This window comes from Paracnuella aquatica (genome assembly GCF_003332885.2).
GTDB lineage: Bacteria > Bacteroidota > Bacteroidia > Chitinophagales > Chitinophagaceae > Flavisolibacter > Flavisolibacter aquaticus.
In genome coordinates, this window is record NZ_QOWJ01000005.1 from 172,880 (window position 1) to 230,072 (window position 57,193).

Consider the following 57,193-nt stretch of genomic DNA (forward strand, 5'->3'; position numbering starts at 1 on the left):
CCGATGACTAGGAAAACACCGCCCAGCACGGCGCCGGTGCTGCTGGCCTGCGCCTGTTGTATGTTGGCAATGATCTGTTGAATTTGCATGGCCACATCGGAACCCACCAGCCCGCTTATTTGTGAATACAGCGTTCCCTGCACCGCATCGCGGCCAAAAAATACACCGGCCAATGAAATAATAATGATGAGCAGCGGGCCCATGGCAAAAATGGTGTAATAGCTCAGCGATGCGCTGAACTTAAGTGCATGATCGTTCATAAAGCCCTTGGCTGCACCGCTCAATATCCTACCGTATAGCTTTAGTTTAGTCATATCACGTATTGGCAACAATTATGTTTTACAAATAACAATGCACCGCTATGCCTGCAACCACGTACTGATCAATGAAAAGGTTGCGCCAACTAATTAGAACGCATGGCAGGGCAGATGGTTGTATGGGCGATTGTTACAAAAGGGTTATTGATGGCAGCATTTTTTCTGTATGGTTTGTGTAATAAAACTACACCCTGTGTACAAACGTACCATACTTTATGGATTGGCCGTGTTGTTGGCCGTTGGCTGGGCTTTAGGCACTTTTTACTGGAGCGCCGGCACCTGGGTGCACGTAGTACTACTGCTAGCCATTATTGCGCTCCTGTTTGGCGTGATACAAAAGGCATAACGCTGCAAGCATCACCTGTCGGTGTTGCAAATCAACGCTGCAATATTTACCAAATAAATTACTGGAGTAAAACAGACTGGAGCGAGACATCGGCCATGCGATTGGCGCATTTGCGGCAGGCACTAGCACACTGGCTAAAGAAAGGGTCGTTGTAGCGGTTGCAGGCATCGGCGCACTCTTCGCACAGGCCAATGCACAGGAGCATCATGTTGCGGGTATTGGGATCGTTGCTTTTAATGGCCTGCCATGTTTCCATGCACATCAGTGCACAGTCATCCAGGGTTTTTTCAAGGCTGTGTGCATAGCCCGGCTGGCGCAACGAAATTTCTGCCAACAGGTTTTCGCAGTTGATCCACGCTTCGAGGCAAGCTTGTGCTGAAGGAGCAAGAGCCGTCATGATGTTCCGATTTGTTTCAATGGCCGGGCAATCCGATACACACTACTGTAACGCTTAAGCGCTATTTTCATTCAACCCATACCCAAATCTTTTACTAAATAACAGGCCAAAACGCAGCGGTGCAATGATCGCGTTTATTTTGAGTGCAAAAAACCGGTTACAGCGAGTCGTGTTACCAACTGTTGTACACCGGTTTTTTGACTATTTAAAGTTGAAATCGAAGCAAATTGCTGTGCTTCACTTGCACCTTGCTCAACTGCCCACCTGGTGCAGTTCGCGCAGTCTTTTTACTTCATCGTGGCCCATGCGCAGCCTAAGTTTTTGCTGCACAATCATTTCGCGTTGCTCGGGTTCCAGGTCGGCATCGCTGTTCAGCGCCAAGTCGTAGGCTTTTTGCGCCGCATCTTCACCAAATTCACAATTTTCCAAAACTGCTGTTCTTGTTTTTCCCGAAATGGCTGTTTTTAAATCCATCCAAACGCGGTAAATCTTACCCGAATGGGTAGTGCCTTCAACAGGTGTTGCACCCAACCGCGACAGTTCGGTGTTGAGTTCCGTCACCATTTGCCTGCTTTCCGTTGCATAACGCCTGAACAACATCTTCAGATCTTCATCCTCAGGTTTCAATTCATCTATTGCTTTTTCATAACCCACTATGCGGTCGTTATTGATGCGCACCAGGTCAGTAAGCACACTGGCGAGTTTATTGCTTTTTTCCATTGTCTGCGGTTTAGGAAATAGGGTTAAAAAATTGTACCTTTTTTACACGCAGGCAACACCTGTTATTTACTCACCCAAAATTTCAAACAAATGGCTACGTATTCAAAAGGCGCCAGCTCGAAGGTGGGCGATGCGCTGCACGAAATGAAAACCGGTAAACTGAAGTCGGGGAGTGGCAGAAAAGTAACCTCCCGCAACCAGGCCATTGCCATTGGCTTATCGGAAGCCCGGGAAGCAGGCGAAAAAGTACCGCGGAAAAAAGCAGCAACAAAAAGCAGCAGTGCCACTACTAAAAGAGCGGCCACAAAAAAAACCGCAGGTAAAAAAGCCGCAGCGAAAAAAGCAACGGCTAAGAAAGCAACCGCTAAAAGAGCAACAACAAAAAGGGCTGCCCCAAAAAAAGCATCGGCTAAAAAAACGACCGCGAAAACGGCAAGAAAGACTACAGGTAAAACAGCCAGCAAAAAGACTAGCTAAAACCGGATGTAAACCACTGTATACAAACGTAAAAGATTGCCCGTGGGCAGTCTTTTTTTATGCAGGTAAATGGGATATCTGCTTTTACACCAGTTCTTTTAAAATCTTCATCAGCACCCGCTCTTCCGATGTAAGACCGGTCAGTTCATCGGGCTTTTCGATGGCGTCGAGTTCTTTTAAGTATTTGCTCAGTCCCTGTTCTTCGTACAGCCTGATGATGCCCGGGTGCACATAATATTTTTTACAGACCGTGCGGGTATTGCCCAGCGCTTTGCTTACTTCATCCAGCGCCTGCACCACGTTCTTTTTAATGTCGCTTTCAGTGGCGGCAGTAAGGCCTTTTAGGGCACGTAGTGCACTCAATGTTCCGGCCCAGGTTCTAAAGTCTTTTGCCGAAAAATCCCCGCCGGTGGCGTCTTTGATGTAGGCGTTTACTTTTCCCGAATCAATGGATTTGCGGTTGCCGTCATCATCAATATATTGAAACAGTTCTTTGCCCGGCACTTCGCGGCAGGCCTGCACGGCCCGGGCCAGCCGCCGGTTTTTAAGGCTGATGTTGTGGTCCACACCTTTTTTACCGCGGAAAGAAAAATGAATTTTATCGCCTTCAATTTTTACATGCTTGTCTTTAAGTGTGGTGAGCCCATACGAGCCGTACAGCTTTTCGTAATCGTTGTTGCCGATGCGGATATAAGTGCGCTCCATCAGGCTGATCACGGTGGCAATTACTTTTGCTTCGCTCAGGCCTTTGTGGGACAGGTCTTCTTCCAGTTGCAGGCGCAGCGAGGGCAGCAGTTTGCCAAACTCGTACATGCGGTGAAACTTGGTTTCGTTGCGCAGCTCGTGCCACTGTGCATGATAGCGGTATTGCTTGCGGCCGCGGGCATCAACGCCGGTGGCCTGTATGTGCCCGTTTTCGCGGGTGCAGATCCAAACCTGCGTCCACGCTGGTGGTATGGCCAGTTTGCGGATGCGCTCCAACACATCTTTGTCTTTCACCGACTTGCCATCGAGCAAAAAAGCAAAGCCCGAACCTTTTCGCTGTCGCGTAATACCGCTGCTGGTGTCGCTTACATATTGCAGGTCGGCAGCAAGCGCCGCCTTGCTGTAGTCTTTATCCAGCTTCAAAAAATCGCGATGCGATAATTGCCCGGTTTCCATGTGTGGGGTTTATGTATTAGTTCAATATTGTAAAAACATACCAGAGTGGTGAAGGTTGAACGTTAAACGTCAAACGTCAAACGTGAAAGGTGAATCGTTAAGAGTGAATGGACTATAGCGGTTGTTTATTAAAAAAGCCGGGCACATTGCTGTGCCCGGCTGCTACTGTTCCTGTTGTTTTATTTATTGCGGTTCTGCTTCTGCACGAACGTTGATGCTGCTTTCTGCAAGGCGGCTCAATTTCTCATCGGTCGATTTTTCTTCGGCCAGTGTTTGTCCCAGCAGTTGGGCTACGTCATTGTGTCCCATTGTTTTTGCCAATTGTACCAGGCTGCCATACGATGCGATCTCGTAGTGCTCTGCTTTTTGCGAAGAGATGATGAGCGCTGCATCGCGGGTAGCGGTGCCTTTGTCGGTATCTTCAATAGCCTGTGTGCCTTCTTTGGTAAGGCCTTCCATGGCTTCGCACTTTTTCGAACGCACGGGCAGGCCCAGTATGCCAAACACCTGCTCCAGGCGGGCAATCTGTCCTTCGGTTTCGGTCATGTGCTGCTGGTAAGCGGCTTTCAGTTCTTGCGATGTAGCTGCTTTTGCCAGTTTCGGCATTGTTTTCAACAGCAGTTTTTCTGCGTAATAAATATCTTTTAATTCATCAACAAACAGCTCTTTCAGTTTGGTTTCTTCGCTGCCGGATGATTTGGATGCTGCTGATTTTTTTGCGGGTGCAGCTTTAGCGGTCATACCTCTTTGTGCAGGCATTTTTTTAGCAGCAGCGGTTTTTTTTGCAGGAGCTGCTGCTCTGGAAGCTTTTGCCATAAATAGATGATTTTTGTTTTTTTAATCTTCCTGTGTATTTATAAAAATAGTGCCAGCCAAAAGCCGTGGCTGCCAACTCATGTAGACAATTTTACCCACCGCTTTTTGCAAAAAGGATGAGTTATCAGCAGCAATAAATGTGGTATCTAATTTGGAGTTATTGCAGTGTTCCCACATCTAAAATAAACGCTGTACTTATGGCTACTAATCAACACTTGCACTTCCTTAAGGAAAAGATTGAAGACCTTGGGAGTGCCATTTTATTTAACCTCAGTGATTCGGTACTGAAATTTCCAACGGCGCTGGTAAGCTGCCAGGAAGTGGACGACTATGGTTATGTATGGTTTTGGGTGCCCAAGCCGCGCCAGAGCGTTCGCGAATTTGACAACGGCTTTCCTGTGCGCCTCGATTTTTACCGCAAGGGCAAAAGCTTTTTCCTGCAGGTAAGCGGCACCGCATGGGTTGTAACCGACCCCGAAGAAGTAAGCAATGTAGCGCCAGTGGAAGGCGCCAGGGAAAAGGCACCGGAAATGGTATTGGTAAAAGTAAAAATGCAACGGGCCGATTACCACGAAACGCAAACCGGCCACACCAACTCGTGGTGGCAAAATGTAGTGCACAATTTCTTTGCATGGTTTCGCAGTTCCAACGGCTATACAGCGGCTTCGGGCAATACATTTTTCCCCGCATCGTAAGCAATTAACCCATTAGTAATACCCTACACCTTTTTAATCCATCACCCGTGAAGCAGCAGGGTACACTTTCTCTTTTCAACCCTGCTGCAACATAGGCCTGTACTCGTTTTCCCGCTTTAGGTCTTTCATCATCTTTTTTTTGCTTCATGTTGTTGCTTTCGCATAATGTATTGCGCCTGTTCAATTCTTTTTCCTTTCTGTGCACGTTTCGTTTGTTTGCAACAGGAGCATAAAAAAAGCCGCAGTGTATGCGGCTTATAATTAAGTTGTGTAAACGTTGAAGCGATAATACTTACGCTTATTTGCGTACATCCTTACCTGCTCTTTTCTCAAAATAATGTGGATCGTTCAGCTCTTCATCGGCGTAATTTTCATCCGATGCATCTGAAGCTACATCTTCCCGCATCGACCGGTCCTGGTCGATGGGCGCCTCGCTGTGGCTGTCCGAAAGCAGGTTGCGGTCGGTACGTCCCGGAGTAAGGTCATTTTTCAATCCTTTCAAGCGGTTGTCGTGTTCGTGGTTATGTTCCATAAGAAATGTTTTTATTGTTGCGCAATTGAATAGTTCATCCTTGTGCCCGCGATAAGAGTGGTAATTATTGTGCCAGTTGTTGCAGCGCAATGTTTAGCCATTCACAATTTCGCCACCGTTGGGGTGCAGTACCTGGCCGGTCATATACGAAGCATCTTCGCTGGCCAGAAACAGGTAGCTGGTGGCTACTTCGGCCGGTTCGCCGGCGCGGGCCATCGGTACATCCGATCCAAACGAAGCCACTTTTTCCGCATCCAAGCTGCCTGGAATGAGCGGCGTCCAAATGGGGCCTGGGGCCACTGCGTTTACCCTTATTTTTTTATCGGCCAGCGATTGCGCAAGGCTGCGGGTAAAGGCCACGATGGCGCCTTTAGTGCTGGCATAATCAAGCAGTTCTTTGCTGCCACGGTATGCCGTAACCGAAGTAGTATTGATGATGGCTGCGCCTTCTTTCAAATGCGGCAGTGCAGCCTTGGTGAGGTAAAACATCGAAAAAATGTTGGTTTCAAATGTTTCCTTTAATTGCTCGGCCGAAATATCGAGCAATGATTTTTGCGGGAACTGCGTGGCTGCATTGTTCACCAGTATATCGAGGCGGCCCAGTGTGTCGATGGTTTCCTGTACCAGCATGCGGCAAAAACCTTCTTCGCGGATATTGCCGGGAAGCAACAGGCATTTCTGCCCTTCCGATTCCACCTTGCTGCGGGTGTCTTCGGCGTCTTCATCCTCGTTGAGGTAAGAAATAGCCACATCGGCGCCTTCCTGTGCAAACAAAATGGCGACCGCTTTCCCAATGCCGCTGTCGCCACCGGTAATAAGCGCCACTTTTCCTTCCAGTTTTTTAGCCAGCTTGGGCCGCTCCGATATGGGCTGGGGCGTCATTTCCTGCTCGCTTCCCGGAAGTTCCTGTTCCTGTGGTGGGCGTACTTCTTTCGGATCCTTTCCTTTTTGCATGTCTAAAATTTTTTGTTGTTGCCAAAAAATTTGTACCAATAATTTTATCTATTCCCTTATTTTTGCCACCCGCTACGGAAACGGTGCGGAAAGATCTTACAAAAAATGGGGGACTAGCTCAGCTGGCTAGAGCGCTTGCATGGCATGCAAGAGGTCATCGGTTCGACTCCGTTGTCCTCCACATTGAACCGGATAACTCGAGATTTTCGAAGAGTTGTCCGGTTTTCTTTTTTAGCGCCATTCCAATTTTTCCTGCGCATTTCTACAAGCTTTTTACAACTATTTTTTCCACAGCATTCGTCGTAAACAACTGCATCAATTTTTTTAATAAAAACAAATAAGGCTGTTGCTAAAAATAAGCGCAATGCAGGATGGTAAAGCTTTTGGTGCAGTAGCGTAATGCTAGCCTAAACTTGCTGGTGGCACATCGTTATATTCTTTTTACACCAAACTTGTATGCGCTCCAGCGATTTTGCAACGTTAATTAACGATGGGGCCGGGCAAGCTGTACGTTCGTGCAGTAGCTTTAGGCCGCGTTGAATATGCTCCACTTGCGCTGAACAATTTTCTCAAACATTTTAAGGACCCACAATGATTCAAACAAGTAAGACACTGCTGTGTGCAGTGGGCTTTGCTGTGCTGGCCGCATCAGCATTGCAGGGCTGTTCCGCAGCATCAAAGGGTAGCACCGGCGTCACCGCCAAAACCGACACAACACGGAGCATTGCCCCGTATTTTTCGGCAGCCACTACCAAAACAAAAACACCCGATGCCGACGGATTTATTCAACGCTGGCTGCTGCTGGAACCCATCAGCAAACCCAACCGCACCAACACCGTTTTTACCGACAGCTACCTGCGCCATGCATTCGACACGCTGTATTTTCCCGACCAAAAAACTGTTGTTCCCAAGCACGGCGACAAAGTAAAAGTGGGCACACAGGAGCTGGCCTGGCATGCACTGGAAAGCAACCTGTTTAATGTAAAACTGTTTCGTTTTGCTTATGGCTTGTACAAGCCTTATTACGGTGTGGTGTTTTGGGCCGTAACCGTGGTAAACAGCCCCGAAGAAATGCAAAATGTGCGCATGGCCATTGGTTCCAACTCTGCTTCGATGTGGTGGGTAAACGGCAAAGAGGCCGCACTGCTTTCGGGCGACCGCCGCATGGTGATGGACGACGTAGTATCGAACCGGCTTACGCTGAATAAAGGCAAGAATATCATTCGCGGCGCAGTGATCAACGGCCCCGGCATGAGTGATTTCTGTGTGCGTTTCCTGGATGAAAAAGGACAACCCATCAAAGGCCTCACCATCACTTACGAGTAAGGCGTACTCCTCACTGCAGTTTGATTTCATAAACGAACAATGAACATTAGCATGAACATAAAAATATTGGGTGCAATAGCACTTATGGCCTCTTGTTTTGCCGTTACGGCAACGGCACAAATTGGTAAACCGTTTATTCATGATCCGTCTACCATCATGATGAGTGATGGCAAGTATTATACGTTTGGCACCGGCAGCGGTGGACTGATCTCTGAAGACGGCTGGACCTGGAATGGCGGCGGTGTACGGCCCGGTGGCGGCGCTGCGCCGGATGTAATTAAAATTGGCGACCGTTACCTGATTGCCTATGGCTCAACCGGTGGCGGACTGGGCGGCGGCCATGATGGAAAGATCAATACCATGTGGAACAAAACGCTGGATCCAAAATCGCCCGATTTTAAATATTCCGATCCCATCGTGGTGGCGCAGTCCGCCAATATGGAAGACAATGATGCCATTGACCCAGGCTTGCTGCTCGACCCCACGGATGGCCGCTTGTGGCTTTCGTACGGCACTTATTTTGGCTTTATCCGCCTCATTGAACTGGACCCTAAAACCGGTGCCCGTAAAGAAGGCAACAAAGCCATTGATATTGCCATCGACTGCGAAGCCACCGACCTCGAATACCGCGACGGTTGGTATTATCTGCTGGGTACACATGGCACCTGCTGCGATGGCGCCAACTCAACCTACAACATTGTTGTGGGCCGTTCTAAAAAAATAACCGGTCCTTACCTCGATAATATGGGCCGGGATATGCTGCGTGGTGGTGGTAAAATGGTGGTAGCCGCTAGCAACCGCGTGATGGGCCCCGGTCACTTTGGCCGCGTGGTGCTGGAAGAAGGCGTTGAAAAAATGTCGCTGCACTACGAGGCGGACTTGGACCAAAGCGGCCGCAGTGTGTTGGGCATCCGGCCCCTGCTGTGGAAAAACGGCTGGCCTGTTGCCGGCGATGTTTTTAAAGAAGGCACTTATGAAATTGAATCGGAGCGCAGGGGTTATGCGCTGGAACTGATCGTTGACTTTGTACGCATGCCTGGTGGTATGCGCTTTAACCGCAACAACGACGAGCCGGTAAAACCGGTGCCCTCGCAGGAGTTGGCCGATGTGATCAAAACCTGGCCCACCGGCAACATCGGGGTGCGCACTGGCGATTATATGACCCGTCCGCACCAGAAATGGACCATTACTGCGGTGCCCGGCGAAGGCTACCTGGGTGGGCCGTATTACAAGATCGTGATTGCCGGAACCCAGCGTGCACTGGCCGCAACGGCTGATGCCGAACTGACCACCGTTCCCGAATTTACCGGTGCACCGGAGCAATTGTGGCGCATCGACCAGTTAACGGATGGTACGTTCCGGATCATGCCGAAAGTGGTGCCGGGGTCCAATAAGAAACTTGCCCTAGTTTCCATCGGCGACAGTTCGCCAACCCTGGCTGAATTTGATTTCAACAGCGATAATTCGAAGTGGAATTTCAGGGCGCATTAAAGTGGATGCGTTGTTGAATGTGTTCTTTTGAAACATGTTTTTAGCATAGGATTCCAGTCCATTTATTTATAAAGAAATGCCCTGCTAACCGGGCAACACGCATCAAGTGTTGCCCGGTTTTTTTATTGAAAAAAAGTATTCGTTGGAGGGTGTATTGTGCAAAAAACAGCAGCCCGCATTTGCGATGATTTTAAATTATTACAAAGCGGGCTGCTGATTACTTGGGCTATTTTCTTTTTAAAGGAAGTTCTTGCTTTTATGCTTCATCGGTGACTTGCCCTTTGTCATGCTGAGCGCAGCGAAGCGTCCCTGTGTTGCAATCGAAACGTCTGTTGCTGAAAAAGCAGAGTTACTTTTTATTCGACATTTGTGCAGGTGTAGGCTCAGATCCTTCGCTGCGCTCAGGATGACAAAGAGGCCGCTAAAAATTAAGGGTTAAAAAGACAACAGCGTCGACCAATTCTTAGCTGTGCCTGCTTAAGCCACTTCCGGTTTGCCTTTAGGCCAAACCGCTTTTACTGCTTTTACAATTTTATCAATGAAAAAACCAAGGATCAAACCGCCAATAGCGCAGATCACGGCTTTTGCCAGCCAGGCCACTGCGGGTATGTGCGCCAGCGCATGTTCCAGGTCGTGCAGTAAATGCGCGGTAAACGGAATGCCATGGGCAATGATTTCGGCGCCCACCCAAAGCATGGCAGCAGTGCCCACATAACCCAGTATGTTCAAAAAATGCGGCATGGCCTTTACAATGCCGCGACCGAATTTTTGCGTAGCGGGATGAAACTTTTTTTGCGCCAGGTGCACACCAATATCATCGGCTTTTACAATAAGCCCAACAAAGCCATACACGGCAACCGTAATAAAAATGGCAACTGCCAGCATCACCACAATCTGGTTTACCAGCGGCGCATCAACCACCTGGCTGTAGGCAATGGCCATGATCTCGGCCGACAAAATAATGTCGGTACGCACGGCGCTGTTAATGCGTTCTTTTTCTAGTTCCTCCGGCGTAATCACTTTTACATCCTCGGCTTCCGGTGTTTCCTCGTGGTGCTTGCTGAACATCGAATGCACTTTTTCGTAACCCTCGTAGCAGAGGTATGCACCACCCAGCATCAGGATGGGCGTGATGGCCCAGGGCGCAAAATACCCCAGCAGCAAAGCAGCCGGGCTTAAGATCAGCAGCTTGTTGATCAGTGATTTTTTGGCAATATTGAAAATGATGGACAATTCGCGAGACGGATCGAGGCCAACCACATATTTGGGTGTTACGGCCGTATCGTCGATCACGATGCCTGATACCTTGCCGGTGGTTTTGGCCACCTGTGTGGGCACATCATCCAGGGTAGCGGCACTTGCTTTTACCAGCGCCGAAATATCATCTAATAAGGCAAATAGTCCTGAAGCCATAAATTTTGAGTTAGCTATACCGGTTGTTGTTGATACCCGGCCACCAATTGGTGTTGGGTAAAAACCGGGCACCAAGTTAGGGGCAGTTGGTTGATAAACAAGTTTCCCCGGATAACGGCGCTAGTTGATGAAAATACTATACCAGCAGCAGGGCCCTTTTTTGCGCATAAAAAAACGCCGGGCGACAAGTTGTGCACTTGCTGCCCGGCGTTTTTATTACAACCAAACTGGATGATTTTTAAACGGCCGTTTTTTGAAACGGAAAGACCAACCGTCGTATCTAAAAACCCTTACAAGGCTTCATGAAACGCTGGTGGCCTGTTTCGCTTAGTGCAATATTTTCCAGCCCGCATGCCAGTTGTAGCCATTTTGCAGGCCCAGCCTGATGAGCAACAACTGCATGTGTTCCAATGTGCGGCTCGCTGAAAGATCTCCAGCCATAACCGGGTTGAAGCCTGCGGCTTGCACCATTTCGGATACGGTTTCAAGTGCATCGGCATCGTTCCCTGCAATAAAGGCATCGGCACGCTGACCGTTGAAATCGGGCTGCGCAAAGTTGGCGGCAAAGCTGGTGTTGAACGCCTTTACCACTTTGGAGTGGGGCAGTAGCTGTTGCAGTTCTTCGGCGGCGCTGGTGTCGGCAGGGGTCAGCAGCCCATCGAAGGTTTCATTGAGCGGGTTGGCTATTGAAATCACTATTTTTTGCGTAGCCACTTCCCTGATGCGTTCAGCCACTTCTTTTTCAGCGCTGTAGGGCACCGCGGCAATAATGATATCGGCTTCCCAACTGGCGTCGCGGGGGCAGGCAGCCCCTTCCACATCGGCTTGGGGATGGATATTTTTAATGTCAGCAACCAAGGCCTCCAGCTTTTCGCGGTTATTTGCTTTCAGCAACAGCCGGTAGTTGCCGCCGGCCAGGCTTTTGGCAATGGCCGAGCCCATGCTGCCGGTTGCGCCTATGATGCTGATGGTTTGTTTTGTGACCATGTTGTTGTAATAAGTAGTACAAAGCTACCGATGGAAGGGTGCCTGCACCATTGCGTTTGGGCAAGAAATGGCATTGACTTTTATCAATATGAATGTGGTGACAGGGCCGTGTGAGGCTTAGTGGAAGGTTTTGTGGTAAAATGCGATTAACCTGTGTCGTTTCAATTGTAGGGTTGTCATGCCGTACGCCATTCGGCACCTTATTCTGCGTTTGTAAACCCAGCCGGAAAAAGGAGATGCCGAAACGAGTTCGGCATGACGAGTCCTATTGAGCAGCACCTCGCCTTGATTGTCATTAGGGTTAAACAAGCGATCATTTTGGTAAAAAAAAACGGCCGCACCTTACGGGGTGCAGCCGCTTTCATAAGCATGTAGTTGGTACAATGGTCCAGATAAAAACGTAGGAGGCGGGACAACACCGTTTGGTGCGGTGTTATCCTTCCACCACCAGGAACTGGGTCAGCCAGAAGCCGTCCATTTCCTGTTTGGGTCCTGTTTCTTTTACTTCTTTTTTGGCTACGTTTAGCTCAAGGTTGATGCAGGGTTTGTAACAGTTAGTTTTGTTGGTCCAGGTGATGGACAGAAAAAGCAGGACCGAAAATTTAAGTATGGTTTCCATTGCAGTTGGTTGTAGAGCAAAAGTAGTATGCTGCATAGCCGAAACCAATCGCATAAAAGTGTGATTATTTACACCCATTTTTACCCGTTTATCACATAAACGGCCCACATCACCCGTGTAAATACCCAATGCTCTGGCGGAATGTACCCCACACAAAAAAGCCACGCGGCAGGCGTGGCTTGAGTTCGTATTTGTTGATTGTTGTAAGTGTTGCGGGTAAATGGTTGGGCTTAAACCTGGTGCAGTTCTTTGCTACACGATCTTGTCTTTAAATGCTTTGGCAACCGCTTCGCTTTTGCTGTTTACGTGCAGCTTTTCGTAGATCTTTTTAATGTGGCTGCGTACCGTGTCGATGGCAATAAACATTTCGCTGGCGATCATCTTGTAGCTGTAGCCATCCACCAGGAACTGCAGCACCTGCTTTTCGCGGTCCGACAGGTTGTAGTCGTCGCCGCGAGATGTGTTCATGTTCGAAAACATTTTCAGCACCTGTGTGGCTACCGATGCAGTCATGGGGGCGCCGCCGGTTTGTGCTTCGGTAATGTACTCGAGCAGGCGGGCGGGCGGGGTTTTTTTCAAAATATAGCCGTTGGCGCCGCTTGAAATTGCTTGGAAAATGTTCTTGTTGTCGTCGAACACAGTCAGCATCAGGATCTTTACCTCATCGTTTACTTCCCTGATGTGCTTAAGACCTTCGAGGCCGTTCACACCCGGCATGTCAATGTCCATCAGCACCACATCAGGGTTAAAGGCCTGCACTTCGGCCACCACATTGCTGCAATTTTTGAAAGCAGCCATCACCTCAAAACCCTCAGTACCGTTGATCAGCATGGCCAGGCCCTCTCTCAACTGCGGGTTATCTTCATACAGCACGACTTTAATCATATTTACGCTCATTTTTTACAAAAGTACAGGCTGAGCAAAAGGCGGCCAACCGCATATTCATGTGGAAAGCGAGTAGATGATGGATGATTGATGATAGATGGTGGATCTCAATGGTGTGAATATTGTTTATTTGTAAAAGACTTACGGTACGTAAACATATTCAACAATCATCCATCATCTTTCTTTAAAATCCTCTTCCTCCTGTCGTTAGTCCATACGCTTTCGGCGCAATTTTGCGGAACAGCGCACCAACGGCAATGCAAACAAAAAGTACCAGTGTAGGCGCAAAAATGTATGTGATAAGCCGGTAGTTGGGAACCCCGGTACCATAGCGATAAAACAGCTGCGTTACATAAGGCAGTAGGGGAATGTGCAGTGCGTAAATAATAAACGCAAAGGCTGCGGCCCAGGTAAACCATCTTTGGTTCATGGCCCATTTAACCACTTTATCACCGCTAAACCAAATAGCTAAAATGCCCGCCGATACTGATATTACATGCAGCACGGAAAACACGATGCGGGTGGCGGTCGTTTGTTCTTCCAACTCAAACGCCATGAACGTTTTAATGACCACCAGCCCCACAAAGAACAACCAGGTGAGGTAATAGCTAAACCATTTTGGCACTTTGTCCAGCGGGTAGTTTTGCCGGTAAATCCAGATGCCCAATGAAAAGAAAAACAATCCCTGTCCTTCGATGAGGGGAAAGCTGGTGAACGACACCCACATTAAAAACAACAGCCCAAACCAAATTGGCGCCATGCGGCCAATAGCCCATTTAAAAACAGGATACAGCAGGTTGTAAATAAACAGGCTGCGCACAAACCACAATTGAAAAGACACCGGCGCAAACACCCAGCGATACAAGATGCCGCCCCAACCAATTTCACTGTAAGGCCGGTTGTCGCCTAGTTGGTCAATGCCCGCATCCTGCACTGCCTTTGCCGTTATTGGAAACTGTTGCCACAACCAGGTAATGCCCAGACCAACAGCGCCCCAAACAAAGTAGGGAAGAATGAGTGTGTTGAACCTTCTGCGGATGCGTTCGCCAAAAGGTTTCCGATCCTGCATGGCGAAAATGTAACCCGAGAATATAAACAGCATGGGTAACCGAAAACGCAGCAACCCGTTAGCTAAAAAATATTCGGTGAACGTGGTGATGGTCATGGGTTCCTTAACCAGGCTGAATGGTTCGAGGTAAGCTACCTGCAGGTTGTAGCCATGCACAAATAGCAGCAGGGCAATGGCAATAAAAGAATAAAATCGAAACTTCTGGCTCAGGAAACGGTTCATGCAGTTGGTTGGTAAATGTGTTTTTATCAGGTAGGTTCAAATAAGTCAAAAGGCAAAAGTGAAAAGCAAAAAGTTCAGGTTCCGGCAGTTATGGGTTTTGCCTTTTGACTTAGTGCTTCACCGGCACCAGCACGGTTACTTTAGTGCCTTCGCCCGGCTGCGATACAATGCGTACCCTTCCGTTCATGGCATCGGCACGTTTTTGCATGTTTCCCAGGCCGTTGCCGCCATCGGCGCTGGCCACATCAAAGCCACGGCCATTGTCCTGCACGGTAAGCACTAGTGCCCTTTTGTGCAGCTCAACGCAAACCGAAACCTGATCGGCCTTTGAATACTTTGCGGCATTGTTTACAGCTTCTTTAAATACCAAAAAAAGATCGCGGCGGGCTTCCATATTCAGCTTTACATCGTGCACTTCTTCCGACACGGAAAACTGCAGCTCAATGTCTTTTGCTTCCAGCACATTGGTGGCAAACTCCCGCATACGTGCCGTGATGCGCTGCATGCTGTCGTTGCTTGGTTTAATGCTCCATACAATATCGTCCATAGCTTCCATCATGCGCTGGCTGTTGTCCGATATCTTGCTCAGGTACTCGGTTGTTTTTACGGCATCAGTGCTCATTTTTGTTTTGGCCATCGAGCTCAGGATGTTGATGGTGCTGAGTGTACTGCCCATATCATCGTGCAGGTCGCGGGCCACACGGTTGCGCAGTTTTTCCACGGCCAGCAGCCGGTTTACCCGCATATTATGAATGCCATAAATAGCCAACGCAATTAAAAACAGCATGCTGCTGATGAACCATTTGGTGCGCCAGAACGGAGGCAGAATGGTGAACTTTATTTGCGTTACGCCCTTGGTGCGGATGCCTTCAATTGTTTCGCAATAAACTTTAAACGTATACCGGCCTGGCGGTAGCAATGAGTAGCTCACCAGCTTCGATACATCCGACTGGATCCACTCTTTATCGATGCCTTCCATTTTATAGTAGTAGGTCATCTTATCGCGCTGCACAAACGAAATGGAAGAGAAATAAATAGAAAACGAGTTTTGGTCCGACTGCAGTTTTACCTGCGGCAAATTGAGCAACGAGTCGGCGGGCAGGTATTGATTAAACAGCCTGAAGTCGGTGATGGAAACATCGGGCGGCGGCTGGAAATTGAGGTAGGTGTTCGGGTCGAACATCACCAGCGAATTTTCGCCGGCAAACAACAGGCTGCCGTCTGCTGCGCGGTAGTCGGTGGCGTTGGTTTGTTCGGCAAGCACAATGCCGTCCCTGCGGCCATAAGGCGTAATGCGGTTGTTGATGGGATTGTAGCGGCAAAGGCCATTGGCTGTTACCACCCACAAGTGGCCGTTGTTGTCCATGCGCAGCCGCATCACCGTGTTCGACGGCAAACCTTCTTCTGTCGTTAAACGGCGTACTGTTTTTCGCCGTTTGTTGATCAGGTTAATGCCGCCTGCACCAAATACCATGGTGCTATCGTCCAACTGCTCAATGTCGGTGCCGGAGTTGAACATCAGGCTGTTTGCTTTTCCATTGGCGGTGTAGTGTTGCAAAATCCTGCCGGTTTCGCCGTCCAATGCATACAGGCCTTTTTCATGGGTGGCCACCCAAATCCAGCCGTCTTTGTCCGGGAAAATTTTATACACCACGGTGCCCAGGTCGTGCACCAGTGTAAAGGCGCCGTTCTCCCATTTTACCACGCGGCCGCCGTAGGTGCCCAGCCACATCCGGCCTTTGGTATCTTCGCCAATAAAGCGGATGGTGTGGTTATTCAAAATCGGTGGGCGGGTGTATTCGGTTTGTTTTGTGGCGGGGTCATAAATGGAAAGGTAGCCACCATTGCTGCCCATCCAAACTTTGCCGGTGCTGCTTTGGCGGCACAGCGTCCACAGGTGGCGTGCCACGTTCCATGCATCGGGCGGCAGCGCTGGTGGCGGCTTTTGGACAAACACTTCGCTTTTGGTTACCGAAAAATCCGGCCTGATAATTTTAACGCCGGCGCCCCAGCAGGCAAACCAGTAATCGCCGTTGGGCATTTGCAAAATATCGGTGATGGATACCTGCTCTTTGGAGGAACTAAAAATCAGGTTGTTGGTCGATTGTTCCGTGCTGCCATAAGCCGCAAAGTACAGGCCTTTGTCGGTGGCAATCCACAGGCTGCCGTCGCGGTCCTGGATGATCTGGTTGATCAATTTATAATCCACTGAAAGACTGGTAAAACCTTCTTCGGCTTTATTGTGGTAAAAGCTGCCGCTGGCATCGTCGTAACTGATAAAAGTATTGAGGCCGTATACCCAAAGGGTGCCGTCTTTTGTTTCGTAAAAATGGCGGTACTCCGAATAGCCCGGCCCGGGATAGTTCAATCCAACGGTATCGCGGTCTAGGAACCGGCCGGTGCTGTCGAGGCAAAACTTGTATTGCCCGCCCGTACCCCACGATGGCCACGAAAAGATCCAAAGCCGTCGCTTGGCATCGATGTACAGCTCGGTAATATTGTTCTGGATTTTGGTGTTGGCAAAAATGGGCAGTTTGCGTGGGTTGTTGTGCTTGGTCCAGGTTTGCTTCGAGGCACGGTCGTAAACCACCAGGCCGCTGTCGCAACCGAGCCACAGTTGGTTCTTCAATTTGTCTTCAAACACGGCGCCCAGCCCAATGCGCCAGCCCGCGGGCACGGCCACCTCGGTATAAGGCACAAATGCGTTGGATGCGGAATCGTATTGCAGCAACTCGTGCCCCATGATGCTCAAGAGCACTTTTCCACCCGCAATGCGGTACAACCGGAACTCGTCCCGGGCACCAATAGGCCGCTTGTTTTTTAAAGCAATTCTTTTGTAGGTAAGCTGGCGTGTATGAAAAAGGCCAAACTCCCGGAGGTGGGGGGTAAAAAGGATCAGCGAGGATGGGCCCGCCGGCACAATCTGCTCGGTTGGGGCATCGGGCAGTGGGTCGCTGCCTTCCTTTGCTGTATTGAACTGAATGAATTTGCCGCCATCAAACCGCTGCAGCCCGTTGGCAGTGCCGGTCCAGATAAAACCTTTTTCATCCTGATATAGGGCGGTTACTACGTTACTAGCCAAACCAATTCGGTCGTCGGTGGAAAGTCGGATAAAAGCAAGCCCTCTCTGGCTTTGCGCAGTAGCAGCCAGCAACACGAGCAGCAGTAAGGTCAAACCTCTCATATATGCCAGCCAAAGCTAATCATTGCCCCGAACTTACAGGAGCTCAGCAGCAAAACCACACATTTATGTGGGAACAGTGCAAACGGCCTGCAGCGGCTTTGGTAAAAAAGGAGCAGAAAACCGCAGCATTCTGCCCGGTTATCCGGCAGCTACACCTTTCTTATAATAACCCGCTTATGCTATTGCGGTGCACCGCAAAGGCCTTTAGTTTTGCGCATATTATTTTTTGTATCCATACAAAAAAACGTTTAACCCACAACCAAACTAACCGGAATGAAACCAATGCTGCTGGCGCTGATGCTCGTTTTTTCCCTGAGCATGCAGGCGCAAATCAACAACCTGATGAACCGCGCCAAATCGAAGGTGCAAAACCGGGTAAACCAACGGGTGGACCAGGCCATGGATAAAGCCCTCGACGACCTCGAAAACCCGCAGGCTGCCAAACCCGCCAACAAGCCCGCACAAAAACCAGCCGCGCAACCAGCCGTTGCCAAAGCCGAAACAAAAGAAGCAACGGAAGATGCCGCCAGTGCCGCTCCGGCCAAAGTGGTGGGCTATTCCAAGTTTGATTTTGTGCCCGGCGAACGGGTGATCTATGCCGAAGATTTTGCGCAGGACGCCATTGGCGAGCTGCCGCTTACCTGGAACAGCAGCGGCAAAGGCGAAGTAATGACGCTGAACAGCCAGCAGGGCAAATGGCTGCGCATTTTTGAAAACAATACTTACCTCTCCGGCAACACCAAAAGCTTTGGCGACAACTACACCATCGAGTTCGACCTGATGTTTTACTTCGAGCCGAAAGTAAAAGGTTATATCCTGCCCGGTTGGAGCTTTGGCCTGTTTAGCAGCGGTGGCACCGACCCGGCCGATAACGTTTTTCTGCGCGACCAGGCGCAACATGCCAGCACCGAAGTGAAGTTTGGATTTGGCAGCTATGCACTGGCGCAGGTAGAAAGCCGGGTAAAACGCAACAGTGTTTTTTTAAGCAATAAAATGGACCTCGGCGAAACGCAGGCTGCGTTCAACAAGGTGGTGCACTATAGCATCCAGGTGCAAAAAACAAGGTTACGGTTATGGATAAACGAAAGCAAGGTGTTTGATATTCCCCGCGCCATGAGCACCGCCGACACCGTGAACCAGATCTATTTTCAACTCGAAGGATCGAACTACCAGGAAAGCGAGATCGGGTTGTTTGTATCCAATATAAAAGTGGCCACCGGCCTGCCCGATACCCGGCACAAACTGGTGGAGGAAGGCAAGTTCAGCACCACCGGTATCCTGTTCGATTTTCAAAGCGCCGTGATTAAACCCGAGTCCTTTGGCGTGATCCGCGAAGTAGCAATGGTGCTGAAGGAAAATCCAACGCTGAACATCAAAATCATCGGGCATACCAGCAACGATGGCGATGATGCGGCCAATATGGAATTGTCGAAACAGCGGGCCGCCGCAGTAAAGGAACTGATGATGAAAGAGTTTGGCATCGAGGCCAGCCGCCTTGCTTCGGAAGGCAAAGGCGAAACAGCACCGGTAGCCGACAATAAAACCAAAGAGGGCAAAATGCAGAACCGGCGGGTAGAGTTTGTAAAAATGTAGCCGCTTGTCTTTTTCGGGTTTACCACTTGAGATTTTTTAATTATCTATACACAGTGCCGGCGCCGCTGCAGCAAGCTTTACTGAGCTGCCGATTGCCAAGCGGGCATTGTAAACATACCAAAACCAGCCACTTGTGAAACCATCCTTATATGCATTGGCCTTCCTGCTTTTTGGGTTGGGCAATGCAACTGCATCAAATAATTTGTACAACAGCTGGAGCAGCCTGCCGAAGCCGGTACTTTCAGTTGCCCATACCCGTGCAGATGTTTCGTTGGCAAACGAAACCTTGCGTACCATCAGGACGAGCACCAAACCCACGCGGACCCTGCTAGCTTACACGGCCCAGCGCCGCCCGGTGCATGCTTATTTTTTCCCGGGAAAAGTAAGTGAATACGCCTTTGTTATTGGCGGCATGCACGGCTCCGAGCTATCTTCCATTGAAGTAGCCAAAGCGGTCGTTGATTCGTTGCAAAATGGTGTGCAGCCTTATTACAGCGTGGTGGTTATTCCATCGCTTTTTCCCGACAATGCGGTGCTGGCGTCCAGCTTTCCCGATGAAATTGGCAGCACCAAAAACATAGGTCGTTATTCATCCGGCACTGCGGCCGATCCCAACCGGCAGATGCCATCATTGGGCAGCCCGTTTTTACCCGAAAAACCACTTGATTTTGCAGGCCGCGTTATTGAGCGGGAAAACCAGGCCTTGCTGTACCTGATCGAAAACCTGCACCCGCGGCGCATTGCATCGCTGCATGCCATCCGCAATCCAAACCTGGCAGGCGTTTTTGCCGATCCGCGTACCGACGGATACGGATTTGCCGAAGGCTACGATGCCGACAGCCTGGTGGCTGTGGAAATGGCCAAACAAATAGGCCTGTTGGGCGGAACGGCACCGGGAAACAAATTAGAGGTAGCACCGACGGCATTATACCACTCCGACCCGGCAGTGGCTCCCAAAGGATGCCAGCAAAAAAGAACCGTGCAGGGCGGCAATTCGGGTCACCAACGCGGCTTCGGTGTTTCGTTGGGTAGTTGGGCCAGTACCTCTGAGCGGGCTTATGAAGAAAGCGCCATTCCGCGGTCGGCGGCTATTATGCTCACCGTGGAGTTTCCGGGCAGCCGTCGCACCATCGATTATGAGCAGGACGCAGATAAACTGGCCTGCCGCAAAAATGTGCAGGCGTATGCATCGGCCATAGTTTCGGTGATGCTGCAGCAAGGCGTGATTTGAGGTATAGTTACAGGGTAACGTTAAGTAAAGTTAAAAGACGGTAATCCGCATACGCAAACCCCAAAACAGTGCGTTAAAGCACCCTACAGCAATCGGTGCAGGGCCGACAAGGTTCCTGATTCAATACAAGTTTAGCGTGGACGGTTTAATAAAAAATGTGCAGCCTTCGGGCTGCATGTTTGTTTTAAAACCTTTTCAAAGTTTTTGGCGGATCGAGCTTCGTCCATTTTTGCAGCAAATCATTCAACTGCCTTCAAGTAATATTAATAAAAATGCGCCCTCACATACTTATGTGATGCCTTTTGGTGATGATGTGATCAATGCGTGGGATAAACGGAAAAGCAGGCCCCAAAGCCTGCGTTTATACATATTTATACTACCGCTCACCGTATTTTTCACACGCTTATGCGATTGAATTCCGTTTTTTTACGATACATATTTGTAGGGTTCTTAGGAACGAACGGGGAACCCCGGCAACCAAACTAACTTTCTAACGATTAAAACCAAACTGCAATGAAACGCTTTACACAAATCTCCGACATGCTCTTCATGCTGCTTTTGTTGTTGAAAAACAACCCGGCTCAGAAAAGCAATTCCATCAGCCATATTCTTTAAGCTTACCCGGCCGCAACCTTCACCCAACCATTACCTACAGTTTTATGAAACGCCTGTTTATCTACCTCAGCGCATTTCTGATCGTTTTATCTTCTTTTGTTTCCTGCTCCCGTGAAAGCGTGGGCTTAAATACGCCTTCCGGCAAATCGCTGCTGGTAGCGCATACCTGGCACCTGGCCGAAGTAACCGAACTGGTTTCGGGGAAAGCCATTAAAGTGTACCGCAAGGGTGCGGCCCGTAATGCCGACGATTATTCGCTGGTGCGCCACACCTTTAAGCGTGATGGTTCGCTGCAGTATGTGGACCAGTTTGGCAACTCGGGCACCGATGGTGAGTACTACCTGAATGCAGCCGACAGCCAACTGCAGCTGGCGCTGGGTGCACAAAACCTGGTGGCCGAAGCGGTAAACATTTCCACCGACCGGTTTGAATATACCGTACAACTGAGCGAAGAAGACGCCATCCGCTACACATTCAGCCCCGAGTTGTAGAACTTTGGGGTGGGTGCACGGAATGATAACTACCATGTGTTCCCTTTTATAAAGCCATCAAGCTGTTCCCACTAGGGTACAGCTTTTTTGTGGATTACTGGCCATGCAGCACCGCTATTGCAACATTTTAAACTAAAGCAGGCCGCAGTTGGCGATGTGGGCAAATGGGTGTCATTTCTTTGCGTAAAAACACTAAGTTTGAATCGTATTTATACCAGCAGTTCATGAAAGACGCATCCTCCAACCCGCTTGCCTTTAACCCCAACTACGAAGAACAGCGCAAAAACTATTTGCCTGTGCAACAGCGAAATGCTACCGGCAAAAGCCGCAAGCCGCCGGTGCCCCTTGCCAATACTAAACAAAGCCCCGAAAGCCGCACTGCCAGCGATTTTGACGCTGCGCCGCCTTCAGAGCCACGTCAACGGCAGTAACCGCATTTTATAGCATATTTTGTTGGAAGTTGGGGAACGGAACTGGCTGCTTTGTGCAACACATTGCACGATACCATTTTACTTGCATGCCGTAATTGGCCAAATAAGCTTTAATTAAACGGAACGCGCCGCAAAAAATAAACAGGCACTGCTTTTGGAATTCTGGGATTGAATTAAAGCTTACAATCATGGAGGTTACAGCAGTTGTTTTGCATGATGGCGCACTGGCGCATTATGAAGTAGAGATTGGAAGGGGAGGGGTCTGTACCGCCTATTTATCCAACTACCGTGGCGACGGCCAAACACAGCCGCCCCAAAAAATTATTTTGCAAAAAGAAGGTCGCCACTGGGTGGGTAATATCAGCAATGAAAACCTGGCGCAGGATCTTGGATATGCCGTTGAATTGAAGGCAAAGCCAATTTTGGAGCAGCGCAAACGCGAAGGTGGACACCCGGCAGGCTAAGGGCATTTTCCCGACGTAAGAAAACAACAAAAAGACCCGGCACTTTCCGGGTTTTTTTATAAAAAGAAGGTTGACCAAAAAAGCCAACCAATGCCATCGGGTGTCAATGGGTTAAAGCCAGACTGCTTTGCTTGCCCAAATTATAATGACGCACTATTTTAGGTTCCTGCACGGGCCGCAAACCAGCTATCTCGTCATTCTCCCGGATAAAAAACAGCTCCACAAAAAAGTCTTCGACTTTAAACAGGAACACCGAAAACGAAGCTGTAGTCCGTTCTGCCAGATAAATGCCTTTGTGCAACAGTGCCCGGCGCTTTTGTTTTGGCGACAGGTTCTTGAAGGATTGTAGCGTCATAAATATGGATTTTTTGTGCAAGGGTATGGCACAAAGAGGGTGCCATGCATTAACAGCCGAGCATGCACTGCACAAATAAAATGATACAGCCAAGCTTAAGTGCTGATGGGCTTCAACGTATTGCACTATTTATTCCCCGACCCCATTTCATTATGCGTAAATAATTCCGAAGCAGAATTTTGTGATTGTATCGAAATAACGCCCCGCTATTTTGCAACGCACACTTCCTCAGTCCACATTTTTATTTTTCTAATCCATGGCAAAATTTGTATCTTAAACATCCGTAGCCTCTGAGGCCGAGTGCTAACTGTTTTTGACGACGATTCACTCACTCCAAAAATGAAAGGCTATGGAACGAGTATTCACCACCCACTTCGAATTTCACGGCAAAACCTACACTACGCGGGTGCACCAACAGGTTGCGCCCCGACACATGCAATTGCAAATAGAAGTGCCCGATCAATCCTTGCTGCACTTGCTGCCCGATGGTAAAATTGTGTACAGCAGCGATCGTGGCCTGGAGCCTTCGCCGGATGTAAACAGCTATATGGCGCATGAACTCATTGGCTGCATTGTTCGATCGGTGGAGCCGCACATTGATGCTGTGTAGACGGTTTTTTTACAACTATTGAAATGGACATTAACGCTGGACTTCCTTTTATGGGCTGTCAATAACTCCTTATAAATACTGGCGCTTTTGGCTTAAGTTTTTCTGCGCGGAAAGGCATGGAAACACAAGTGATCACTTCGGTTTCTTTGCCTGGCTGGAAGGCGTATAAAGAGTTTGTAGATGCCCTTTCGGGCAACTGGGCGTTCCGGGGCCAGGGCAATGCTTGCTGGCAGTTAAACAATGCCGTGGAGCGTACCGATTTTATCCGTTTGCACCGGCAAATTGAAGCGGATTTTTTAGCCGAATTTCAACGCGGTGCCCGTAACTATCTTTCCCGCGACGAGATACCGGGCCACACCATCGAGTGGCTGGCGCTGATGCAGCATCATGGCGCACCTACACGCCTGCTCGATTTTAGCTGGTCGCCATACATAGCCGCTTTTTTTGCGTTTGAATTGTGCCACCTGGCTGGCGGTAGCCATATTGCCGTGTGGGCGGTGAACATGGCTTTTTTAAAAACAAAATCAGTGGCGTTGCTGGCGCAGTTGTTTGGCGATTCGGTGACGGAAAATAAGAACGGCATCAACGAACAATTGTTCGACGAGATTTTTTTTCAAAACAAGAGCAGCATTGTGTTTCCGGTGGAGCCTTTTCGGATGAACCGGCGTTATTCGCTGCAGCAATCGGTGTTTGTAAGTACCGGTAATTCGTATGAGCCATTTATGAAGCAGCTCGAATTTTTAGGAGAAGATCTTGGCCGTGCGGTGGTGCGAAACGAAGTGCCGGTTGGCGAGCAAAAAGCTGTTTTGCGCGACCTGCAACGAATGAATTTAAACCGGGCCAGTTTGTTTCCCGACCTGGATGGTTATGCAGCATCGCTGCGCCTGCGTTACAACAGCATGCGTACGCCGGAAGAATTAATGCAGGCACAACTACAATCGTTGGAAGATAAGGACTTCAGGTTTTTACCCTGAACCGTTTTCCATTCAACTACAACTGCCCGATCAGATACAGCAGTGCAAAAACAGTAAAGATGCCGATAGCGGTTACCAATAACCGCAGTTGATAGATCAGCCGTTTTTTGCTGGGTTCGCTTTGGAGGTTGAGGCTCATAAGCTTTACTTTTTTAAAGCACCCAAACCAGCGGCGATGGTGGCGCCGTGTGCCCCGGGGTAGTCTTTTGCCTGCGACATGAGTTGCCAGCAGCGGCTGATGGTAAACGAAAAAACAACAGTCAGGAATAAAATTACCGTCAGTCGAAAAAACAAACTACGCCCCCTAAAGGCATCATACCGGTTCAGGTATCGGTTAACAATTATCTTGGTTGAACGCATGGCCATGTATGGTAAAAAATGAACAAAAGCTTGAGCAAACATGCAGCAATACTTGTTACAGCACTACTACCGGCCACAAGGGCTGATCAAATGGCTAAGCTTTTATGTTGATTTTTCCATCAGGCCTTTCAAGGGGCCGCGATTCAGGATAATGGTATCCTAATAGTAAGTGGAAATCCGGTTCAAGATATAAGGGTTTTTCGAAACAGCCAAGTCTGTTATTAAAAAACTTAAGCATAATTTTTTAATATATGTATAAAATATGGCTGTTCTATTCAGCAAAACTGCTGTTTCTTTGATTTTTATTTATAAATTGAGTGAATATTAGCGATAAAATTTTTATCAACCTAATCGTTATATAACCGTTTTAAACAGAAAAATACCGTCAGATCGTCCTATGCAAATCTCTTGTTCCCCATATTTTAGGTTTGTTTCTTTATGGAAAAAATGGTTGCCCATTATTGCGCTGGCAAACCTGTCGGAGCAAAAAGGAGCAAAAGAAAAATCGGCTAAAAAGAAGGTGCCCAATGCTTACGGGGGAATACAATCGCCGGAAAGTTTCCGGTTGCGTGGCCCACGCAGTGCCGATCCGCAGCGCAAAAACCCGGCACCCTGAACCAAAAGCGGGTTCCATCTGTAATTTTGGCAAAACAACACCATGGGAGTGCTGAAACAAATGGCCGAATACCTGTACCTGCGCAAGCCCGACCCCGACCGGCCCAAGTCGCAGTGGGTATCTTACATGCACGGCATCAACCGCATCAGCCTTTTCTTGTTCATTGCCGCACTGATCATCTTGGCCATTAAGTTATTGACCCGGTAATGCTAATGAGCCCTATGTCCTTCGGTAACAAAGCTGTATACTATAGCTGCAGCTTTTTCCGAGGCATTGCCGTGCTGCTGCAGCATGGCTTTTAGCTGCCGGTAGTCTTCCAGCATTATTTGCCTGCGCTGCTGGTGGGGCAAAATGGCCTCCAGTTCCCGCACTATATTTTGTGGCGTCAGTTCATTTTGAATGAGTTCGGTAACCACCGGCCGATCCATAATCAGGTTGACCAGCGAAATGTATTTGATGGTAATGAGCCGCTTGGCAATGGCATACGAAATGGGCGAACCTTTGTAACAAACCACTTGCGGCACGCCAAACAGCGCCGTTTCCAGCGTAGCCGTGCCCGATGTAACCAGCGCTGCGGTAGATTGCGCCAGCAGTTCGTAAGTTTTGCCCCGCACCGATGTTACCTGTGGGTACGCTTGCAGCAGCGGTGCATAAAATTCGTCGGGAAGTGAAGTGGCTTTGGCCACCACAAACTGGTACTGCGGAAATGATTGCGCGGCCTGTAACATCACCGGCAATTTTACCAGAATTTCCTGCCGGCGGCTACCGGGCAACAGTGCCACCACAGGCTTGCCGGTATTGGGTTGCGGCGGGTTATGATGTAAAAAGTCCTGCACCACCTGCGCCAGCGGGTGGCCTACAAACTCCACTTTATAATTCCATTTGTTTTCGAAAAATTCTTTTTCAAACGGCAGGATCACCAGCATTTTGTCCACCACCTGCCGGATCAGTTTTACGCGGCTTTCCTTCCAGGCCCACACCTGCGGCGATATGTAGTACATCACTTTAAAGCCCGCTGCTTTGGCCCATTTGGCAATGCGTAAATTAAAACCTGGGTAATCAATCAGCACCAGCACATCGGGGGCAAATTGGGCAATGTCTTCTTTGCAAAACTTCAGGTTGCGCAGGATGGCGGGCAGGTTTTTGATCACTTCGGCAAAGCCCATAAAGGCCAGGTCGCGGTAATGTTTTACCACGGTGCCACCGGCAGCTTCCATTTGCTCGCCGCCCCAACAGCGGATTTGCGCGGCTGCGTCTTTTTTTACCAGTTCTTTGATCAAGTTGCTGCCATGCAGGTCGCCCGATGCTTCGCCTGCGATCATGTAATATTTCATGTACCCAATTAGCGGCTAAAGATACGGTGAGCGGTTGTTGCACGCCGGGCCAGCGGCAATGCTGCCTTAGGCCAAAAACTTGAGCACTAAAAAAAGGGAGCCATAAATAACCGTTACGATAAAAACGCCCCGCGCTGTGCGGTAGCGGCGGGTGTTGATGAAAACCGTAAACAGCGCAATATTGGCCACGAGGCACCAGGCCGCAAAAAAAGTAATGAGCCGGCTTTCTTCGCGCAGCGTTTGCCAAAACTCGCCAAACGGGTAGTACGAAAAGCGGCCAAAATAAATTCCAAAAAAGATCAGCACCGGCAGCAGCAAGGCCAGCAGCAGGCCCAGCTTCAGGTTATCCCATTTTTTCATCCAGTTTCCAGCTTTGTTCCAGTTGTTGTTTCAGGGCATGGTGCGTCAGGTCGAACTGCACGGGCACTACGCTTACATAATTATTGGCCAGCGCCCAAACATCGGTGTCGGTGCCTTCGTCAAAGTTTACAAACTCGCCGGTGAGCCAGTAGTACTTGCGGCCGTGCGGGTCGAGGCGTTCAATAAAGTCCTCTTCGTATTTGGCATATGCCTGCCGGCAAATGCGTACGCCTTTTATTTCCTCGGGCAGCCCCTTCGGAATATTTACGTTCAGCACGGTATGCTTGTCGGGGATGTTTTGCAAAAGCTGCTGCACAATGATGCGGGCATATTTGCGGGCACCCGCAAAATCGGCTTCCAGTGCATAATCGAGCAGCGAAAAACCGATGGACGGAATGCTTTCAATGGCCGCTTCCACCGCCGCCGACATGGTGCCGGAGTAAATTACATTGATGCTGTGGTTGGCGCCGTGGTTGATGCCGCTGATGCAGATATCTGGTTTTTGGCGCAGCACTTTATCTACCGCCAGCTTCACGCAATCTACCGGTGTGCCGGTGCATTGGTAGGCTTCAATATCATCAAACACGTGCACCCGGTGCAACCGCAGCGGCACGCCAATGGTAATGGCATGGCCCATACCGCTTTGTGGTTTGTCGGGTGCCACCACCACTACTTTTCCTAAATCTTTTACCGCTTCCACCAGGTTGCGGATGCCCGGTGCCGAAATTCCGTCGTCGTTGGTTACCAGTATTAAAGGTCTTTTTCCTTCGGTTGCCATATCTTAAAGTTGATCGCCTTTTGATTGAATAAAATTCCGTTGCACTGGTTTTTGAACCTTCGAGACACAAAGAACACCAAGTTGCACAAAGAAGGAAGCTTAGTGTCCCTTTGTTTCTTCGTGGCTTCGTGTTTCAAAAACTCGGCTCGCCGTTCAAAATTGTGCTTTTTTAGCCGCATAAAAAATTGAGCCGGCGCTGCATGTCTAAATAAATTAGTATTTTCGGGCTAAATATCTTAGCCACATGTCATTAGCCAACAAAAACCTCAAGTATCTGCGCAAGCTGCGCGGCTGGACACAGGAAGAATTTTCCCAAAAACTGCGCATCAAACGGTCGCTGCTGGGCGCTTACGAAGAAGAGCGTGCCGAGCCCCGTATGGAAGTGCTGGAGGTAGTGGCTGATATGTTTAAACTAACGCTGGACGACCTGCTGCGCAAGGATCTGAGCGAAACAAAGGGCAGTTATATTGCCAAACGCCGCGCTGCCAAACTGGTAAGCGGCCGCACCGATATTCCTTTTGTGCCGGTAAAAGCGGCCGCCGGCTACCTGGCCGGTTATGCCGATCCGGAATTCATCGACGAACTGAATACATTTACCCTGCCGATGCTCAATGGTGGCGAATTCAGGGCTTTTGAAATTGTGGGCGATTCGATGATGCCGACCCCCAGCGGCTCGGTGATTGTGGGCGAAAAAGTGGCCACCCTTGAAGAGGTAAAAAGCAACAATACCTACGTGGTAGTGTCCCGTACCGACGGTATTGTGTACAAGCGGGTGCTTAAAAACAACCGCCTCAAAAACAAGTACACCCTTGTTAGCGATAACCCATCTTACCAGCCTTACACCCTGGGAGCCGAAGACATTTTGGAACTGTGGCAGGCCCAGATGATCATTAGCAAAGCCAACACCCAACAACGCTGGGATGTAGACAACCTGGCCAACATTGTAAGCAACCTGCAGCAGCAGGTAAGCGTGCTGAAAAAGAAGATGAATTAGGGCAATTTGGGGCGCACTATTAAAATAATTTATATTTACGCTCCTAACTACTTATTGAGCGATGCGATTTGTGGCCCTATTGTTCCTTACCCTGTGTGCTTTTTCCGTATTTGGCCAGGGCAAAACCCTGCCAGCTACACGGGCAGAGCACAGCATAAAAATAGATGGTAAGCTGGATGAAGGGGCATGGACTAACGCACCGGTAGCCGCTCAATTTTCCCAATATTTTCCTTCGCCGGGAGCACCGGCTACCACACCTACCCAGGTCAAAGTGCTGTATGATGACGACGCCATTTATATTGGCGCCCTGCTGCACGACAATCCCTCGGAAATACGCCGCCAATTTACGGCCCGTGATGGTGAGCAGATGGCGGACGTTGACTTTTTCTCAGTTTATTTTGATACCTACCACGACCTCCAAAACGGTTTCCAGTTCGTAGTTACCTCCCGAAATGTGCAAAGCGATGTGCGGATCAGCGGGGCATACACTGGCGTGCTCGATAATGTAGGCGACCGCAGTTGGGATGCTGTTTGGCAAAGCCAAACCTCCTTTACACCCGAGGGTTGGGTAGTGGAAATGCGGATACCTTACCTGTCGCTGCGTTTTTCCAAAAAAGACGTGCAGAACTGGGGCATCCAGTTCATGCGTTTTTTAAGGCGCAATACCGAAACTTCTTTCTGGAACCCGGTGAGCCCCAACGTGGCGGGCCTGGTCAACCAGTTTGGCGAATACACGGGTTTAACCCAACTGCAGCCGCCCCTGCGCCTGAGCTTTTCGCCTTACCTGTCGGGTGGGGTACGGTACAATCCAAAGGGCTCGGCGGCCAAATCGCCGGAGTACCTGCGCAACGGCGGCATGGATGTAAAATGGGGCATCAACGAAAGCTTTACCCTCGATGCCACGCTGGTGCCGGATTTTGGCCAGGTCATTTCCGATAACGTGATCAACAACCTGTCGCCGTTCGAGGTGCAGTTCCAAGAAAACAGGCCCTTTTTTACCGAAGGCACCGAACTGTTCAACAAGGCAGGGCTGTTCTACTCGCGGCGTATTGGCGCCAACCCGGCGGGCTATAGTGATGTGGCTTATTTTGCTGATGAAAGCGAAGACTGGCGCATCCGGCGCAACCCGTCGGTAACGCAGTTGTACAATGCCATCAAATTTTCGGGGCGTACAAAAAAGAAACTGGGCATTGGGGTGTTCAACGCCGTAACGGCCCCGATGAATGCCCAGTTGTATAACACTTCCACAGGTAAAGACAGCTCAATCCAAACCGAGCCGCTGACCAATTACAACATCCTGGTGCTTGACCAAGCTTTTAAGGGCCGCTCGTACCTCACATTTACCAACACCAATGTGCTGCGCAAAGGCAGCGGCCGCGATGCCAACGTATCGGGGATTGATTTTGCCGCATACGATAAAACCAACACCTACGTGGTGTCGGGGTTTGCGCGGTACAGCAAAATATTTGGCTACACACCTTACTCCGGTTTTGTTTCGGCCGTGTTTGATACGGTGCACAAAGGATCCGAGGTTTTGCTGAATCCATACGACGGATATAATGCACGGCTGCGGGTGGGAAAAGTAAGTGGCCTTTGGCGGTATAACGTTGCGGCCCGTGTTTTCTCGGCCTTTTACGATCCGAACGACTTGGGTTATTTGAACACTGCCAACCAGGTAAACTACACTGCCGATCTTGGTTATTACGATTATGAAGGCACTAAAAGATTGAACCAGTTCTCATACAAGGTGGCGATGGAATACAACTACCTGTACCACCCTTACCGCCGCACCAATTTTATGGCTACCGCTTCGGCGTTCTGGTGGTTTAAAAATATGTGGGATGTGCGGGTGAACCTGGGCGTGGAACCGGTGGACAAGCACGACTATTTTGAGCTGCGAACGCCAGGCCGGTATGTGCGGCTTCCGGCATATGGATACATTTCGGTAGCCGGCAGCACCGACAGCCGTAAACGCCTGTTTGTGGATTACGAAGTCGGTTTTGCAGAAGCAAAAATGCCCAACAATCCATACTATACGCTGAATTTGGGTGTGCGGTACCGGTTCAGCAACAAACTGACACTGCGCCTGGAAGGCATCCGCACTCATGACCAGGGGCAGATCGGGTGGGCGTTTGCAAGAGAGGCAAACGGTGATCCCATTGGCGGTTTCCGCAACGTAAAAGATGTAACGATGCTGGCTACCGGCTTGTACAATTTTACCCCACGCATGAACCTGAGCCTGCGGGCCCGCCACTATTGGAGCAACGTGCACTACCGCAGCTTTTTCAACGTGGCGGAAGATGGCGGCTATATTCCACGCGCTGCATTGCGCAACACCGATTACGATTTCAATGTGTTCAACATCGATGCGTTTTATACCTGGGATTTCAAACCGGGCAACCGCATTATCCTCGGTTATAAAAACTGGTTGGGCAGCGACCACCAGGTGTTGCGCCACCTGGCTGCTGACAAGCGCTACGGCAAAAATTTAAACAATACCCTGATGTCGCCGCACGGCAATGAGATTACGCTGCGGGTCATTTTCTTTATCGATTATAACCAGCTGCGCAAGAAGTAAAAGTGAAAATTCAAAAGTCGGAGTAGGGATTCCAAACGAAGCCGATTTGGCATTTTTTACTTTAGAAATTTGCCTTACAATCCCCATATGTCTTTTGCTGCACGGAACGTGTTGCAATGCGCATCCACAATGGTTTTTACCTGGGGCGAATAACCACCGCCCATAGCCACTACACAGGGCAGGCGGCGGTTGTGTATTTGTGTAAAAACAAAATGATCGCGTTGGCGGCAGCCCTCCATACTCACCTGCAGCTTGCCAAATTTATCGGTGCTTAAAATGTCCACACCGGAGAGGTAAAATATAAAGTCGGGTCTAACGGTGTCGAGTAGCCGCGGCAGGTGTTGACGCAACAGTTGCAGGTATGCGGCATCGTCAATGCCATCGGGCAGTTCTACATCCAGGTCGCTCTTTTCTTTTCGAAAAGGATAGTTGTTTTTTCCGTGCATGCTGAACGTGAACACCCTTGGCTCGCCGGTAAAAATGCTGGCGGTACCGTTGCCCTGGTGCACATCCAGGTCGATGATCAGTATTTGTTTTGCAAGATTTCTTTGCAACAAATAATTGGCTGCTACGCCAAAATCATTGAGCATGCAAAACCCTTCGCCGCGGTCAGCAAATGCATGGTGCGTGCCACCGGCAACATTGAGCGCCACGCCATTTTCCATGGCGTAATAGCAACAATCAATGGTGCCTTGTGCAATGATGAATTCGCGTTGTGTGAGTTGCGGCGATTGCGGGAAACCAATATGCCGCTGTTCGCGGGCCGAAAGCATTTGATGATGCAATTTGGTAACGTAATCTGCAGTATGCGTCCACAACACTACTTCATCGGGGCAGGGTTTGGAGCTAAATAAATTGGCCGCTGTAATGCTGCCTTCATACTCCAGTTGCGCCGGTATCAACTCGTATTTCAGCATCGGAAAGCGGTGGCCTTCCGGCAGCGGATGCGCATAAATAGGATCGAAGGCGATGTGCAGTTTTTTCATGAAAGCGGAACCACGGTGTTTTCGGCAATGGCAAAAACCTGGTCGCCCTTTTTGGGATGCACCAGGGCCAGGCCGGTAAACTTACTAAACGCCGGTAGTATGCAATGGGTTGGCGTAAAATAAAAACAAGGCAATTTAATGCTTTGCCTGCCGGCGCCGTTGAATGCAATACCCGGATGTATGTGACCACAAAAAGTAAAGCCCTGTGCGGTGTTGCTGCACCATTCATGCGCAAACGAAATGGGCCCTATCTCCATTGCCTCCGGCCACAATTGGATCTCGGCTTCGACGTACCACTGGTCTTGCAAAATATCGTGGTTGCCGCGAACGAGGTGAAACTGCAGGTGCGGAAAATCAAGCCGCCAGCGCCGGAACCAATCCAGTTCTAGATTTTTGCGGCTGTGAAAAAGATCGCCAACGGCAATAACCTGTTGCGGCGAAAAATATTGCAGCAGGGAAACAAAACGCTGCAGGTCCTCTTTATATACCTGCTGCGGCACGGCAATACCAGCCTTTCGAAAATGGCCTGTTTTACCAAAATGCAGGTCGGAAAGAATGAGCGCTTTTTGCTCTTCCCAAAAAATGGCGCGGTGGCCGTGCAGCCAAAATGTTTGTCCTAAAATATGGTGAGCCAGCGGTGCCTGCATTTGCTGCGCAAAGGTAGGTGCCGCGCCGCTTTGGCGGTGGTTGTGTATCGTTAAAAAGTTGCATGTTTTACGATGGCGTCAACTAGCTTTTATTGTTTGGGAAATGGTTGCTTTTAGTGTCAGTCATTTCATTCAGGCCAGTTGCCGTATTTTGCAGCCTTTATTTCTTTTGCCCTAAAAAGTATTTTATGAGCAGTCAGCCGCGGAAGCATTACCTCGTTACCGGCGGCGCCGGTTTTATTGGTTCGCATGTATGTGCTGCACTGCTGCGCCAGCCCGGTGTGCGGGTGTCCTGCCTCGATAGTTTTGAACCTTTTTACCGCCGCGAAATAAAAGACCTGAACCTGGCACCGCTGCTGCGCAACGAGGCATTTCAACTACTGGAACTCAACCTCGATACATTAACAGTAGATCAACTGCAGGCTGCCCTGCCCGATCCGGTGCATACCATTATACACCTGGCGGCCCGTGCCGGTGTACGCCCCAGTATTCTGAACCCGCTATCGTACCAGCAAACCAACGTCATTGGCACACAGGTGTTGCTTGATTTTGCTGTAAAAACTGGCGTGCAAAAATTTGTGTTTGCCTCATCCAGCAGTGTATATGGCGTAAATGGCAACCTGCCCTGGAACGAAGAAGAGCGGCTGCAGCCCATTTCGCCCTATGCCATGACCAAACTGGCAGGCGAGGGGTTGGGGCATGTGTACAGTCATTTATATAAACTGCCGTTTATTGCCTTACGCTTTTTTACCGTGTATGGTCCTGGCCAACGTCCCGATCTGGCGATTCATAAATTTACCAAAGCCATCATCAACGGCGAGCCCATACCGGTGTTTGGCGATGGCAGCACCAGCCGCGATTATACGTTTATAGACGATATTGTCAGCGGTATATTAGGTGCTGTTGACTATGAAGGCAGCCTGTATGAAATAGTGAACCTGGGCAACCACCAAACTGTGTCGCTGCAGGGGTTGATTGATGCGCTGGAAGAAGTGATTGGTAAAAAAGCCATCATCAACCGCCAGCCCGAACAGCCCGGCGATGTGCCCCATACTTATGCCGATGTGGCCAAGGCGCAACGCTTGTTTGGCTACAATGCCGGCACAGATTTAAGAGAAGGCTTGCGCAAATTTTACGACTGGTTTTTAGCCAATAAAAATGTATTGAACTAAATAAAAAAAGGAGCAAATAATTTGCTCCTTTTTTGTTTGGTATCAATATCGGTTACACCGTTATTTCCAGTTCTTGTTTTACGGCTTCCCGCTTGTGTACTTTGCGAACGTTGTAGGTTTTCTTGTTCTGCGATTCGTAATAAGTTCGTACCGAGATCTCCGACAAAATACCGATCGTGATTAGCTGAATGCCGCCCAGTAAAAAGATCAATCCAAGGATCATCAGCGGTTTGCCCCAAATATCTTCGCCCAGAATTTTCAGCACCAGCAGGTACATGTTGATGAGCACACCCAAACCAAAGGCAACAAAGCCCATGGTGCCAAACAGGTGAATCGGTTTTTGCATGTATTTGCGGAAAAACACCATCAACACCAAGTCAGAGAGTACCTTAAAAGTGCGGTTGATGCCGTATTTGCTTTTACCAAAACGGCGGGCATGGTGCTTTACATCAACCTGTGTAATGCGGGCTCCCTGCAGCTTGGCCAGTACCGGTATAAAACGGTGCAGCTCGCCATACAGGCCCAGGTCTTCGGCAATTTCGCGGCGGAATATTTTGAGCGTGCAGCCATAATCGCGGATGTACACGCCGGTCATGCGGCGGATGAGGGCATTGGCAATCTTGCTCGGAATTTTGCGTAGCACCATACCATCCTGGCGATTTTTACGGTTGCCGGCCACTACGTCCCAGTCTTCATCTTTTAGTTTTTCCAGCATCGACGGAATGTCGGAAGGATCGTTTTGCAAGTCACCATCGATCATGGCAATATATTGACCTTTTGCATGGTCAATACCTGCCGACATAGCCGTGCTTTGCCCATAATTGCCGCGCAGTTCCACCAGCACGGTGCGGTCGTCGGCATATTCCAAAATGCGTTGGCGGGTGGCATCAGTGGAGCCATCATCTACCAGTATGACTTCGTATTCCAGCCCGGATAAGGCGGCCCTTACAGCTTCGAGTAATGGTTTTATATTGTCTTCCTCGTTCATCACGGGAATAACCAGCGACAATTCTATCATGGCCGCAAAAATAGTTTTTAGTTGGCAGTTTGCTATTTATATAGGTAAAACAGGAATGGCAGTAATAAAAAAGGGGCGCCGTGAACGGTGCCCCAATGTGTATTGAGAGAGAAAAATTAGCGACCTGCTTCGCGTTTGGCGTCTTCCACCATTTTCTGGTTGGCGGTGATCACAAACTCCACGCGGCGGTTCTGGCTGCGGTTGTCATCGCTGCTGTTGTCCACAACGGGGTCCGATTCGCCCATGCCTTTTGCCTTGAGGCGGTTGGCCGCAATACCCTTGCTTTGGATATAGCTGGTAGTGGCCTGTGCCCTGCGTTCGGAAAGTTGCTGGTTGTACGCATCGGTACCCTTGTCGTCGGTATGACCAATCACTTCGATATTGGTATCGGGGTATTTATTTAAAACATTCACCAGCTTATCGAGGTTGGCCTTTGCCGATGCGCCTAATGCTGCCTCGTTAAAGCCAAACAGCACCTTTTCTTTAAAGTTGATGATGATGCCTTCACCTTCGCGGCGAACTTCGGCATCGCCCATTACCTGTTTCATTTCTTCGGCCTGCTTGTCCATGCGGCGGCCAATAACGCCACCTGCCGTGCCACCTACCGCTGCGCCAATAATGGCGCCCATGGCTGTGTTGCCGGCTGCGCGGCCAATAACGCCGCCTACTACGGCGCCACCTGCGGCACCAATGCCTACGCCTTTTTGGGTTTTGTTCATCGAACTACAGCCGGTGGCTAAAGTTGCGCCCAGCGCCAGTGTCCATGCAAAAGTTTGAACTGTTCTCATAGTGTATCTATTTCAATACCCCTTTTCAAACACTATACCAATAGCTTTTTTTATCATGCTTTAAAGCGGGATTCCACACATTGTGGGGCGTTGTTGTGCAAGGGTGAAATGAGGCGCAATTCCTCAACGGGCCCGCACTTTGGTAGTTTTTTCCGCCTTGCCGCCCCGGCCCAGTTCCCAAACGGTTTCGCTGACAGGCGCTGCCAAAAAGGCGTTTTTCAATTCGGCAGAATCGGTAAACTGGAGTTGTTTAATGGTGCGGCTTTCAAACGAAACGGGGAAACTTTCAGTTTCAAAAGGCCAGGGCTGCAGCGATAGCTTGCCTTCGCCCACCTGCTGCAGGTTGTATTGGGCTTTGTCGGGGCCGCGGCTGATTTCAATGGTGCGGCCCTCGGGCTGCACTTTCCGCTGGCAAAGCAGCAGTGAAAATGCATCACACCATTCCATGAGGGCATAAATGCGTTCGAGTTCTTCCTTGTTCAGGCCCAATTCCTTGCGCCATTGTGCCTGCAGGGTCTTTTGCTCCGCTAAAAAATCCGCGGCCTTTTTATCCTCTTTTGCAAACTGGCCATACACAAACGTCATGTGCATGGAAATAAGCAGGGCGATGTACCGGCTTTTGGTGAGCGAAAGGGCATGCAGCTTTTGGCAGCGCTCCAGCTCAAAGCCTTTCATGGAAAAATTAAGCGGGCCACCTGCCTCAGTGAGGAGCAGCTCCTCTTCCAGTTCTACCAAAGCATCGTCGTGTTCAGCAATGGCCAGCAGGGTTTCGGTCCAGCGCTGCGGCCGCTGATCCTTTTTCCAGTGCTGCGCCACTTGGGCAGCCAGTACGCCGTGGGCCCGTTGCGTGATGATTTCCCAGCCGTCGGCGGTATAGTTTACAATCATTTAGGAGCAAGGTTTAAGGAAGGGGAGGGTTAAAAAATCGGGCCTGATGGGGATTGGGGCTGATTTGATTTTTGGTGTATTGATCCGAGGCTGCAGTCTTTTTTTATCGACGTAACTATTAAATCAATAACTGTTCGTAGCGAGGGTAATTCTCGGTTATCTCTTTTACTTTTTTGCTCCTGCAAAAAAGTAACAAAAAAGCAGGCCCGAGATCAAATGGCAACCTGATCTCGGGATTACGCCTTGATTAAGCTGTGGTGTTACTGTGGTTAAGGACAGCAGAACATTGTTCAGCAATCAAAAACGATTTTGAATCTATCGGTTTATTCGAGTGATTAGTGAAGGTTGCGTTTTACTCAGCACTACCGTTTCATTCAAACAACCACAGTTTTTTAATACAAACCGCCGGTTGGGCAGAATCATCTTTATAAATCATACAAATCTCCGGTTCCGGTTATCTTTGCCCGACTCAAAACTCAGAACTCAAAACTTTCAACGCAATATGTATCGTTCTCATACCTGTGGCGAATTGCGCCTGCACCATAGCGGCACTTCTGTAACCTTGGCCGGCTGGGTGCAAACGGTGCGCAAGTTTGGCGCCATTACTTTTGTGGACCTGCGCGACCGCTACGGCATTACCCAACTGCTTTTTGGCGAAGAACTGAACGCCCAACTGGATGAAACCCCGCTGGGCCGCGAGTTTGTGCTGCAGGCCACCGGAAAAGTAAGCGAACGCACCAGCAAGAACGGCAACATTCCCACCGGTGATATCGAGATATTGGTGGAGTCGTTCAAGATTTTGAATAAATCGGCTGTGCCGCCTTTTACCATACAGGACGATACCGATGGCGGCGACGACCTGCGCATGAAATACCGCTACCTCGACCTGCGCCGCAATGCGGTAAAACGCAACCTGGAGCTGCGTTACGCCGTGAACCGCGCCACCCGAAATTACCTGCATGGTCAGGGTTTTATGGATATTGAAACGCCGTTTTTAATCAAAAGCACACCCGAAGGGGCCCGCGATTTTGTGGTACCCAGCCGCATGAACCCCGGCGAATTTTATGCGCTGCCGCAAAGCCCGCAAACCTTTAAGCAGCTCCTGATGGTGAGCGGTTACGACCGTTATTATCAAATTGTAAAATGCTTCCGCGACGAAGACCTGCGTGCCGACCGCCAGCCCGAGTTTACACAGATCGACTGCGAGATGGCCTTTGTGGAACAGGAAGACATTCTGAACATGTTTGAAGGTTTGATCAAACATATTTTCAAAGCGGTAAAAGGCATTGATTACACCGAAGTGGTGGAGCGCACCACTTGGGAAGAAGCCATGTGGCAATACGGCATCGACAAGCCCGATATCCGTTTTGGAATGAAGCTGGCCAACCTGAAAGTGCCCGGTCATACATTTTTGGACAAACAGGAAGCGCTGAAAGCTTCGCCTTTTGCCGGCGGTGCAACGGGCTTCGGTGTGTTTGATGGCGCAGAAACAGTGATTGCCATTGCCGTGCCCGGCGCAGCCGAATATACCCGCAAGCAAATAGACGAACTGACCGATTGGGTGAAGCGGCCGCAGATTGGCATGCAGGGTTTGGTGAACATTAAATACAACGCAGACGGCTCGCTGAAAAGCAGCGTGGACAAGTTTTTTGGCGAAGCCCAACTAAAAGCAATTGCCGATTATGCCGGTGCACAACCGGGCGACCTGATCCTCATTTTGGCCGGCGCCGAGGAACGTACCCGTAAAGCCACATCGGAACTGCGGCTGGAGCTGGGCAAGCGCCTGGGCCTGCGCAAAGCGGATGAATTTAAACTGCTGTGGGTGCTCGATTTTCCCCTCTTTGAATACGATGAGGAAGGCAACCGTTGGGTAGCGCGGCACCATCCGTTTACCTCGCCCAAGCCTTCGCAGATCGACACCATGATTGGCAACGATCCACGCATTGAAAATGCGGCCGAATACCTGAAGCATCCTTATGCAGGCATTAAAGCAAATGCCTACGACATGGTGCTGAACGGAAACGAAATTGGCGGCGGATCGATCCGTATTTTCCAACGCGAATTGCAGGAAAAAATGTTTGCTGCACTGGGCATGAGCGAAGAAGAAGCGATGCATAAATTTGGCTTCCTGCTCGGCGCATTTGAATACGGCGCACCACCACATGGCGGCATTGCATTCGGCTTCGACAGGCTGTGTTCTATTTTGGGTGGCAGCGAAAGCATCCGCGACTTTATTGCCTTCCCGAAAAACAACAGCGGCCGCGATGTTATGCTGGATGCACCGGCCACAATTGATGACAAACAATTGGATGAATTGAGCATACAATTGAACCTTAAGTAGACAGCTGTAACCCACTGCGGGCAAGGCTTTTTATCTTAAGATAACATTTGGTTAAGCACCCTTTAAAGGGTGCTTTTTTGTTGTGTTTAGGCATGACAATTGACCTCTACGGGCATTCATGAAAATCTTAATCTCCCTTATTTCTATAATGTCATTTTTTACCTCTTGCCAGCAGCAAGCCAATGAAGCGATTGTTGCTACGCCTCGCTTTTCCGAACCCGTAAAACAATTGAATGTATCCTATGGCCCCGACTCCTTACAACGCATGGATGTGTACCTGCCTGCAGGTCGTTCGGCGTCTATTACTAAATCCATTGTGCTCTTGCACGGCGGTGGCTGGAACTCGGGTTCCAAATCGGACCTGGTAACGTACATCGATTCATTTAAACGCCGCCTGCCCGACTACGCTATTTTCAACCTCGATTATCGGCTCGTTTCGGGCAATCATATTTTTCCAACACAGGAGCAGGATGTGCAACAGGCGTTTGAATTTATTGCAGCAAACAGTGCGGAATGGGGCATCAGTAAAAATGATGTAGCGGTGTTGGGTATTTCGGCAGGGGCGCACCTGGGCATGTTGCAGGCCTATAAATACAATGCGCCCATCAAGGTAAAAGCGGTGGTTGATTTTTTTGGTCCAACCGACCTTACTGAAATGTACCGCAAGCCCTGGCACAACATGATCCCGTTTTTGATGCAGGCATTAACGGCCACGACTCCCGATCAAAAACCGGAAGTGTACGAGCAGTCGAGCCCGGCCTATTTTGTATCGCCGCAATCACCGCCCACACTCATCTTTCAGGGCAGCGCCGACCCGGTAGTGGCCAAAAGCCAGTCGCTTTTGCTGGAAGCGAAATTGAATGCGGCAAATGTGCCCAACGAGTTGGTCGTTTACCCCAATGCTGGCCACGGTTGGTATGGCTCCACACTCACCGATTCGTTCGACCGCATTGAAGCGTTTTTGCAAAAACATATGTGATAGTGACGGCGCCTGTTTTCATCAACAACCGGCTGCTGCCATTACCTTTAATGCATGAATGCGGCACCACTTGCAGAGCGCCTCAGGCCACAAACACTTGATGACCTCATAGGGCAGCAACACCTGGCCGGAAAGGGCAGTATTTTACGCACCGCCATCGAGCAGGGAAAGATCCCATCCATGATATTGTGGGGCCCGCCGGGCACTGGTAAAACCACCATTGCCAACATTATTGCGCATACACTCAATGCGCCGTTTTTTACACTCAGTGCTATTTCGGCCGGTGTAAAAGAAGTGCGGGAAGTAATAGCGCAGGCAAAGCTGTTGACGGGTGCTATTTTATTCATTGATGAAATACACCGCTTCAATAAAGGCCAGCAAGATGCGCTGTTGGGAGCGGTAGAAAAAGGCACCGTAACGCTGATTGGCGCCACAACAGAAAATCCGTCTTTTGAAGTAAACAGCGCCTTGCTCAGCCGCTGCCAGGTATATGTATTAAAATCGCTTTCCGATAATGATCTAGACAACCTGTTGCAACTGGCCGTGCAACGCGATGAGCATTTAAAAGCACTGGCCATCACCATAAAAGAAACCGAAGCACTGCGCACAATCTCTGGGGGCGATGCCCGCAAACTCCTCAACCTTTTTGAACTGGTGGTAAACACGCTGGCGTCGGAAGAAAAAGCTGTTGTGGTAACCGATGAACAAGTGATGCGCATTGCGCAGCAACGCATTGCCCTTTATGATAAAACCGGCGAACAGCATTACGATATTATTTCAGCGTTCATCAAATCTATGCGCGGCTCCGATCCCAATGGTGCGTTGTACTGGCTGGCCCGCATGATTGAAGGCGGAGAGGATGTAAAGTTCATTGCACGCCGCATGGTAATCTTTGCTTCGGAAGATATTTCCAACGCCAATGCCAATGCGCTGCTACTGGCCAACGCAACATTTGACGCGGTAAATAAAATTGGTTATCCCGAATCCAGAATCATACTGGCGCAGTGCGCCACTTACCTCGCCTCTTCTCCCAAAAGCAACGCATCATACATGGGTATTGGCGAAGCCATTGCAGCGGTGCACAAACATGGCGACCTGCCCGTGCCGCTGCACATCCGCAATGCACCCACCGGCCTGATGAAAAATCTGGGTTATGGCAAAGACTATAAATATGCCCACAGTTTTGAGGGCAATTTTGCGGAGCAGGAGTTTTTACCCGATCAAATAAAAGGCACCAAATTTTATGACCCTGGCAACAATGCAAGGGAGGATGAACTGCGCAAGTTTTTGCGGAGTAAGTGGAAGGATAAATATGGATATTAGGGTGAAGGCAAAAGGCAAAAGTAAACAGTCAAAACAGGTTGCCTGACGATACAAAGCGCATTCGCCTTAGCTTCTTCGCAAACTTTTAGATTCCACTTTTGTTATTGAACCATCACCCAATTTTTGCCTATTGCATTTTTACTTTTGAATTGTTCATAACATCACTACATGAGAAAATATTTGTTTGCTTTTTGTGTGTCGGCACTGGGCTGCATACAACAGTCATTTGCACAAACCATTGTTCGGCGTGACGCGGCTATTGAGGCCATGGTAAAGGAGGTTTCTGCCGATTCGTTGCGGGCTTATGTAGATAAGCTCGTAAGCTTTGGTACACGCCATACAGCGTCGGCGGCTGATAAAAAACGGGGCATTGGTGCATCGAGGGAATGGGTGGTACAAAAGTTCAATGAATGGAGCAAAACTTCCGGTGGCCGCATGACTGCATTTGTAGACACCATTACGTTGCAGCCCGATGGCCGCCGCATCAGCCAGGCTACGTTGCTCGGAAATGCAATGGGCGTACTGAAGGGCACCGATCCTGCTGATAAGCGTATTTACATTATTTCGGGACATATCGACAGCCGCGTAAGCGATGTGATGAATGCCAAAAGCGATGCACCAGGCGCCAACGACGATGGCAGCGGCGTAGCTGCAATGATGGAATGTGCCCGCATCATGAGTAAAAGTTCTTTTCCTGCAACCATCATTTTTGTGGCGGTAAGCGGCGAGGAACAAGGCTTGTTGGGTGCCGGCTTTTTAGCCGAAAAAGCAAAGAAAGAGGGATGGAATATTGATGCCCTGTTGAACAACGATATTATGGGCAGCAACAACAGCAGCGAAACAGGCATCATCGACAATACAAAGCTGCGGGTATTCAGCGAAGGACTGCCTGCTTTCGAAATGGACAAAGCCGCTGCCAACATCCGCAACATGGGACTGGAAAACGATGGTCGGCCGCGGCAACTGGCCCGTTATGTAAAAGAAACCGGCGAACGGTATGTAGATCATCTGGAAATCAAGCTGGTGTACCGCAACGACCGCTTTTTACGCGGTGGTGATCATACGCCTTTTGTACAGCGCGGTTTTGCTGCGGTGCGCCTTACCGAGATGAACGAAAACTTCAATCACCAGCACCAGGATCTGCGTATTGAAAAAGGAGTAGAGTTTGGCGATCATGCCAAGTTTATGGACTTTGAATACCTGCGTAAAAACACAGCGGTAAACCTGGCAACACTGGCCAACCTGGCTAAAGCGCCTGCGGTGCCACAGGAAGTAAAAGTGGATGTAAAAGAGCTGACCAATTCCACACTGCTCTCTTGGAAAAAACCAGCTACTGGCAACGTTGCGGGCTATTACATTTTGATGCGAGAAACCAGTGCGCCGATGTGGCAAAAAAAGTTCTTTACCAAAGACACTACCATCCGTTTGCCTTACTCAAAAGACAATTACTTTTTTGCCGTGCAATCTGTTAGCGCTGATGGTAACGAAAGCCTGCCGGTAGTGCCTGCAGTAGGGCGTTGAATATTTTGTTTGCAAACAATAAAGCCGCATGAAACAACATGCAGCTTTTTTTATAGCGAAGCAATGCGTCCGTTATGCAGATGCAAATGGTGTTGTATGCTTTGGGGCAGTTCATCTGCATAGTGCGACACGTAGATTAGTGTCTGGTTACCTGCAGCGCACAGTGCATCCACCACTTTGTTGAAGAAAATGATTTGCGCTGCATCAAGACCTTGTAATGGTTCATCAAGAACCAGTAATGGTGGGTGTTTTATGAGTGCCCTTGCCAGCAATGCCAGTCGTTGTTGGCCCAGCGGCAACTGGTGCAACAGTCGATGCTTAACTTTATCCAGGCTTAAAAAATCGATCCACAATTGCACCTTTTGTTCCTGCTCTTTTGTAAGCCTGCGAAATAGCCCAATGGTATCAAACAGGCCCGAAGCAATGGTATCATAAACTGAGGCGCTGCTATCAAAATAAAGATGCAACTCCGGTGAAACGTAGCCAATGTTTTTCTTGATGTCCCAAATGCTTTCGCCGCTGCCGCGCTTTTTATCAAACAGGTAAATTTCATTGGCATATGCTTGGGGGTTATCGCCGGTTATAAGACTCAACAACGTGCTTTTACCTGCACCGTTGGCGCCGGAAAGCAGCCATCTGTCGCCTCGGTGCACCTGCCACGAAATGGCGTTCAACACCAGCTTTTCACCATATTGCACATGCACATCCTGCATCTTTACAGCAAATTCAAATTCAGGCCATGCCGGTGTGGCGAGCAAGGCTTGCGGCACAGTTGGTAGAACTGCTTCGTGCTGGTGCTGCTGCGTTTTTGCAAATGCTGCCGCATCGTATACTTCGGTGCTGTCTGGTGCATTAATGTTTAAAACATGGGTAATAAAAGAAGGGATCTGTTGCGGCGGGCATGTGATTACTACAGCAATGCCGTGATTGGCAACAAGCGTTAGTGTCGCTTCCAACGTAGTTCGGGTGGCGGCATCCAAGCCTGTGAATGGAGTATCAAGCAACAACATGGTAGGCTCCTGCGATAATGCATGTGCCAGTTGCAGTCTTTTATTTTCACCATTTGAAAGTTGGATTAGCGGGCGGTGGCGAATCTCTTCCAAATGAAACAATGCATTTAGATCAAAGAGTTTGTCAGAGTTGTCAAACAAATCGGGGAAAGCAGCATCAACAGTTGGCGCATCGTCCGCGTCAAACGAGTTGAAGCGTTGCTGGTAATAAAAATCCTGTGTGTGCGATAGGTTGGTAAACCGGTGTTGCTGCGGCACATACACCATCTTTACGCCCTCACTGAATGTTAGCTGCCCGGTAGTAAATAATTTGCCCGCCATGGCCAGCAACAAACTGGTTTTGCCGCAACCCGATGGACCAGTAATGGCCCATTGCTGGCCCCTGCCGATGCTCCAGTTAAAACCTTGCAGCACGGTTATATTCCCTCGTTTAATTGTAGAGGCCTTTGCCTCAAACAGGCCCTGTTCAATGCTCATGTTTCAAATGTATGGCATCTGCTGCTGCCATGCAGTTGCAGGCCTTAGCTTTGCACATCAACCAATTGATTTATGAACATTCAATGGACCTGTGTTCCGTTTAACGAACTTACCGTGGAGCAACTGTATGCCGCACTGCGGCTGCGCAGCGAAGTATTTGTGGTGGAGCAAAACTGCGTGTTTTTAGATATGGATAATTATGACCAGCAATGCTGGCACCTGTTGGGCGTGCACGAGGGAAGCCTTGTAGCGTACACCAGGCTGGTGCCGCCCGGTGTTATATATAATGAGGCTTCGATTGGCCGCGTGGTGACATCGCCGGTGGTGCGCCGTACCGGTGGCGGCCGCTTTTTGATGCAGGAATCCATCCGGCAGACGGGGGCACTGTTTGGTGCCGGCAACATCAAGATCGGTGCGCAGCTATACCTGAAAAAATTCTATGAATCGTTTGGATTTGAGCAGGCGAGTGATGTTTACATGGAAGATGGCATTGAGCATATTTATATGATCAGGAAGCAAGCGGATTAATAGCGTTGAACGGTTTTTTTGAAAGGCTCGAAATTGATGCAGCCTGATGTCAAAATTTGTTTTTATGCGTATTTAGTCTGAAATGCAAGCGTTGCATTCGTAAAAACGCTTAGGATATTTACTTATATTAAAAAATAATCGCGGCAAATTTTTGTCTGTATTTATGTGAAGGCCTACTTTAGTGCTGTTATCCAAATCCTAGTTAAAACTGCAAACCAAATCTTATGAAAACAATTGTACCCGGCGTACGTGCATGGGCGCTATTTGTTGCCTTCTCACTCTTCTCCCTTTTTGCGAAGTCACAATCTATTTCCACTGGCAATGGCAAATTTGAAGTAGGCATCGGCCTCGGACCCATGTTCTTTTTGGGTGATCTTGGTGGTAATTATGGAAAGGGAAAGACCTTTCTAAAGGATGTAAATCTTCCGCTAACCAAGCTTTCAAAAGGTTTATTTGCAAACTTTTATCCAACTGAATGGATTGGCGTTCGTGTTGCAGTAAACCACAGCAATGTTGAGGGATACGATAGCGTGATCAGAAGCAAGGGCAGTCATGAAGAGTCGCGTAAACTGCGCAACCTGCAGTTCAAATCTTCTATTTTTGAAGCCTACACAGCACTGGAAATTTATCCTACTGTTTTCCTGGAGCAGTATGATGATTTGAATGGCAAACTCCGCCCATATGGTTTGATTGGAATAGGTATGTTCCGCTTCAACCCGAAAGGAGAATACATTGCACCTAACGGAACAAGAACATGGGTAGATCTGCAGCCGCTGCGCCTCGAAGGTCAAGGCATGATGGAGTATCCCGACCGCAAGCCTTATAAACTTACCCAAATGCACGTACCTATAGGCTTTGGTGCCAAGTATTATTTTGGTGGCAACAAGTATATTGGTATGGAAATTTTGCACCGGACCACATTCACCGATTACATCGATGATGTGAGCACCAATTATATTGATGCAAACCTGTTCCGGAATTACCTGACACCGGCGCAGGCAACGATGGCCCGCCAGATGCACTTTCGTGAAAACCTCACCACTGCTGCAACACGCGGTAGTACGCCTAGCTTGAATGAACAACGCGGTAACCCCAAGCAAAACGATGCATTCTTTTCGAGTACCGTTCGCTTTGGCTGGCGCCTGGCCGATCCTAATTCACCGGCCAGCCGTGCATCGCGGATGATGCGTTGTCCTACGTTTTATTAATAGTATTCATCAACCTGTATACTATCGCACAACACGGTACGGAGTAGGGCTTAAGCCGCTGCATGTAAGCCCTGCCCGCAACCTGTGTCAACTGAAGCCGAACCCGCACATGAAAACGTTGAAGTTGTTGTTATTGCTGTTGTTATTTGCCGGATCTAATGCATTTGCTACTGAAGACCCGGCACTGATTAAAGTAGAAGTGTGCCGGCAAAAAGAAGCCCTGGTACAACTGCGCACCAGCTCAGCATCCGGCAACCTGGTGGTGCGATCAAGAACAAAGGAAACGCTGCACTTTTACGTGTTTGATGTGTCGGGCAATATGGTGTATCATGCCCTGTTGCTGCCCGGTTCCATCCGCAGTGTCAACGCACTTAAAAACGGTGAGTACAGCTATGATGTATTCCTGCATGATGAAGGTGTAGAGCAGGGAAAAATTTCAGTGCAGGCAAAACATAAAACGATTTAAAGCCGCAACCCAAAACATTTCAAACCACTTATAATTTCTTTACTCAGGTAACAAAACAAGCGCTTAATAAAATTCAATTCCTGGTTGAAAAAACCTAATCCGTTCCCTATCAAAGTACCCTAAGCAATTTTATTAAACACGCATTGCAATATTTCTTACCAGAGTGGCACCGCCTGAACAGGCGGTGCCTTTTTTATAAAATGCAATTGCGGATTGGCGATTGCGGATTTCGGAAGTGTATCCTAATTGAAAACGTTTCTGATCTTCAATATTCCGAAATCCGCAATCCCAAAATCCGACATCACTTCAGTTCTTCCTTAAGGTATTTACCTGTAAAGCTTTCTTTTACTTTAAGCAATCCTTCCGGTGTGCCGGTGTATAAAATTTTACCACCGCCGCTGCCGCCTTCCGGCCCCAGGTCGATGATGTGGTCAGCCACTTTAATCACGTCCATATTGTGCTCAATTACCAGCACCGTGTTGCCACGATCCACCAGTTTGTTCAACACTTCCAATAGGTGATGAATATCTTCAAAATGAAGACCGGTAGTGGGTTCGTCGAGTATGTAAAATGTTTTGCCGGTATCTTTTTTTGCCAGTTCGGTTGCCAGCTTCACACGCTGTGCTTCGCCACCGCTCAGCGTTACCGCCGATTGGCCCAAGGTGATATAACCCAGGCCCACATCTTCCAACACTTTTATTTTGCGATACAGGTATGGCACATTTTGGAAAAACTCCACCGCTTCTTCAACCGTAAGATTCAATACATCGGAAATGCTTTTTCCTTTGTAACGGATCTCCAAAGTTTCGCGGTTGTAGCGCTTACCGTTGCATTTTTCGCAATGCACATACACATCGGGCAAAAAGTTCATTTCAATGGTGCGCATACCGCTGCCTTCACACACTTCGCAACGGCCGCTTTTTACATTGAACGAAAACCGTCCTGCATTATAGCCCCTGATCTTTGCCTCGGGTATAGATGCAAACAGTTGTCTTATTTCGGTAAAAAATCCGCAGTAGGTGGCTGGGTTGCTGCGCGGTGTGCGGCCAATGGGCGACTGGTCGATTTCAATTACTTTATCAATATGCTCGAGCCCACTTACCGATTTGTGCGGCATCGGTGTCATACGCGAACCGTATGCATGCACCGAAAGAATGGGGTACAAAGTATCGGTGATCAAAGTGGATTTTCCACTGCCGCTAACGCCGGTTACCACAATGAATTTTCCCAACGGAAACTTGACCGAAACGTTCTTTAGGTTGTGTCCCGATACACCTTTTAATTCAACCGTATTTCCATTGCCTGCACGGCGCTGCTTGGGCACGGCAATTTCGCGTTGGCCATTTAAAAACGATGCAGTGAGTGTATTGCTGGCAAGCACTTCGGCAGGCGTGCCCTGTGCCATGATGCGGCCGCCATGCCAGCCCGCTTTAGGGCCAACATCCACCAGGTGATCGGCAGCCAGCATGATGTCTTTATCGTGCTCTACAACAATCACCGAATTGCCGATATCCCGCAGGTTTTGCAACGCGGTAATCAGCCGGTGGTTATCGCGTTGGTGCAGGCCAATGGAAGGTTCATCGAGGATGTATGTAATGCCTTGCAACTGCGAACCAATTTGAGTAGCCAGCCTGATGCGCTGCGACTCGCCGCCACTCAGTGTGCGGGTTGGTCGGTTCAGTGTAAGATAAGTTAAGCCGACATCGAGCAAAAACTGCAGCCTTTCTTTGATCTCTTTAATGATCTCGCGACCAATAACCTGTTGGCGTTCGGTAAGGCGTTCTTCAATGCCTTCAAAAAATTGGATGAGTTGTACCAGGTCGAGGTTGCTGAGTTCGGCAATGTTGCGCTCTGCCACTTTAAACCAAAGGCTTTCTTTTTTCAAGCGTGTGCCCGCACAGGTAGGGCAGGTGGCCAGTTCCATAAATCCTTCGGCCCAGCGTTGTATGGCTTCTGATGTGCTGCTGGCAAACCAGCGTTTTACCAGGTTTACTACGCCTTCAAATGCGCCATCATACACGGTATAATCCGGGTCTGCATCAAACTCCCATGCTTCCGCCGTGGGTTCTGTTTCTGATCCAAATAGAATAAAGTTGATGGCCGATTGCGGCAGGTCGCGAACCGGTTTGTCCATGCTGAACTTTTGCTTTTTGGCAAAGCCCTGCACTTGCTTAAATATCTGTGCTTCCCGCTCGCCGCCCAGTGGCGCAATGCCGCCTTCATTAAGGCTCAGGGAGTCGTCGGGTATCACTGCATTTTTATCAACCCGGTATACTTCTCCCAGGCCTTTGCAGGTAGGACAAGCACCGTACGGGGAGTTAAATGAAAATGTATTGGGTGAAGGTTCTTCATAAGAAAGGCCAGTGTCTTCGCACATTAGTTGGCGAGAATAAGCCACCACGGCAGCTTCTTTTTTTCCTTCCGGTTCCACCGACACAAACATCAGGTCTTTGCCTGTCTTCAATGTTTGCTGCACGCTTTGGCTTACACGGGTACGTAGGTCGGCGGTTACTTTCAGTCGGTCCACTACCAATTCAATGTCATGAATCTTATAGCGGTCCACCTGCATTTTGGGCACCAGGTCTTTTATTTCGCCATCTACCCGCACTTTCAAAAAACCCTTTTTGCGCATCTCTTCAAACAGCTCGCGGTAATGTCCTTTGCGGCCGCGAACCAGTGGTGCCAGCAGGGATATTTTTTGCCCGTTGAAACGTTTGTAAATGTTGCCTACAATTTCATCTTCACTCCACTTCACCATCTTTTTACCGGTGTTGTACGAGTAGGCTTCGCCTGCACGTGCATACAGTAGGCGCAAGAAATCGTACACTTCGGTAACAGTGCCCACTGTAGACCGTGGGTTTTTGTTGGTGGTTTTTTGCTCGATGGAAATCACCGGCGAAAGGCCCGTGATCTGGTCCACATCGGGTCGCTCCATTTCGCCAATAAACTGGCGGGCATAAGCACCAAATGTTTCCATATACCGGCGTTGCCCTTCGGCATAAATGGTATCAAATGCCAGCGACGATTTGCCGCTGCCGCTGATGCCCGTGATGACCACCAGCTTATTTTTTGGTATGGAAATATCAACGTTTTTCAGGTTGTGCTCCCTTGCTCCCAACACTTCAATAAATTCATCCTGTACCACCGGAGCAGTGGTTTTTTTCGGCTTAGTTTGTTTCATGTATTTGCGCTAAAAAAACGGCTGCAAAGATAGGATGGAAACAGCCCGTCGCACGGAATTTAACAGATATCGGTATTGGTTCAAAAAAAGAATTGGCAGGCTACCTGTGATAGCTGTTTTGGTATGGGCTTTCTAAAAAAATGGATGTAATAAAATGAGCGGGATTTTTATAAATAGTGAAAGGCTTGTGCTTAATAAATGCTTCTAAACCTGTTTGAACGTTGTGCTCAACTATTGTACTTAAAAAATTACATTCTGGCACATACTTAGTCAACCTGTTTTACACCCTGAAGCGGGTTTGTTTGGCCGACATCACTATTGGATAGCGTTTGATAATCAGTGGTTTGCATTTTTGGCACAATATTGTATTACATGGGCCGAATCTCGTTTGAAACACCTAATCAGCTAACGTATGAAAAGCACCTTATTTTTAGCTACAGCCACTATAATTTTTTCGGCTGCTCAGGCCCAGGACTCAACCGGTACCGTTGGTACAATGGGCACAACTACTGCCACCGACACAACTAAAAAGTTGAATGCCTATGGCAGTTATTCCACCCGCGACTCGATTGCGGCCAAGTACAAATTGCAGCCCATGCCTGCACCCTTAACCATCGAAAAAATTTATCCTGTGCTGGGTAGTTACCAACTGGTAACAAATGCAGATGCTAGCGCAACTGTAACCACCGACGCGGCCGCAACAACAACTACTACTGCCGATGCAACTACATCTGCAGTAGGTACTGATGCTGCTGTTGCTACACCCCCAAATGTGACCATCACTTTGGATTCGGTTAACAAGGGAATGGTTTGGATTGAAGGCATGCCTCAGGGACGCATCAAAGCATACCTGAAAAAATCGCCTGCAACCTACCGCATCATTGCCCAGAAAACCGACGTGGGTACTTCGGTTCCGGAAGGCACTTTGATTTTTGACCCTGCTACCAACGTATTGAACGTGGCATTGGGTACGCCATTCAATGATGCAGATCCTGCTGGTGTATTTGCGCTGAGCGCAGGTACCACACCCGAGGACAACACTGCAGAAGTAAAGGTGAAAACCAAGAATAAAAAAGAGAAGACCAAAGTGGAATTCTTTACTGCAAACAAAGTAGTTGCCGATCAGCAACAACAAATGCAGCAAACCGGTAATGGTTTTGAAAGCGGCCTGCAGCAGGCGCAGCAAAACAACCAACAATAGTTTCTCATTTTCATTTGCATATACAAGGGCGGGGCCGTGATCTCACGGCCCCTTTTTTATGCCCGGAAGTTCAGGTGAATGTGGAACAGACAAACAAGGAGCAGATAAAAAGAGGCAGTTTGGTGGATAATTTCGAACAAGGAAAAGAATCAAGAGTTATGAATGAAGAATTCATAATGGTGTTTTGGTGACCAGGTGGCGAAATGATGTTATTCAATAAGTCGAAAGGTAGAACACGATCATTAATTAAAAATGTGGGCGTAGCCCACACCTGTATGTAGCAATAAAGTTAATTGGTGAAACTATTTTGGGCGTAGCCCAAACCTGTGCTACATTTCGCTTTATAAACTTCCTAGTTACAGGATTGAGCTACGATCAACAGCGAAAATGTAATAAGATGATGATCGTATTGCTACCGACAGGTTTGGGCTACGCCCAATTAAATTGCAATACAAAATTGCAGAACGCAATCACCCGAATCGACTTGATGGTCATCAATGTAGACGGAAGCCCCAATTATTGATAATTCATAATCAATAATTCCTCATTCTTTCGCCAATTGCTGTTGCATTTTCCGAACCCGATCTTCCAATTTTTCAGAGCTCAATGCTTCCCGCATGCTGTCTACTTTTATGGGAAAACATAGCGGTGTCAATCGTTTGGGAAAGGTGAGCACAATTTTAGAATTTTGTATGCGATGCAATGTTTGGCGCAGCCGCACTTCTTCCATTTGCTGGTCAAATACCTCCTGGTAAGCCTGCCGCAACAGCACATTTCCTTTATCGTATTCGTTGAACACATTGAACAGCAAACCTGCGGAAGCCTGTAAGTGACGGGCTTTTTTTGGCTCGCCGGGGTAGCCGGTAAAGATCAATCCACCGATCACTGCAATGTCCCTGAATTTTCGTTTAGCCATCTCCGTAGCATTCACGCTGCGCTGGATATCGGCCAGTAAATTATCGGCAGTAAACAGCTCGTACACATTTGTATCATCCACTGGGATGGGCTGGTCGGAGAGGAGCTCAAAACCATAATCGTTCATAGCCAGCGAAAAGGTGATGGGTGTTTGCTGTGCAATGCGGTAGGCCAGCAAAGCAGCCATCGCTTCATGCACCAGGCGGCCTTCAAACGGGTACACAAAAAGATGGAACCCGTCTTTTGTTTCAATTTGCTCGATAAGCAACTCGTTGCTGCGCGGAATATGCGATAACCGGTGCTGCAATTCAAACAGCGGGAACAGCGCTTCCAACTCCTGGTCTTCTGAAATGATGCCTTCTTCCACCTGCTCCGCAGCTTCATCCAGTTTTTGGCGCAGCCGGGTACCCAGGCTTTGCGATATCGACATGCGGCTGCCGCCCCAACTGGGTACCACCGCCTTTTTTGCGGTTGATTTTTTTACCAGCACCGTCATGTCTTTTATGTTCACCAGTTCCAACTGGCGGCCGGCCAGCATAAACACATCGCCGGGCTCCAGGCGGCTGATAAAAAACTCTTCGATCATACCAATGTATCCGCCTGTTGTTAGCTTTACTTTCAACATCGCTTCCGACACAATGGTACCAATATGCATGCGGTGGCGCATGGCAATTCGGCGGCTGGTTATTTTGTACAGCCCATCTTCTACCACCACCTTTTTGTATTCATCGTATTGCTGCAATGCAGTGCCGCCTGCGGTGATGAATTGAAGGATTTCGTCAAACTCGTCGCGGGTAAGATCGGTATAACAATACGTGCTGATTACTTCCTTAAATATTTCATCGGGACGAAAGCCATCCGATACTGCCAACGTGCACAGGTATTGTGTGAGCACGTCATAACAAAGCAACAGCGGTTCGCGGCTTTCAATTCCGGCATCGCCCACAGCGGCTTTCAGTGCAGCAGCTTCGGCTAGTTCAAGGGAGTGTGTTGGTAAAAAATAGATTTTACTCACCGCATCGGGGCTGTGGCCGCTGCGGCCTGCACGTTGTAAAAAGCGGGCAACGCCTTTTGGCGAACCCACCTGTATAACGGTTTCCACCGGCCGGAAATCAACACCCAGATCCAGCGATGCAGTGGCAACTACGGCTTTTAATTTGCCTGCATGCAAGGCTTCCTCCACCCAGTTGCGCAACTCGTGTTCAATAGAACCGTGGTGCAATGCAATAGCGCCTGCCAGCTCAGGTGCAATGGTGAGCAGGCTGTGGTACCAGATCTCACTCATGGCGCGGGTGTTGATAAAAATAAGCGTGGTGCGACTGCTATCGATGATGGGCAGAACTTTTTGCGCCAGCTTGATGCCTAAATGACCCGCCCAGGGATATTTTTCAATTTCGTCGGGCAGAATGGATTCAATCTCAATTTTTTTGGCCACTTTGGCCCGGACAATTACCGGCTCAACATCGCCCAGCGGTTTTAATAGAACCTCCATTGCCTGGTCGAGGTTGCCGATGGTAGCAGAGATGCCCCAGAGGGAGAGTTGGGAGTTGGGGGTTGGCAGTTGGGTGCTTTTTGGTTTTTTGGAAGCTGTTGTTTTTTTGGATGTTGTTACTTCCTTTGTTTCATTGCTTTTAGTGCAATGTATGATGCGGCTAATGGCAAGTTCTACCTGCACGCCACGCTTGCCGCCCAGTAGTTCGTGCCATTCGTCTACCGCTAAAATTTTAAGGCTTTTAAAAACATCAGCATAGCCTTTTTGCGCCAGCATCAGGTGCAGGCTTTCCGGGGTGATGATGAGCACTTCGGGTACCTGCCGTTTTTGCCGCTGCCGTTCGGCCATGGTGGTGTCGCCATTGCGGATGCCCACCTGCCATTGCATGCCTAATGCAGCAATTACTTCTTCCATAGCGCGGCCAATGTCCTTGGCCAGTGCCCGCAGTGGTGTGACCCAAATAAGCTGCAACCCATTCTTGCTCTTTTTCTGGTAATCGGTAGGGTGGTTGTTGATGAACTGAATGACAGCGCCTAAAAACACGGAGTATGTTTTGCCCATGCCGGTGGGAGCATTTACCAAGCCGCTGCGGTTGTTGAGGATATGTTGCCAAGCTTCCTGCTGAAATGCAAAGGGTTGAAATCCCTGCACCGACAACCATTTATTGACGATCTTATATCCTTTGGATTGTTGTAATTCCTGCACGGTGTTTTAGGGATTGAACGATATACGCTCATAAATCTATGCCAATGGTGGGGCAAAACGAAAAGCCGAACAGCGATCTGAACGTACAAGCGTGCGACGCAACAGGTGTTGAATGATGTTGCTGCAGCTTGGTACAAAAAATCAAATGGTCTTTAAATACTCCAGCACGGCCTTTCGTTCGGCATTGGTAAGCTTGTCGCCAAAGGTGTGGCCGTAGTTGCCATAACCCGGCAGCGTGGTATTGTATGCCTTGTTTTTAGGGGCGTCGTGAGCCTCGTGTTTCCAGCCCAGGCCTTCGTAATCGTATTCGGGCTTGTCAAAATTGCGCGACCAATACTTGGGACGCAGCTTGCTGTTCAACAAGGCTTCCAGCGTAGGCACGGAGCCATTGTGCAGGTACGGCGCAGTGATCCAAATACCATCAAGCGGCGGCGCTATATAACCCGCAAAAGGCTCGAGCCGGGCCGGATGATCGCCGGTGGTAAACCAGCTGTTATTGAACCATTCGATAAACTGCGGGGCAGAATAATTGCTTTTGAAGAGGAACGAATCGGTGCCGATAATGGCCTGCGGAATAAGCAGGTTGGGATATTTTTCGTTGTCGCCATAACTGCCGTGGCAGGTGCCGCATTTTTTATCAAAAATGGGTTTGCCCATGGCCGCCAGTTGCTGGTCGATCTCTTTGGGGTATTTGGGCGGCTCCAGCGAATGCAAGTAAGAGAGCACATCGGGCATGTGCTTGTCCACACCCGCAGCCTCCGATGTATCGCTTACTGTGAGCAGGTTGGAGGCCATCAGAAACCGGCCAAAATCACCGCGGCCAAAGCCATTATAAAACATGGCGTTCTTTTTCTTGAGCAGCCACCAGGGCGGCGTATCGGTAGGCACTACTACATCGTTGGGCACGGGCACCCGCGGTTCGTTGCTCCATTTTAAAGTGGTGGGGTCGCGGTGCGATAGGAGTAAATAAGTGAGCCGCCCGGCCAGGTTTACGCCCCGCACATCGGCCTGCAGGTTGGGGGCCAGGGTTTTGGTAACGGTTAAAAAAGGTTCCGCCGCTTCATACGATTTGGGCGATGTTGTTTTCAAAACTTTTTCCAGCAGGCCGATGCTTTTGGCACCTAATTGCTGCCCGCTGGTAAAATCAATAAAGGTGTTGCCCAAGCCCATGATCAGTTGTCCTTCGAAGGGCTGCGCATGGCATTGCAGGCAGTTGGGTGCCACCAGCGGCTCGCCGTTGAGTGCAGTGATGGCGGTGAAACCATGCGGCAGTTTTTTGTTGCGGCCTTCGCGCTGCAGGTAAATGGGCTCTTTGGGCGCCAGGCCAAACACGCCATGGGGGATGCCGCTTTTTACATAGTCGCCGGTAACAAGGTACTCATAGCCTTTTTGTGCATCGCCAAATCGTTGTGGCGAAGCGGGAATGGGAACGGGTTCGGGCACGGCTTTGTTCATCATGCCTGCGGCCAGCGCCAGCAGGCCAAACAGCAGTACCGAGAAAATTGTTGCCTTGTGCATCACTGCTAAATAACAGGAAAATGGGGTAAATGTTGTATCGAACGGTTACGAAAGGTAAACCGTGCCGTTAGGCCCACAAGTTTGCAGCCACAAAGCCTGAACAAAATCCGAAAATTTCAAGGCTGCACATTCTGCATTGTAAAAATTATTTGCCGTACACTTCCAGCATCCGCTTCAGGTCTTCCAGCGTATTGATCTCTGTCACCGTCTTGTCCTTGCGCCAGCGCAGCATCCTGGGAAAACGCAGCGCCACGCCGCTTTTGTGCCGGTTGGATGCTGCAATGCCTTCAAAAGCCAGCTCAAATACCAGCTCCGGTTTTACGGTACGCACCGGGCCAAATTTCTCCAGCGAATTGCGTTTTACAAATGCATCTACCTGTGCAAATTCTTTATCGGTTAAACCCGAGTAAGCCTTAGTGAACGGAACCAATTTGTCGCCGTCCCAAACCGCGAAGGTGTAATCGGTATAGAGCCCGCTGCGGCGGCCTGCTCCTTTTTGTGCATAGATCATTACGGCGTCAATGGTCAGCGGGTCGATCTTCCATTTCCACCAGTCGCCGCGTTTGCGGCCCACCTGGTAAATGGAGCTCCGCTTCTTGATCATAAAACCCTCTGCATTCATTTCACGTGACTGTTCGCGCAGGGTTTTTAACTCCTCCCAATCCTCGAAACGGACCACCGGCGAAAGCTCCAATGCGGTGTAGTTCCATTGTGCCATCAATGCTTCAAGTTTTGAGCGCCGTTCGCTCAGTGGGCGGCTGCGCCAGTCTTCACCTTCATATTCTAAAAGGTCGTACACGATGAATCCTGCCGGTGCTTCCTGCAATTGTTTTTTAGTTACATTTTTGCGCCCAATGCGGGTTTGTAGGGAAGAAAAAGGCAGCGGCCTGCGAAATGTAGTTGCGCCCGCTTCTGCAGGCGGCAGGCTGATGATTTCGCCATCCAGCGCAATGCCGTCGGGCAATAAGTATTGCAGCGAATGATACTCCGGAAATTTTTCCGTCATCAATTCCTCGCCGCGGCTCCATACAAACAATTCTCCCTGCCGCTTGATGATGAGGCCGCGGATGCCATCCCATTTCCACTCCACCTGCCAATCTTCAGGATTGCCCAAACTTGCTGGTTCATCTTCCAATGCATAAGCCAAGTAAAAAGGATAAGGCTTGGAAAGGTCGGTGGCGTGTGCTTCATCGCCGGTCAGTTCGTCGAAGGTGATGGTGCCCGGATCCCAATTTCCCGAAATGCGGTGGGCAATAACCGATGCTTCGGCGCTGGTAGCTTTGGCGAGTGCATTTACCATCGCCTTTTGCGACACGCCAATGCGGAACGAGCCCGTAATGAGTTTATTAAATACAAATCGTTCGCTGCGGTTTAGTTCCGCCCAGCTTTCGACGATGAATTTTTTCCGTACCGGCTCTTCTTCTTTTTCAATGC

The 57,193-nt window shown here is 49.2% G+C and carries 55 protein-coding genes and 1 tRNA gene (2 of these 56 cut by a window edge); 27 read left to right on the top strand and 29 right to left on the bottom strand.

Annotated features, from left to right (window positions below; all coding sequences use genetic code 11):
- On the bottom strand, nt 1–314 hold the 5' portion of the coding sequence (locus DRJ53_RS09755; RefSeq protein WP_114235434.1) for a YihY/virulence factor BrkB family protein. The gene continues 634 nt to the left of window position 1, outside the view; 314 of the gene's 948 nt are visible here — the first part of the coding sequence; its start codon is at nt 312–314; its stop codon lies off the left edge, out of view.
- Nucleotides 315–510: 196 nt separating this feature from the next.
- Between DRJ53_RS09755 and DRJ53_RS09760 the strand changes: the two genes are divergently transcribed.
- Nucleotides 511–663 carry a lmo0937 family membrane protein gene (locus DRJ53_RS09760; protein WP_240040669.1) on the top strand — a complete coding sequence of 51 codons (153 nt, stop codon included), beginning with the start codon at nt 511–513 and terminating at the stop codon, nt 661–663.
- 58 nt (nt 664–721) lie between these two features.
- On the opposite strand, the gene DRJ53_RS09765 is transcribed toward DRJ53_RS09760, so the two are convergent.
- Complete coding sequence (locus DRJ53_RS09765) at nt 722–1,060, bottom strand: four-helix bundle copper-binding protein (RefSeq protein ID WP_114235436.1); 339 nt, start codon at nt 1,058–1,060, stop codon at nt 722–724.
- A 252-nt stretch (nt 1,061–1,312) separates the two neighbouring features.
- On the bottom strand, nt 1,313–1,780 hold the full coding sequence (locus DRJ53_RS09770; protein WP_114235437.1) for a ferritin-like domain-containing protein: 468 nt from the start codon (nt 1,778–1,780) through the stop codon (nt 1,313–1,315).
- 90 nt (nt 1,781–1,870) lie between these two features.
- On the opposite strand from DRJ53_RS09770, the gene DRJ53_RS09775 reads away from it, so the two are divergent.
- Nucleotides 1,871–2,257 carry a DUF6496 domain-containing protein gene (locus tag DRJ53_RS09775; RefSeq protein ID WP_114235438.1) on the top strand — a complete coding sequence of 129 codons (387 nt, stop codon included), beginning with the start codon at nt 1,871–1,873 and terminating at the stop codon, nt 2,255–2,257.
- An 84-nt stretch (nt 2,258–2,341) separates the two neighbouring features.
- Here DRJ53_RS09775 and DRJ53_RS09780 read toward each other — a convergent pair whose 3' ends face one another.
- Together DRJ53_RS09780 and DRJ53_RS09785 are read right to left on the bottom strand one after the other, a co-directional pair.
- Nucleotides 2,342–3,418 carry a DNA topoisomerase IB gene (locus tag DRJ53_RS09780; protein ID WP_114235439.1) on the bottom strand — a complete coding sequence of 359 codons (1,077 nt, stop codon included), beginning with the start codon at nt 3,416–3,418 and terminating at the stop codon, nt 2,342–2,344.
- A 183-nt stretch (nt 3,419–3,601) separates the two neighbouring features.
- Nucleotides 3,602–4,234, bottom strand: coding sequence for a YciE/YciF ferroxidase family protein (locus tag DRJ53_RS09785; protein WP_241558510.1), 633 nt, complete (start codon nt 4,232–4,234; stop codon nt 3,602–3,604).
- Nucleotides 4,235–4,431: 197 nt separating this feature from the next.
- Between DRJ53_RS09785 and DRJ53_RS09790 the strand changes: the two genes are divergently transcribed.
- Nucleotides 4,432–4,929, top strand: coding sequence for a pyridoxamine 5'-phosphate oxidase family protein (locus DRJ53_RS09790; protein WP_162303847.1), 498 nt, complete (start codon nt 4,432–4,434; stop codon nt 4,927–4,929).
- A 298-nt stretch (nt 4,930–5,227) separates the two neighbouring features.
- Here DRJ53_RS09790 and DRJ53_RS09795 read toward each other — a convergent pair whose 3' ends face one another.
- Nucleotides 5,228–5,461: a hypothetical protein gene (locus tag DRJ53_RS09795; RefSeq protein WP_114235441.1), complete on the bottom strand. Its 234-nt coding sequence runs from the start codon at nt 5,459–5,461 to the stop codon at nt 5,228–5,230.
- A 93-nt stretch (nt 5,462–5,554) separates the two neighbouring features.
- Nucleotides 5,555–6,415 (bottom strand): SDR family oxidoreductase, encoded by an 861-nt coding sequence (locus tag DRJ53_RS09800; RefSeq protein WP_114235442.1) that lies wholly within the window; start codon nt 6,413–6,415, stop codon nt 5,555–5,557.
- Between the two features lie 107 nt (nt 6,416–6,522).
- Here DRJ53_RS09800 and DRJ53_RS09805 point away from each other — a divergent pair.
- From DRJ53_RS09805 to DRJ53_RS09815, 3 genes are all read left to right on the top strand, one after another.
- A tRNA-Ala gene (locus tag DRJ53_RS09805) sits at nt 6,523–6,596 on the top strand.
- Nucleotides 6,597–7,006: 410 nt separating this feature from the next.
- The gene (locus tag DRJ53_RS09810; protein ID WP_114235443.1) at nt 7,007–7,741 is read left to right on the top strand and encodes an acetylxylan esterase; all 735 of its coding nucleotides are present in this window, start codon (nt 7,007–7,009) and stop codon (nt 7,739–7,741) included.
- A 51-nt stretch (nt 7,742–7,792) separates the two neighbouring features.
- Nucleotides 7,793–9,232 (top strand): family 43 glycosylhydrolase, encoded by a 1,440-nt coding sequence (locus DRJ53_RS09815; protein ID WP_114235530.1) that lies wholly within the window; start codon nt 7,793–7,795, stop codon nt 9,230–9,232.
- Between the two features lie 477 nt (nt 9,233–9,709).
- Here the strand turns inward: DRJ53_RS09815 and DRJ53_RS09820 are convergent, their stop codons facing one another.
- From DRJ53_RS09820 to DRJ53_RS09845, 6 genes are all read right to left on the bottom strand, one after another.
- Nucleotides 9,710–10,645 carry a DUF808 domain-containing protein gene (locus DRJ53_RS09820; RefSeq protein WP_114235531.1) on the bottom strand — a complete coding sequence of 312 codons (936 nt, stop codon included), beginning with the start codon at nt 10,643–10,645 and terminating at the stop codon, nt 9,710–9,712.
- Nucleotides 10,646–10,972: 327 nt separating this feature from the next.
- Nucleotides 10,973–11,632, bottom strand: a complete 660-nt coding sequence (locus DRJ53_RS09825) for an NADPH-dependent F420 reductase (protein ID WP_114235444.1) — start codon at nt 11,630–11,632, stop codon at nt 10,973–10,975.
- 433 nt (nt 11,633–12,065) lie between these two features.
- Entirely contained in the window at nt 12,066–12,251 is a 186-nt protein-coding gene (locus tag DRJ53_RS09830; RefSeq protein WP_114235445.1) for a hypothetical protein, read from the bottom strand.
- 252 nt (nt 12,252–12,503) lie between these two features.
- Entirely contained in the window at nt 12,504–13,136 is a 633-nt protein-coding gene (locus tag DRJ53_RS09835; protein WP_114235532.1) for a response regulator, read from the bottom strand.
- Nucleotides 13,137–13,320: 184 nt separating this feature from the next.
- The gene (locus DRJ53_RS09840; protein WP_114235446.1) at nt 13,321–14,427 is read right to left on the bottom strand and encodes an acyltransferase family protein; all 1,107 of its coding nucleotides are present in this window, start codon (nt 14,425–14,427) and stop codon (nt 13,321–13,323) included.
- Nucleotides 14,428–14,536: 109 nt separating this feature from the next.
- Nucleotides 14,537–17,602, bottom strand: a complete 3,066-nt coding sequence (locus DRJ53_RS09845) for a sensor histidine kinase (RefSeq protein WP_162303848.1) — start codon at nt 17,600–17,602, stop codon at nt 14,537–14,539.
- Nucleotides 17,603–17,613: 11 nt separating this feature from the next.
- On the opposite strand from DRJ53_RS09845, the gene DRJ53_RS21695 reads away from it, so the two are divergent.
- The 6 genes from DRJ53_RS21695 to DRJ53_RS09880 all read left to right on the top strand — a co-directional run bounded on the left by DRJ53_RS21695 (nt 17,614) and on the right by DRJ53_RS09880 (nt 22,436).
- Nucleotides 17,614–18,018, top strand: coding sequence for a hypothetical protein (locus DRJ53_RS21695; protein ID WP_241558511.1), 405 nt, complete (start codon nt 17,614–17,616; stop codon nt 18,016–18,018).
- 706 nt (nt 18,019–18,724) lie between these two features.
- Nucleotides 18,725–19,204 (top strand): OmpA family protein, encoded by a 480-nt coding sequence (locus DRJ53_RS21700; protein WP_241558515.1) that lies wholly within the window; start codon nt 18,725–18,727, stop codon nt 19,202–19,204.
- Between the two features lie 133 nt (nt 19,205–19,337).
- Nucleotides 19,338–20,435 carry a M14 family metallopeptidase gene (locus DRJ53_RS09860; RefSeq protein ID WP_123893477.1) on the top strand — a complete coding sequence of 366 codons (1,098 nt, stop codon included), beginning with the start codon at nt 19,338–19,340 and terminating at the stop codon, nt 20,433–20,435.
- A 659-nt stretch (nt 20,436–21,094) separates the two neighbouring features.
- Complete coding sequence (locus DRJ53_RS09870; RefSeq protein ID WP_114235452.1) at nt 21,095–21,541, top strand: hypothetical protein; 447 nt, start codon at nt 21,095–21,097, stop codon at nt 21,539–21,541.
- A 224-nt stretch (nt 21,542–21,765) separates the two neighbouring features.
- Nucleotides 21,766–21,972: a hypothetical protein gene (locus DRJ53_RS09875; protein WP_123893479.1), complete on the top strand. Its 207-nt coding sequence runs from the start codon at nt 21,766–21,768 to the stop codon at nt 21,970–21,972.
- A 188-nt stretch (nt 21,973–22,160) separates the two neighbouring features.
- Nucleotides 22,161–22,436: a hypothetical protein gene (locus tag DRJ53_RS09880; protein WP_114235454.1), complete on the top strand. Its 276-nt coding sequence runs from the start codon at nt 22,161–22,163 to the stop codon at nt 22,434–22,436.
- 103 nt (nt 22,437–22,539) lie between these two features.
- Here DRJ53_RS09880 and DRJ53_RS09885 read toward each other — a convergent pair whose 3' ends face one another.
- Nucleotides 22,540–22,791 carry a hypothetical protein gene (locus tag DRJ53_RS09885; RefSeq protein ID WP_114235455.1) on the bottom strand — a complete coding sequence of 84 codons (252 nt, stop codon included), beginning with the start codon at nt 22,789–22,791 and terminating at the stop codon, nt 22,540–22,542.
- Between the two features lie 349 nt (nt 22,792–23,140).
- On the opposite strand from DRJ53_RS09885, the gene DRJ53_RS09890 reads away from it, so the two are divergent.
- Together DRJ53_RS09890 and DRJ53_RS09895 are read left to right on the top strand one after the other, a co-directional pair.
- Nucleotides 23,141–23,401 (top strand): hypothetical protein, encoded by a 261-nt coding sequence (locus tag DRJ53_RS09890; protein WP_114235456.1) that lies wholly within the window; start codon nt 23,141–23,143, stop codon nt 23,399–23,401.
- 116 nt (nt 23,402–23,517) lie between these two features.
- Nucleotides 23,518–24,375, top strand: coding sequence for an FRG domain-containing protein (locus DRJ53_RS09895; RefSeq protein ID WP_114235457.1), 858 nt, complete (start codon nt 23,518–23,520; stop codon nt 24,373–24,375).
- 16 nt (nt 24,376–24,391) lie between these two features.
- Here the strand turns inward: DRJ53_RS09895 and DRJ53_RS21785 are convergent, their stop codons facing one another.
- Complete coding sequence (locus tag DRJ53_RS21785; RefSeq protein WP_262707870.1) at nt 24,392–24,514, bottom strand: hypothetical protein; 123 nt, start codon at nt 24,512–24,514, stop codon at nt 24,392–24,394.
- A 5-nt stretch (nt 24,515–24,519) separates the two neighbouring features.
- Complete coding sequence (locus DRJ53_RS09900) at nt 24,520–24,735, bottom strand: hypothetical protein (protein WP_123893482.1); 216 nt, start codon at nt 24,733–24,735, stop codon at nt 24,520–24,522.
- Between the two features lie 397 nt (nt 24,736–25,132).
- Between DRJ53_RS09900 and DRJ53_RS21110 the strand changes: the two genes are divergently transcribed.
- Entirely contained in the window at nt 25,133–25,351 is a 219-nt protein-coding gene (locus tag DRJ53_RS21110; protein WP_123893484.1) for a hypothetical protein, read from the top strand.
- A gap of 42 nt (nt 25,352–25,393) precedes the next feature.
- The gene (locus DRJ53_RS21465) at nt 25,394–25,558 is read left to right on the top strand and encodes a DUF6728 family protein (RefSeq protein ID WP_175580745.1); all 165 of its coding nucleotides are present in this window, start codon (nt 25,394–25,396) and stop codon (nt 25,556–25,558) included.
- 2 nt (nt 25,559–25,560) lie between these two features.
- On the opposite strand, the gene lpxB is transcribed toward DRJ53_RS21465, so the two are convergent.
- The 3 genes from lpxB to surE all read right to left on the bottom strand — a co-directional run bounded on the left by lpxB (nt 25,561) and on the right by surE (nt 27,823).
- Complete coding sequence (gene lpxB / locus DRJ53_RS09905; protein ID WP_114235459.1) at nt 25,561–26,685, bottom strand: lipid-A-disaccharide synthase; 1,125 nt, start codon at nt 26,683–26,685, stop codon at nt 25,561–25,563.
- A gap of 66 nt (nt 26,686–26,751) precedes the next feature.
- Nucleotides 26,752–27,045, bottom strand: a complete 294-nt coding sequence (locus DRJ53_RS09910) for a hypothetical protein (protein WP_114235460.1) — start codon at nt 27,043–27,045, stop codon at nt 26,752–26,754.
- A complete protein-coding gene (surE, locus tag DRJ53_RS09915) occupies nt 27,029–27,823 on the bottom strand; it encodes a 5'/3'-nucleotidase SurE (RefSeq protein WP_114235461.1) in 795 nt (264 codons plus the stop codon). The genes DRJ53_RS09910 and surE overlap by 17 nt, the downstream gene beginning before the upstream one ends.
- A 244-nt stretch (nt 27,824–28,067) precedes the next feature.
- Between surE and DRJ53_RS09925 the strand changes: the two genes are divergently transcribed.
- Together DRJ53_RS09925 and DRJ53_RS09930 are read left to right on the top strand one after the other, a co-directional pair.
- Entirely contained in the window at nt 28,068–28,817 is a 750-nt protein-coding gene (locus DRJ53_RS09925; protein WP_114235463.1) for an XRE family transcriptional regulator, read from the top strand.
- A gap of 61 nt (nt 28,818–28,878) precedes the next feature.
- Entirely contained in the window at nt 28,879–31,395 is a 2,517-nt protein-coding gene (locus tag DRJ53_RS09930; RefSeq protein ID WP_114235464.1) for a DUF5916 domain-containing protein, read from the top strand.
- Between the two features lie 74 nt (nt 31,396–31,469).
- Here the strand turns inward: DRJ53_RS09930 and DRJ53_RS09935 are convergent, their stop codons facing one another.
- Both DRJ53_RS09935 and pdeM read right to left on the bottom strand, forming a co-directional pair.
- Nucleotides 31,470–32,381 (bottom strand): histone deacetylase family protein, encoded by a 912-nt coding sequence (locus tag DRJ53_RS09935; RefSeq protein WP_241558512.1) that lies wholly within the window; start codon nt 32,379–32,381, stop codon nt 31,470–31,472.
- The gene (gene pdeM / locus DRJ53_RS09940; protein WP_114235465.1) at nt 32,378–33,028 is read right to left on the bottom strand and encodes a ligase-associated DNA damage response endonuclease PdeM; all 651 of its coding nucleotides are present in this window, start codon (nt 33,026–33,028) and stop codon (nt 32,378–32,380) included. The genes DRJ53_RS09935 and pdeM overlap by 4 nt, the downstream gene beginning before the upstream one ends.
- A gap of 188 nt (nt 33,029–33,216) precedes the next feature.
- Between pdeM and DRJ53_RS09945 the strand changes: the two genes are divergently transcribed.
- Nucleotides 33,217–34,200, top strand: coding sequence for an NAD-dependent epimerase/dehydratase family protein (locus DRJ53_RS09945; protein WP_114235466.1), 984 nt, complete (start codon nt 33,217–33,219; stop codon nt 34,198–34,200).
- Nucleotides 34,201–34,252: 52 nt separating this feature from the next.
- Here the strand turns inward: DRJ53_RS09945 and DRJ53_RS09950 are convergent, their stop codons facing one another.
- From DRJ53_RS09950 to DRJ53_RS09960, 3 genes are all read right to left on the bottom strand, one after another.
- Nucleotides 34,253–35,218, bottom strand: a complete 966-nt coding sequence (locus tag DRJ53_RS09950) for a glycosyltransferase family 2 protein (protein WP_114235467.1) — start codon at nt 35,216–35,218, stop codon at nt 34,253–34,255.
- Between the two features lie 116 nt (nt 35,219–35,334).
- On the bottom strand, nt 35,335–36,006 hold the full coding sequence (locus tag DRJ53_RS09955; RefSeq protein ID WP_114235468.1) for a YiaD family glycine zipper/OmpA-like lipoprotein: 672 nt from the start codon (nt 36,004–36,006) through the stop codon (nt 35,335–35,337).
- Nucleotides 36,007–36,129: 123 nt separating this feature from the next.
- Nucleotides 36,130–36,894: a DUF3891 family protein gene (locus DRJ53_RS09960; RefSeq protein ID WP_114235469.1), complete on the bottom strand. Its 765-nt coding sequence runs from the start codon at nt 36,892–36,894 to the stop codon at nt 36,130–36,132.
- Nucleotides 36,895–37,396: 502 nt separating this feature from the next.
- Between DRJ53_RS09960 and aspS the strand changes: the two genes are divergently transcribed.
- The 4 genes from aspS (at nt 37,397) to DRJ53_RS09980 (ending at nt 43,058) form a co-directional block, all read left to right on the top strand.
- Entirely contained in the window at nt 37,397–39,235 is a 1,839-nt protein-coding gene (aspS, locus tag DRJ53_RS09965) for an aspartate--tRNA ligase (RefSeq protein WP_114235470.1), read from the top strand.
- A gap of 148 nt (nt 39,236–39,383) precedes the next feature.
- Nucleotides 39,384–40,214, top strand: a complete 831-nt coding sequence (locus DRJ53_RS09970; RefSeq protein WP_162303849.1) for an alpha/beta hydrolase — start codon at nt 39,384–39,386, stop codon at nt 40,212–40,214.
- 54 nt (nt 40,215–40,268) lie between these two features.
- Nucleotides 40,269–41,537 carry a replication-associated recombination protein A gene (locus DRJ53_RS09975; protein WP_114235472.1) on the top strand — a complete coding sequence of 423 codons (1,269 nt, stop codon included), beginning with the start codon at nt 40,269–40,271 and terminating at the stop codon, nt 41,535–41,537.
- A gap of 168 nt (nt 41,538–41,705) precedes the next feature.
- Entirely contained in the window at nt 41,706–43,058 is a 1,353-nt protein-coding gene (locus tag DRJ53_RS09980) for a M20/M25/M40 family metallo-hydrolase (protein ID WP_114235473.1), read from the top strand.
- A gap of 50 nt (nt 43,059–43,108) precedes the next feature.
- Here the strand turns inward: DRJ53_RS09980 and DRJ53_RS09985 are convergent, their stop codons facing one another.
- Entirely contained in the window at nt 43,109–44,545 is a 1,437-nt protein-coding gene (locus tag DRJ53_RS09985) for an ATP-binding cassette domain-containing protein (protein ID WP_114235474.1), read from the bottom strand.
- A 72-nt stretch (nt 44,546–44,617) separates the two neighbouring features.
- Here DRJ53_RS09985 and DRJ53_RS09990 point away from each other — a divergent pair, with 72 nt between their 5' ends.
- From DRJ53_RS09990 to DRJ53_RS10000, 3 genes are all read left to right on the top strand, one after another.
- Entirely contained in the window at nt 44,618–45,073 is a 456-nt protein-coding gene (locus DRJ53_RS09990; RefSeq protein WP_114235475.1) for a GNAT family N-acetyltransferase, read from the top strand.
- Nucleotides 45,074–45,297: 224 nt separating this feature from the next.
- Complete coding sequence (locus DRJ53_RS09995; RefSeq protein WP_114235476.1) at nt 45,298–46,281, top strand: hypothetical protein; 984 nt, start codon at nt 45,298–45,300, stop codon at nt 46,279–46,281.
- Between the two features lie 109 nt (nt 46,282–46,390).
- Complete coding sequence (locus DRJ53_RS10000; RefSeq protein WP_114235477.1) at nt 46,391–46,747, top strand: hypothetical protein; 357 nt, start codon at nt 46,391–46,393, stop codon at nt 46,745–46,747.
- Nucleotides 46,748–47,048: 301 nt separating this feature from the next.
- On the opposite strand, the gene uvrA is transcribed toward DRJ53_RS10000, so the two are convergent.
- A complete protein-coding gene (gene uvrA, locus DRJ53_RS10005) occupies nt 47,049–49,928 on the bottom strand; it encodes an excinuclease ABC subunit UvrA (RefSeq protein ID WP_114235478.1) in 2,880 nt (959 codons plus the stop codon).
- Between the two features lie 412 nt (nt 49,929–50,340).
- On the opposite strand from uvrA, the gene DRJ53_RS10010 reads away from it, so the two are divergent.
- A complete protein-coding gene (locus DRJ53_RS10010) occupies nt 50,341–51,129 on the top strand; it encodes a hypothetical protein (protein WP_114235479.1) in 789 nt (262 codons plus the stop codon).
- Between the two features lie 544 nt (nt 51,130–51,673).
- Here the strand turns inward: DRJ53_RS10010 and DRJ53_RS10015 are convergent.
- The 3 genes from DRJ53_RS10015 to DRJ53_RS10025 form a co-directional block, all read right to left on the bottom strand.
- A complete protein-coding gene (locus tag DRJ53_RS10015) occupies nt 51,674–54,241 on the bottom strand; it encodes a ligase-associated DNA damage response DEXH box helicase (RefSeq protein WP_114235480.1) in 2,568 nt (855 codons plus the stop codon).
- Nucleotides 54,242–54,382: 141 nt separating this feature from the next.
- A complete protein-coding gene (locus tag DRJ53_RS10020; protein WP_114235481.1) occupies nt 54,383–55,759 on the bottom strand; it encodes a c-type cytochrome in 1,377 nt (458 codons plus the stop codon).
- Between the two features lie 145 nt (nt 55,760–55,904).
- Nucleotides 55,905–57,193: the 3' portion of an ATP-dependent DNA ligase gene (locus DRJ53_RS10025; protein ID WP_114235482.1), read on the bottom strand. It continues 346 nt past the right edge of the window; only the last 1,289 of its 1,635 coding nucleotides appear in the window; its start codon lies off the right edge, out of view; the stop codon is at nt 55,905–55,907.

Bases quoted from the DNA above. Each gene is read 5' to 3' on its own strand.
- DRJ53_RS09765 (WP_114235436.1), bottom strand. From the start codon at position 1,060: ATGACGGCTCTTGCTCCTTCAGCACAAGCTTGCCTCGAAGCGTGGATC.
- DRJ53_RS09770 (WP_114235437.1), bottom strand. From the start codon at position 1,780: ATGGAAAAAAGCAATAAACTCGCCAGTGTGCTTACTGACCTGGTGCGC.
- DRJ53_RS09775 (WP_114235438.1), top strand. From the start codon at position 1,871: ATGGCTACGTATTCAAAAGGCGCCAGCTCGAAGGTGGGCGATGCGCTG.
- DRJ53_RS09780 (WP_114235439.1), bottom strand. From the start codon at position 3,418: ATGGAAACCGGGCAATTATCGCATCGCGATTTTTTGAAGCTGGATAAA.
- DRJ53_RS09785 (WP_241558510.1), bottom strand. From the start codon at position 4,234: ATGGCAAAAGCTTCCAGAGCAGCAGCTCCTGCAAAAAAAACCGCTGCT.
- DRJ53_RS09790 (WP_162303847.1), top strand. From the start codon at position 4,432: ATGGCTACTAATCAACACTTGCACTTCCTTAAGGAAAAGATTGAAGAC.
- DRJ53_RS09795 (WP_114235441.1), bottom strand. From the start codon at position 5,461: ATGGAACATAACCACGAACACGACAACCGCTTGAAAGGATTGAAAAAT.
- DRJ53_RS09800 (WP_114235442.1), bottom strand. From the start codon at position 6,415: ATGCAAAAAGGAAAGGATCCGAAAGAAGTACGCCCACCACAGGAACAG.
- DRJ53_RS09810 (WP_114235443.1), top strand. From the start codon at position 7,007: ATGATTCAAACAAGTAAGACACTGCTGTGTGCAGTGGGCTTTGCTGTG.
- DRJ53_RS09815 (WP_114235530.1), top strand. From the start codon at position 7,793: ATGAACATAAAAATATTGGGTGCAATAGCACTTATGGCCTCTTGTTTT.
- DRJ53_RS09820 (WP_114235531.1), bottom strand. From the start codon at position 10,645: ATGGCTTCAGGACTATTTGCCTTATTAGATGATATTTCGGCGCTGGTA.
- DRJ53_RS09825 (WP_114235444.1), bottom strand. From the start codon at position 11,632: ATGGTCACAAAACAAACCATCAGCATCATAGGCGCAACCGGCAGCATG.
- DRJ53_RS09830 (WP_114235445.1), bottom strand. From the start codon at position 12,251: ATGGAAACCATACTTAAATTTTCGGTCCTGCTTTTTCTGTCCATCACC.
- DRJ53_RS09835 (WP_114235532.1), bottom strand. From the start codon at position 13,136: ATGATTAAAGTCGTGCTGTATGAAGATAACCCGCAGTTGAGAGAGGGC.
- DRJ53_RS09840 (WP_114235446.1), bottom strand. From the start codon at position 14,427: ATGAACCGTTTCCTGAGCCAGAAGTTTCGATTTTATTCTTTTATTGCC.
- DRJ53_RS21695 (WP_241558511.1), top strand. From the start codon at position 17,614: ATGCCAGCCAAAGCTAATCATTGCCCCGAACTTACAGGAGCTCAGCAG.
- DRJ53_RS21700 (WP_241558515.1), top strand. From the start codon at position 18,725: ATGAGCACCGCCGACACCGTGAACCAGATCTATTTTCAACTCGAAGGA.
- DRJ53_RS09870 (WP_114235452.1), top strand. From the start codon at position 21,095: ATGAAACGCCTGTTTATCTACCTCAGCGCATTTCTGATCGTTTTATCT.
- DRJ53_RS09875 (WP_123893479.1), top strand. From the start codon at position 21,766: ATGAAAGACGCATCCTCCAACCCGCTTGCCTTTAACCCCAACTACGAA.
- DRJ53_RS09880 (WP_114235454.1), top strand. From the start codon at position 22,161: ATGGAGGTTACAGCAGTTGTTTTGCATGATGGCGCACTGGCGCATTAT.
- DRJ53_RS09885 (WP_114235455.1), bottom strand. From the start codon at position 22,791: ATGACGCTACAATCCTTCAAGAACCTGTCGCCAAAACAAAAGCGCCGG.
- DRJ53_RS09890 (WP_114235456.1), top strand. From the start codon at position 23,141: ATGGAACGAGTATTCACCACCCACTTCGAATTTCACGGCAAAACCTAC.
- DRJ53_RS09895 (WP_114235457.1), top strand. From the start codon at position 23,518: ATGGAAACACAAGTGATCACTTCGGTTTCTTTGCCTGGCTGGAAGGCG.
- DRJ53_RS21785 (WP_262707870.1), bottom strand. From the start codon at position 24,514: ATGAGCCTCAACCTCCAAAGCGAACCCAGCAAAAAACGGCTGATCTAT.
- DRJ53_RS09900 (WP_123893482.1), bottom strand. From the start codon at position 24,735: ATGCGTTCAACCAAGATAATTGTTAACCGATACCTGAACCGGTATGAT.
- DRJ53_RS21110 (WP_123893484.1), top strand. From the start codon at position 25,133: ATGCAAATCTCTTGTTCCCCATATTTTAGGTTTGTTTCTTTATGGAAA.
- DRJ53_RS21465 (WP_175580745.1), top strand. From the start codon at position 25,394: ATGGGAGTGCTGAAACAAATGGCCGAATACCTGTACCTGCGCAAGCCC.
- lpxB (WP_114235459.1), bottom strand. From the start codon at position 26,685: ATGAAATATTACATGATCGCAGGCGAAGCATCGGGCGACCTGCATGGC.
- DRJ53_RS09910 (WP_114235460.1), bottom strand. From the start codon at position 27,045: ATGAAAAAATGGGATAACCTGAAGCTGGGCCTGCTGCTGGCCTTGCTG.
- surE (WP_114235461.1), bottom strand. From the start codon at position 27,823: ATGGCAACCGAAGGAAAAAGACCTTTAATACTGGTAACCAACGACGAC.
- DRJ53_RS09925 (WP_114235463.1), top strand. From the start codon at position 28,068: ATGTCATTAGCCAACAAAAACCTCAAGTATCTGCGCAAGCTGCGCGGC.
- DRJ53_RS09930 (WP_114235464.1), top strand. From the start codon at position 28,879: ATGCGATTTGTGGCCCTATTGTTCCTTACCCTGTGTGCTTTTTCCGTA.
- DRJ53_RS09935 (WP_241558512.1), bottom strand. From the start codon at position 32,381: ATGAAAAAACTGCACATCGCCTTCGATCCTATTTATGCGCATCCGCTG.
- pdeM (WP_114235465.1), bottom strand. From the start codon at position 33,028: ATGCAGGCACCGCTGGCTCACCATATTTTAGGACAAACATTTTGGCTG.
- DRJ53_RS09945 (WP_114235466.1), top strand. From the start codon at position 33,217: ATGAGCAGTCAGCCGCGGAAGCATTACCTCGTTACCGGCGGCGCCGGT.
- DRJ53_RS09950 (WP_114235467.1), bottom strand. From the start codon at position 35,218: ATGATAGAATTGTCGCTGGTTATTCCCGTGATGAACGAGGAAGACAAT.
- DRJ53_RS09955 (WP_114235468.1), bottom strand. From the start codon at position 36,006: ATGAGAACAGTTCAAACTTTTGCATGGACACTGGCGCTGGGCGCAACT.
- DRJ53_RS09960 (WP_114235469.1), bottom strand. From the start codon at position 36,894: ATGATTGTAAACTATACCGCCGACGGCTGGGAAATCATCACGCAACGG.
- aspS (WP_114235470.1), top strand. From the start codon at position 37,397: ATGTATCGTTCTCATACCTGTGGCGAATTGCGCCTGCACCATAGCGGC.
- DRJ53_RS09970 (WP_162303849.1), top strand. From the start codon at position 39,384: ATGTCATTTTTTACCTCTTGCCAGCAGCAAGCCAATGAAGCGATTGTT.
- DRJ53_RS09975 (WP_114235472.1), top strand. From the start codon at position 40,269: ATGAATGCGGCACCACTTGCAGAGCGCCTCAGGCCACAAACACTTGAT.
- DRJ53_RS09980 (WP_114235473.1), top strand. From the start codon at position 41,706: ATGAGAAAATATTTGTTTGCTTTTTGTGTGTCGGCACTGGGCTGCATA.
- DRJ53_RS09985 (WP_114235474.1), bottom strand. From the start codon at position 44,545: ATGAGCATTGAACAGGGCCTGTTTGAGGCAAAGGCCTCTACAATTAAA.
- DRJ53_RS09990 (WP_114235475.1), top strand. From the start codon at position 44,618: ATGAACATTCAATGGACCTGTGTTCCGTTTAACGAACTTACCGTGGAG.
- DRJ53_RS09995 (WP_114235476.1), top strand. From the start codon at position 45,298: ATGAAAACAATTGTACCCGGCGTACGTGCATGGGCGCTATTTGTTGCC.
- DRJ53_RS10000 (WP_114235477.1), top strand. From the start codon at position 46,391: ATGAAAACGTTGAAGTTGTTGTTATTGCTGTTGTTATTTGCCGGATCT.
- uvrA (WP_114235478.1), bottom strand. From the start codon at position 49,928: ATGAAACAAACTAAGCCGAAAAAAACCACTGCTCCGGTGGTACAGGAT.
- DRJ53_RS10010 (WP_114235479.1), top strand. From the start codon at position 50,341: ATGAAAAGCACCTTATTTTTAGCTACAGCCACTATAATTTTTTCGGCT.
- DRJ53_RS10020 (WP_114235481.1), bottom strand. From the start codon at position 55,759: ATGCACAAGGCAACAATTTTCTCGGTACTGCTGTTTGGCCTGCTGGCG.